The sequence below is a fragment of the Pantoea sp. paga genome (assembly GCF_007558755.1).
In the GTDB taxonomy this organism is placed as follows: domain Bacteria; phylum Pseudomonadota; class Gammaproteobacteria; order Enterobacterales; family Enterobacteriaceae; genus Pantoea; species Pantoea agglomerans.
This window is the reverse complement of sequence record NZ_VLTF01000005.1, coordinates 229,824-287,494: the sequence shown is the minus strand read 5'-3', so window position 1 is coordinate 287,494 and position 57,671 is coordinate 229,824. Positions and strand designations below refer to the sequence as shown.

Here is a 57,671-nt window from a genome sequence, read left to right as displayed (position 1 = left end):
GAGATCGACAAACGCTTTTTCCTGGATGAACGGCGAAGCCATAAAGGCATTCGGCTAACGGATAACTTTTATCAGCTGACGGAAAACGAACAGTTCGCCAGTCTGAAAGCGGAAACGGATGCCAGATGGCGGCTGGTAGAAGAAGCCTGGGCGATGAACGTTTCACGTAACCTGATTGCGGTTGATTATGACGATAATGACAAGATGCTTTTCAGTCGTCAGAGCGGTCGCCGCGTCACCATTACCAGCTGCCGCAGCAGCCTGAACGGCTACCAGAAAGGCCGGTGCTTTTATTGCTTCCGTGCCATTGGCGTGACGGGTGGCGAAGAGAACCTGGCGGATGTCGATCACTTTCTGCCGCTGATGCTCAGCGAGCAAATCGGCAACCTCAACGGCGTCTGGAATCTGGTGCTGGCCTGCCAGACCTGTAATCGCGGCGCCCAGGGTAAATTTGCACGCATTCCCTCAATAACACTTTTGCAGCGACTGCATGATCGAAACGAATACTTTATTAACAGTCATCTGCCACTGCGGGAGACGTTAATCCGCCAGACCGGCGGAACGCCGATGCTGCGGCACAGCTTCCTGCAAAACAGCTGGGATACGGCAAAATTTGCTCTGCTCCACGAATGGCAGCCAGCGGCACAAGGGGACAGCCTGTTTTGAACAACGAAGATTATTACCGGCAGAACGCTCAGCGGTTTTTTACCGATACGGCAAGCGTGGATATGTCTGCGCTTTACCCGCCTTTTATTGACTGCCTGCCGCCGGGCGCTCGCATTCTTGATGCAGGCTGTGGTTCAGGTCGTGACGTTAAAGCCTTCAGCGAAAGGGGTTTTATCGTCGAAGCGTTTGATGCCTCGGCGGAGCTGGTTGCGCTGGCCCGCCAGTTATCCGGAAAGCCTGTAATGCAGATGCGCTTTCAGGATGTAGATGCGGTTGAAAGATATGACGGTATCTGGTGCTGCGCCTCGCTGCTGCATGTTTCCGAAGCTGAACTACCCGGCGTCATGACAAAACTGGCCATGGCGCTGAAGCCTGGCGGCGTAGGGTATCTCTCTTTTAAACATGGCCACGGCGAACGGGAAAAGGACGGACGCAGATTTACAGATATGGATGTGGCTGGCTTACAGAAACTGGTAGATGGGGTTAATACACTCGGCGGTGACATTCTGGCTACAAATAAAATGGGGATAAAAAGAGAGGCTGACTCTGAGGGCATAATGAGGAACAGGTTCGCTATTGAAACAGAAAAAACCTGGCAGACCGGTGATGTACGTGCGGGACGCGGCGACGAAGTCTGGCTGAATGCGATTATCAGGAAAAAATAACGCAAAAAGAGCCAACCTCTTGGTTGGCCCCTTCTTGCATCTTGCATGCTCAGCATCGGGCATCAGCGGTGCCCGTTAGCGCCTGTTGTTGTCAGGATAAGCGCCTCAATGCGAGTGGTCGTGCAGTTTATTTCCGACCTTATCCTTAACTTCGCTGGCTTTCTCACTCACCTTCTCAGTCAGGCTCTCTTTGTGGTCACGGTTATGTGCACCTGGTGACTGCGTGCCTGCGGCGGCGGTCGCAGGTTTTACCCCTGCGGTTGTACCCGGCAGTTCGCGCTCCAGGCCACCTCGTGCATGGTCGATATCCACTTCCTGACGACGCACCGTGTCGTTAATGGTCTCGGTACGATCGCTGCCGTCGGTACGCACCACTACTTCTTCTTTCACGTGGGTCGTTTTGTTGATCACCGGCTGCTCATGGGTCTCAGCAACCTCGACGGTTTTCTCGGACCAGTCCACTTCCCCAGCCAGCGCGGGTTCATTCACCGAACGGCGGAAGATGTCAGCGTGCTGCTCATGCAGCGAAATATTTTCAGATACGGCATCGGTCACGGTATAGCGGCGAACACGAGTCGAGCCTTCACTAACCAGACGTTTACCCACTTCCACCTGCTCTTCGGCCAGACGCAGAATGTCAGCTTCGCTCTCATCACCGGTCAGTGAGGTGCGTCGTGGTTCAACCTGGCGGTCATTGGTCTCACCGGCAAACTGCTTGCCTGCCGTCGTCGGGTTGATGCCCGGCGCGGTGGTGCCATTCTCAACCGAACTTTGCATACGTGACGGAACGTCCACCGAGTCATGAGAATGGAGAATGGTCATGGCGCGAGCCAGCTTCTCTTCCTCGGTGCGGATGGTCAGCACTACGCCGCCCTTGTCCATCGCTCTGGTGTAAACATCGGCCTGCTCTTTATCAACGGAGTGACCAAACAGACGCTGCCAGATGCTCGGATGGCGGATAGAGTGTCCTTCCTCCTGCAAACGTTCTCCACTGATAAGACTGATGTCCCGATCAGAAAAGCCTGCTTTCACGAGATTTCTTTTCGCGGCCTCTGCCTGATTTGCAGAATCGAACAGTGTTACGATTTTTTCATGTGCCATGATAGGTTCCTCTCTGTTAGCTAATTTGATCGTCATCTCTTTCAACGTTCACCTGCTGCTCACGTCGGGTCACCACCTCCTGAAAAGGAACATTTTCCTGCACTTTTCGGATGTGGATCTCCTCTTTAAGCACCAGCTTTCTGACGATTTGGATTTCTTCCTCTACTACCGGGACAATCAGTACACCGTTCTCTTCCCTGATTTCGGGCATCGTTTCAACGGGTTGCGCTTTCGCTACATGCTCAACCTCAACCTTCTCCCGGTTAAGCAGTGTACTGATGACCTCGTCATGCTCAGTTGTGGAACGGGTAACACGGACATGTCCATCCACAATCTTTTGCTTCGTCAGGGCTATTTGCTCTTCAGCGAGTTTAAGCGTGACCTCTGCATTATTATTGTGCTCTGGCTGCCCAGCCATAATATCGCTCCCGTTAAATTAAATATCTGCCACAACTGCCTGACACAGTGATTAAGCATGAACACTCTGGCTGATTTCGCAAGCCGGAATAATAAAAAACTCCGCTAACTCAATTTAATTACGGCACAGAAAATCGCATCAAAAACCAGCGGAACGGCTTAAATAGCCGCTACGCTAAAAATAAAAATTAACCAAAATACATGCAGTTATATAAATTTAATTCCTCAGGTAAATATTACCAAGCCAGACGCAAGCGCTTAGAAAACACGCTATAAGCAAAGCGGTAACTTTAATTTAAACCAGGACAATTCCTGATAAACATGGTGAGGATATTAAATAATGTTTCAGCGGGATGTGCTTATTACTGACTCCGGAAGACTACCTCATAGAATAATAACACCCACAAGCATCTGAATATTTTATTGCTCCTGTTACAGAAGATTCCCAAAGTGCTATTTAAGACGCTTTTTATAAAAGGAAGTCAGGAACTTTCTGCCCGTCAGCCTTTCTTAGGAAAACTGAATAAGCACATACCGAGGTTGAAATGAAGCAAGCACAACGCAGTGCGTGGGGATGGGGACTGGCGGCACTTCTGGTCGCAGGCAGTGCATCAGCGGCAAGCTGGCAGGATCAGCTGAGCAGTGCAGCATCGCAGCTCAGCCAGCAGAACAACGGCAGCACCACCGGCACCACGCAGCAGAATGGCGGCATGTCGCTTTCTACCATTACCAGCATGCTGGGTGGCGGCGATAAAGCGGTCAGTGCCAACAGCATGACCAACGCCGCGGGTGTGATGCAGTACTGCGTCGAACACAACGTGGTGAAAAACAATGTGCAGTCGGTCAAAGACCAGGTGCTGAGCAAGCTCGGTCTGAACACCACCACCGCGCAGGAACAGAAAACCGATTACACCCAGGGCGTGGCTGGTCTGCTGAATACCGGTAACGGCCAGCAGTTGAATCTGCAAAGCCTGAGCAACTCGCCGATGGGTGAGAAGCTGAAAACCAAAGCCTGTGACGTGGTGCTGAAGCAGGGCAAAAACTTTATCTCCTGATCTCCTTCCCTTCTCTCTCCCCTCTCTGCTCTGAGGGGAGCGTTAAACGCCCCCATGCTGTGATGCCTGACATTCCCTTAACCTGGGGTTGAGCGCTATAGTGTTGTTTTGATTTCTACAGGACAGCACGCATGAAAGGCATCAACATCGCACTTTACTTCGACCCCGATCAGATTCAGGCCTGCGTTCACGAACAGGACGACAGCTATGTCACCAAAAAATTCGAGTATGACGATGGCGTGATTGAAGAGATCTACCAGTGGCTGGAGCAGTACGAACCTAAACGTACCCACATCTGCGTGATTGAAAACGAAACTGCCGAGCTGCTGGCCGATGAGCTGGTCGACAGCGGCTTTCGCGTCCATCAGGTCACCATGCATCAGCTGCTGAGCTGGTTCGCCACCGAGCCGCCTTCCACGCCAGATGGCACGCCGATGCGCGCTATGCTGCGTTTCCTGGAAGATGAACATCCGCGTGAATATGAGTCGCGCACGCCGCAGACCGAAGCGCTGATGGAGATGTTCGACGAGCTGGACGCGCTGGAGATGGTGGATGACGCCGACGACGAAGACGCGCTGCCAGGCGATCTGCTGCGCGCCATGAAGAAGCACAAAATCACCGCCAGCGCCGCGGCCCAGCGTCTGCTGCCGGACATCAACGAGCGTATCCGCGAACATCTGATGCAGTATCCCGAACTGATGACGCCTGAAATCCTGCAGGACTTCTTCCCGGAACTGCTTGAGGCGCTGGAGCGTCCGAAGCACTAATCACCACGGAAAAGGCAATTTGTCATGCTGGAGTTAATTAAAGCAGTCAGTCTGGGGCTGGTGGTGATCCTGCCGCTCGCCAATCCACTCACCACCGTGGCGCTGTTCCTGGGGCTGGCGGGTGAGATGAACTTCCAGGAGCGCAACCGACAGGCGCGCCAGGCTTCTATCTATGTCTTCGCCATTATGATGGTGGCGTGGTACGCGGGCAGCGCGGTGCTGAATACCTTCGGCATCTCCATTCCTGGCCTGCGCATGGCGGGCGGCCTGATCGTTGCTTTTATCGGTTTTCGGATGCTGTTCCCGGCTAAACCTGCGGGCCATTCTGTCGAAGCAAAGCAGAAACTGGATGAGCTGGATGGGGCCAAAGAGCCGGTAAATATCGCCTTTGTGCCGCTGGCGATGCCAAGCACGGCCGGGCCAGGAACTATTGCGATGATCATCTCCTCTGCCTCGACGGTAAGAAGCGGTGTCGATTTTCCGGCCTGGGTGGTAAGCGTCGCGCCGGTGCTGACCTTCCTGCTGGTGAGCCTGATTCTGTGGATTTCACTGCGCAGTTCGGGTGCCATCATGAAGCTGGTGGGTAAAAGCGGCATTGAGGCGATATCGCGCCTGATGGGATTTTTACTGGTCTGTATGGGCGTGCAGTTTATCATTAACGGCGTGCTGGAAGTGGTGCGCACCTTTCACTAATCCGGAATTTCCCCTCTCCGAACGGGCAGAGGGGAAAGCTCCATTACTTCAGCGTTTTACGCACTTCAGCAACCTGATCTTTGCTCACCGCTGGCGCGGTGTTGCTCCAGCCCTGGCGAATAAAGGTCGCCAGCTGCGCCACTTCTTCATCACTCAGACGCTGACCAAAGCCTGGCATCGCCAGTTTCGACGGGGCCTTAGCGGTGGAAGGCTGCTGTGCGCCGGCCAGGATGGTGTGGATCAATCCGGTTGGATCTTTGGCATTGACGATCGTCGCCTGATCCAGTTCCGGGAAGATCCCCGGGGCGCCTTTGCCGGTCACGAAGTGACAGGCACCGCAGTTATCCAGATAGAGACGCTCGCCTTCGCTCAGGTTCTTCGCGGCAGTGAGTTTCGCTTCCGTTGCCTGCTGCGCCTGCACGTTGTACGCCTGCAATGGCGGGTTGCCGCCCAGGAACTTCAGGTAGGCCGCGATGGCTTTCAGATCGGCGTCGGTCATGTGTGAGCTGCTGTGCTCAATCACCGAGGTCATCTCGCCGCCCACCGCCGCTTTATCGTTACGGCCGGTCTGCAGGTAGTCCACCACTTCCTGCTCGCTCCAGCGCGGCAGGCCACGCAGTGACGGCACATCCCAGTTATTCAGGCTGCCGCCTGCCAGGAATTTATCGTCACCGCTATCCAGCGCTTTCTCGTTCATGCCCAGACCGCGCGGCGTATGGCAGCTGCCGCAGTGACCCAGACTCTCCACGATATAGGCACCGCGGTTGACCTCTGCTGACGCACCACCGATCGGCTGGAACGGCTTATCCGAGGCGAACGCCCAGTTCCAGAAACGCATGCCCCAGCGCTGGCTGAACGGGAAGCTCAGATCGGTTTCCGGCGGCTGTTCTGCGCTTGGCTGCACGCCTTTCATGAAGTAGACGTAAAGCGCGTGGATGTCGGCATCACTGATTTTGGCGTAATCAGGATAAGGCATCGCCGGATAGAGATGCGAACCGTCCGGTAATACCCCTTTGCGCACCGCGTCCGAGAACTGCTGCTCGCTGTAGTTGCCAATACCGTGCTGCTTATCGGGCGTGATGTTGGTGGAGAAGATAGTGCCAAGGTTCGACTCAATCGCCAGCCCGCCGGAATAGTCAGGCTTGCCAGGCAGTGAGTGGCACGCCATGCAGTCGCCCAGCCGCGAGAGATATTCGCCCTGCTTAATCAGTTGCGCTTCATCTTCGGCGTGAACCGGCAGCGCAAATCCGCTGGCTAACAGCACCGCGTTGGCAAAGATAAAAGATTTCAGTTTCAGCTTATTCATGCGCTTATGCCTGTACCAGTGGGCCGGGATTTTTCAGATACTGATCTTTGATCGCCTGTGCCGCCATCAGGGTGATCGCACCGATGGTATCGGTCGGGTTCGCCTGGAAGTTCTGCGGGAAAGCGTTGCCGCCCGGCACAAAGACGTTATGCACGTCCCAGCTCTGCAGATACTTATTCAGCGCCGAGGTTTTCGGGTTATCGCCCATTACGGCACCGCCCACGTTGTGGGTAGAGACATATTTGGTCAGATCGAAATCCGCGCCCATTGGCAGGAAGCTCATGCTCATGCTGTCAGGGTTCAGCTCTTTCGCGATATTGCCGACGATGCCTTTCAGGTGCTGCTGCAGCTTCAGCTCATTCTCTTTCCAGTTGAAGGTCATGCGCAGCAGTGGCAGGCCACGGTGATCGTTGTAGTTCGGATCGAGATCCAGATAGATATCGCGGTAAGACTGACAGGTGGTGGTAATACTGATCTTCATCGAATGACCGTACCACTCCTCCAGACCTTCCTTGTATCCCATGCCCCAGGTCGGCGTGCCTTTTGGCAGCGCGGTGCTGATCGGCGTACCGGTCGCCTGTGAGCTGTGGATCTTCGCGCCGCCGAGGAAGCCGAGTGATGGGCCGTCGAAGTTGCCTGGCGAGATATCGTTAAACATCTGGCCGGTCGCGCCCGCCGTGGCGTACGGATTGAAGTTTTTATCTTTGAAGAACAGCGTTGCGCCGCCGTTGGACAGGAACGCGTAGTTACGCCCTACCACACCCTCTTCGGTAATCGGGTTGTAAGGCTTGCCGATGCCGGAGAGCAGCATCAGACGCACGTTGTAGAGCTGGAAGCTGCTCAGCACCACGATTTTCGCTGGCTGGAAGCACTCGTTGCCCTGTGCATCGATGTAGATCACGCCTTTCGCGGTTTTCTTATCATCGTTCAGCACGACCTTGATCACTTCCGCATTCACTTCATAGGAGAAGTTCGGCATACGCTTCAGTGAATCCATTACGGCGGTCTGCGGCGACGCTTTGGAGTAGTTCAGGCAGGGATATTTACTGCAGTAGCCGCAGTAGTTGCACGGCGCGATCTGGTTGCCGTACGGATTTTTCCACGCACGCGACACGCAGGCCGACGGGTTCGGGAACGGATGGTAACCGAGTTTGGTCGCCACCTCTTTGAACATCACGTTGTTCAGTGTGTCATCCAGCGCAGGCAGCGGATAAGGCTCAGAACGCGGGCCTTCAAACGGATCGCCGCCTTCCAGAATTTTGCCGCGCAGGTTGCCGGTGTTGCCCGACTGGCCGCAAATCAGTTCGAATTTGTAGTAGTAAGGCTCGATCTCTTCCCAGCTGAACGGGAAGTCCATCACCCGCATATCATCCTGCAGAATGCCCGGCTTGTAAGCCTTATCGACATAGGTCTTCAGTTTGATATCGGTTGGTGTCGGACGGATCAGTACTGCGGTCCAGTGCAGGCCGGAACCGCCTACGCCGGTGCCCGGTGCAAACGCACCCCATTTACGGGTTGGCAATGCCGTCTGGCTGCTGTTGTAACGGACGGTGACCGCCACTTCGGCGGGGGTGGCAAACACTTTATTGCGCACCGCATAGGCGTATTCATCCGCCGGTTTCGGGTAGGCGAACTCGTCATAATCGCGATCGCCGCCGCGCTCAAGGGCGCGCACGTCCAGACCTGCCAGTGCCAGCTCGATGCTCATCAGCGAGCCTGCCCAGCCGAGGCCGCAGACCACGACGTCGACTTCTTTTTTAGTAACCTGTGCCATGATAATCCTGTTTCAAATACCTGATGTGGACGCGCCCTACGCGCGTTCGCCCTTCACACTGACCGGACCCAGCGGATAAGGAACGTTGTGCTGTTTCACCCATTCGGTGAAGCTGGCACGCGCGCCGGGGAAGCCGATGGCGATCCAGGCTTTCATGCCTTTATTACCGCCGTACATCGGGTCAGCAAGGTAGCCATGCTTGGTATCGGAAAGCAGCTGGCTGAAGAAATGCGCAGGCTTAAGATCGGCTTCGCCCAGTGCAGCAAAGTCGATCTCGTTTTTGTTTACCTGGGTCAGTACCGCATCTTTCTCTTCCAGAGTCAGTGCATGAAACGCTTTCTGATGGGTGTTCTGCGACCACTGATTAATCAGCCGGATACCGGTCTGATACATCTGCTGTGGACGGAACGGGATCTGGTAACCCATGGTTGCGGGCGCCTGCGTATTGAACGGCCCCTGCATGTAGATTTCGCTGCCAAACGCTTCGCTGTGCAGCTGCTGATCGATAAAGATCGGCACGTTAGTTTCCAGCGCGCCAGGCGCTTTACCTTTGCCGCCTGCCGGAATCAAACGGTCAGTGGCGGCCAGGATAAACTGCCACTCATCGGCACTAAAAAAGATCGGTTTGTAATCGGCTAACTCCGGTGCGGCCATCTCTGCCGCCTGTGCCGCAGTAATGCCTTTGAAGACCAGTTCACTTAATGGCAACGCCAGCAGTGAACCGAGCAAAAATTTACGCCTGGTGGTGGGTTTTTCTAAAAGCATATCCGCACGACTCTCATCTGCTAAATACCCGCTTTATTTGTTATGAAGCTGAAAGGCTGCGTGCAGGCGGAAAACTCCCCGCAGAGATTAACGCACGCGGCACAGACGACGGCAGAACAGACAAGGGCAGGTAGAATTATGGTTCGGTGACTAACGGAACTTATCGGTTAATAACCTGGCAATCTTAGGGATATAGATATGTCTGAATGTAAAAATTGAATTTAAGATGTGTCTTAGTGAAAGTTTATCATGGTGTTGCGAAAGGGTTGCAGAGAGGTAAAAGATTTACAGCGCGGAAATCGGGGGTAAAACCGCATAAACATCGGGTATTTAACAATTTTAACGCAGGAATGAGGGTTATTATTTTCGCTCTGTCATCATCACGCCAAATAACCGATAAAAAAATATCATACTTCCATACAAGAGAATCATTCTCATCGTTAACACTATAGTGACTTTGATAGTCATACAATCAGACTGTGCGCAATTTGTGATCGGCTGAGTAAAACCGGCTTTATTCCGCCCGCTGTAAATGACAATGAAATAATGACTGACCGTCATTATCTTATTTTGTCTCTTTGCCTGAATGACAACGCTAATAATTGTGCAAAGCTCATAAGAAACCCGCATTTGGAGATTATCCGGCGCCCGATAGAGTAGAGCTATCAACGACTCAGGATAACCCTCCATGCGAAAAACACTCTTGTCCCTGTTTACGGCTCTGGCACTGGTTCACCCGGCACACGCCGCCACGCCTGCCGACACGCTGGTGATTGCCGTTCCGCTTGATGGCATCATCAGTTTCGACCCGGCGGAAAGTTTTGAGACCGTCAGCAACAGTAGCCAGCGCAATATCTATCAGACACTGCTGGAGCCGGATCATCAGAATCCGCAGCAGCTCTCACCGCTGGCTGCCACGCGCTGGCAGGCAGGCAAAACACCTCACAGCCTGGTGTTTGATCTTAATCCGCAGGCCCGCTTCGCCAGTGGTCATCCCGTGACCGCACAGGATGTGGTCTTCTCATTAACCCGCGCGGTAAAACTCAATAAAGCGCCCTCTTTTATTCTGGGTGAATTTGGCTGGACGCCAGAAAACATCGATCAGCAGTTCACGGTGATCAACGACCACCAGCTTGAACTGCGCTGGCCAGCGGAGATCGGCAGCGATCTGGCGTTGCGCCTGCTGACCGCGCCGGTCTCCTCCATCGTCGACAGCAAACTGGCACAAGAGCACGCCAGCAACAACGATTACGGCAATAGCTGGCTGAAGGTGCACTCCGCCGGCAGCGCCGCCTATGCCATCAAACAGTTTGTGCCGCTGCAGGCGCTGGTGCTGGAAGCCAATCCCCACAGCAGCCAGAAGCCGCATCTGAAGCGGGTATTGCTGAAAGGTGTGGCCGATCCGGGCAGCCGCCGTCTGCTGATCCAGCAGGGTGATGTGGATGTCGCCTATCAGCTCGGTCCGGATCAGATTACCGCGCTGAAGAACACCGCCAATGTGCGTATTGATGCCTTCCCGTCCAGCCTGGTTTATTACATCGGCTTTAACACCCAAAGCCCGCAGCAACCGGCGCTGGGGAATCCGGCGCTGTGGCAGGCGGCACGCTGGCTGGTTGACTATGACAGCCTGGCGAACCAGCTGCTGAAAGGTCAGTACCGCATTCATCAGAGCTTCCTTCCGGACGGCTTCGATGGTGCGCTGAACACGACACCGTTCCATTACGATCTGAAAAAGGCGCAGGCGATTCTGCAAAAAGGCGGCATCAAACCTGGCACCCATATCGCGCTGACGGTGGTGAACCAGCCGCCTTACATTGATGTGGCGCAGGCGCTGCAGGCCAGCTTTGCCAAAGCGGATGTGCAGCTTGATATCCAGCCGGTGGCGGAATCGGAGCTGTGGAGCAAAATGCGCAGCCGGGACTTCCAGGCCATCTTTACTTACTGGGGCGCGGACTACATCGATCCCAATACCAATGCCAGCACCTTTGCCTATAACGTACCGGGCGGCGGCAAAACCCTGGCGTGGCGCGTCGGCTGGACGATTCCGGAGCTGAGTGCACAGACCCGTGCCGCCGCCGGAGAGAGCGATGCGGTGAAACGTCGCAACCTCTACACCGGGCTGCAAACCCGCATCCAGCAGGATTCGCCGTTTATCATGCTGTTACAGGGCGCAACCCAGGTGGCGGTGCGCAGCAACCTCAGTCACCTGCAGCAGGGCATCGGGGTCAGCCTGCTCAATTTTGAAGAGGTGCAGAAGTAAACCACTGTTGAAGGCCGCTGCTCCCCGGGCAGCGGCCTTTTTTTGGTGAATAGTTCTCCTCCTGTGCCGCTCCGGCTTGCTATCCTTCAGGCATAACCCAATGCCTGAGAGTGGAAAATCATGACTTCCCCGCTGCTGATTGCCCGTACGCCAGACGTCGAACTTCATCTGTTGCCGCAAATGGCCAACCGCCATGGCCTGATCACCGGCGCGACCGGCACCGGTAAAACCGTTACGCTGCAGAAACTGGCGGAATCGTTCTCCGCCAGCGGCGTGCCGGTCTTTATGGCTGACGTTAAAGGCGATTTGACCGGCGTGGCGATGGCTGGCCAGTCCAGCGAAAAGCTGCAGGAGAGGCTGGCGAAAATCGGCGTCACCGACTGGCAGCCGCAGAGCAATCCGGTGGTGCTGTGGGATATCTTCGGCGAGAAAGGCCATCCGGTTCGCGCTACCGTCTCCGATCTCGGGCCGCTGCTGCTGGCGCGACTGCTGAACCTGAATGAGGTGCAGAGTGGCGTATTGCAAATTATTTTCCGCATCGCCGATGACCAGGGTTTGCTGCTGCTGGACTTCAAAGATCTGCGCGCCATGACCCAATACATCGGTGACAACGCCAAAAGCTTCCAGACCCACTACGGCAACATCAACAGCGCCTCGGTCGGCGCCATCCAGCGCGGGTTACTGACGCTGGAGCAACAGGGTGCGGAGCATTTCTTTGGTGAACCGATGCTGGATATTGCCGACTGGATGCGCGTCGACAGCAACGGCAAAGGCGTCATCAACATCCTCTCTGCTGAGAAGCTCTACCAGATGCCAAAACTCTACGCCACCAGCCTGCTGTGGCTGCTGTCGGAGCTTTATGAACATCTGCCGGAAGCGGGCGATCTCGATCAGCCAAAGCTGGTGTTCTTCTTTGATGAGGCGCACCTGCTGTTTACCGACGCGCCGCCGGTGCTGCTGGAGAAAATAGAACAGGTCATGCGGCTGATCCGCTCCAAAGGGGTCGGCGTCTGGTTCGTCACCCAGAACCCGGCGGATATTCCCGATCGGGTGCTGGGGCAGCTCGGCAACCGCGTTCAGCACGCCCTGCGCGCCTTCACCCCCAAAGATCAGAAAGCGGTAAAAACCGCCGCCGATACCCTGCGCGCCAACCCGGCGTTTGACAGCGTCGAGGCGATTCAGGCACTGGGCACCGGCGAAGCGCTGATCTCCTTCCTGGATGCCAAAGGCAGTCCGTCGGTGGTGGAACGCGCCATGGTGATCGCCCCCGGCTCACGTATGGGTCCGGTCACAGGCGATGAGCGCAACGGGCTGATCAACCATTCACCGCTCTATGGCAAATATGACAGCGAAGTTGATCGCGAATCGGCGTTTGAGAAGCTGCAAAAAGGGTTTCAGGCCGCCAGCGATCAGGCCAGCGCGCCCCCGGCGAAAGGCGACGATGTCGCGGTAGATAACGGCATTCTCGGCGGGCTGAAAGAGATCCTGTTTGGCCGAACCGGCCCGCGCGGCGGCAAGCACGATGGCGTGGTGCAGACCATGGCGAAAAGCGCCACGCGCCAGATTACCAATCAGATCATCCGTGGCGTACTCGGCAGCCTGCTGGGTGGTCGTCGCCGATGAAACCGGCTCTCTGCTAAGATCAGGATATGGATAAACAACACGAACTGAAACGGACGAAACGTCTGGCGCTGCTGCTGTTACTGCTGGCTGCAATTACCTTTATCGTTACGCTTTTTCTGCCGCCCGGCTTCTGGGTCAGCGGCGTAAAAGCGATTGCGGAAGCTGCGATGGTCGGCGCGCTGGCGGACTGGTTCGCGGTGGTCGCACTGTTCCGGCGCGTGCCAGTGCCCTTTATCTCGCGTCATACCGCCATCATTCCGCGTAACAAAGATCGTATCGGTGAAAACCTCGGTCGCTTTGTGCAGGAGAAGTTTCTTGATACCGACTCGCTGCTCAATCTGATTCGTCGTCACGATCCTTCCAACCTGCTGGCGCAATGGCTGAATGCGCCCGGCAATGCTGACCGCATCGGACGTCATCTGCTGCAGGTCATGCGCGGCTTCCTGGACCTGACCGATGACACCCGGATCCAGAATTTCATGCGCCGCGCAGTACATCGCGCCATCGACAAGGTCGATCTCAGCCAGACCAGCGCCCTGCTGCTGGAGAGTCTGACGAAAAACAACCGTCATCAGGCGCTGCTGGACGCGGCAATCGAACAGCTGCTGAAGCTGCTGCACAAGCCCAGTACCCGCGAGTTTATTGCCATGCAGCTGGTGCGCTGGCTGAAACGCGAGCATCCGATCAAAGCCAAAATGTTGCCGACCGAATGGCTGGGCGAGCACAGCGCCGAGCTGGTGGCAAACGCGGTCGATTCACTGCTGGATGATGTGGCGCTGGATCAGGGACATGAGCTGCGCCTCGGCTTCAATCGGGCGGTCGACAAACTGATCGTTAAACTGCAGAACGACCCGGAGATGGCAGAGCGTGCCGAGGAGATCAAAGGCTGGCTGAAAGAAGATGCCTCATTCAATCGTTACATCGGCGAGCTGTGGAATGATATGCGCAACTGGCTTAAGGCGGATCTCAGCAGTGATGACTCACGGGTGCAGGAGAAAGTGCGCGGTGCAGCCTTATGGCTGGGCGAAACCCTTACGGCCGACCCGGCGCTGCGTGACTCGATGAATCAGCATCTGGAACAGGCCGCACGCAGCGTTGCGCCAGAGTTTGCTGGCTTCCTGACGCGTCACATCAGCGACACCGTGAAGAGCTGGGATGCACGCGACATGTCGCAGCAGATCGAACTCAATATCGGTAAAGACCTGCAATTTATCCGCATCAACGGCACGCTGGTTGGCGGCACCATCGGGCTGATTCTCTACCTGTTGTCGCAGCTGCCCCAGTTACTGCCGCTGCTGAGCCGATAACCACCTGGTTTAGCCGGATTGGGGTGGATAGAGGCCAAACTCGGTGATAATGGCGCTAACAAAGCTGCGGATTTTCACCGTCTGGCGGCGGCCCGCCGGGATCAGCACATGCATGGGTCGTGCTGGCCCGGCATAATCGGGCAGCACCTGGACCAGCCGACCCTGTCTGATCTCTTCAGAGAGAATGGTGGCCGGCCCCAGGGTAATGCCATAACCCTCCAGCGCCGCATGCAGCAGCGCTTTCCAGTCATTTGATCGCATGCGCCCCTGCGGATGCACCTCTTCAACCTTACCGGCCTGGCTGAATACCCAGCGGCAGGGTTTTGAGGGCGACCAGATGCCATAAACGAGACAGGCGTGGTTCACCAGCTCCGCTGGCGTGGCGGGAACACCGTGCCGCGCCAGATAGGCTGGCGACGCGCAGGCTATCAGCCGGTAGGGCTGCAGTAGATGGGCGATGATCGAACTGTCCGCCAGCGCACCAATCCGGATCACCACTTCATAACCCTCTTCAAACGGATCGACCAGCCGATCGCTGAGTTCAAGATCGACCTGCGTTTCCGGAAACCGCTCAAGATAGCGGGTCACAAACGGCGCCAGGCTAAAAGAACCAAACGTGACCGGGGCGCTGACCTTCAGCGTACCGGACGGCCGCTGCTGCATATCCAGCGCGATCGCATCCGCTTCCTGCACCTCTGCCAGCACGATTTTGCAGCGTTCGTAATAGTTGCGGCCCACATCCGTCAGGCTTTGCCGTCGGGTGGTGCGATGCAGAAGCAGCGTACCGAGATGCTTCTCCAGCATGGCGATATGCTTCGCCACCATCTGCGGTGAGATTTGCAAATGCCCGGCTGCGGCGGCAAAAGAGCCCGATTCCGCGACGGTAACGAACACGTTCATGCTGGTAAGCCGATCCATGATTCCCTCCTGTTGGTTGTTTATATTGCGTCTGTTTGTCGATTTATTCACCTCCTGTTTTTAATTAAGGTCAGTGCGTGAAACTCATCGAGGAGAAACGTATGAAAATAGGCATTATTGGCGCAGGCTTTGTTGGCCGGGCGATTGCAAAACTGGCGATTCAGGCGGGACATCAGGTGATGCTCAGCAACTCGCGCGATCCACGAACGCTGTTCAGCCTGAAGCCGATGATTGGCTGTGAAACCGGCACCCCCACCGAGGCCGCAGAGTTTGGCGACGTGGTGGTGATTGCCGTACCGCTCACGGCAACGGAACAACTTCCGGCCACAGAATTGAGGGGAAAAATCGTGCTTGATGCAGTCAATTACTATCCCGACCGCGATGGCGAAATTGAAGAGCTGCTCAATGGCCGCATCAGCACCAGTGAACGGCTTGCCCGCCTGCTTCCTGGCAGCCGCATCACTAAGGCATTCAATGCCATCCGCATGACCGATCTTGAAACTCAGGGCCTGCCGCCGGGCGATGCTAACCGGCAGGCATTACCGCTGGCGGGGGATGATAGCGAAGGGAAAGCGATCGCCACGGCATTATATGAAGCCTTTGGATTTGATGCGGTGGATGCGGGATCGTTAGCGGAAGGCTGGCGTTTCGAGCGTGGGACGCCCGCCTATTGCATAGCCCTGAACAGAGAGCAACTTATCAGGACACTGAAAGAGACGACCCGGCACTCTGCATAAACAGGGCGTCAGCGCAGAATAAAGCCGCTGAAACCGTTACTCCCGGACGGCTGCCAAACGTAGAGCGAAAAGCGATGGGAGCCTGCCCTGAGCCTGAACACTGGTCACAAAAAAGGCCGCTTGCGCGGCCTTTTCTTTTACTGCATTCATTGCGCTTAGCGCCGCTTAATCAACATAAACATACTGATAGCGAAGAACGCAAAACTCGGCAGAATCGCTCCCAGAATCGGCGGCAGACCGTAAACCAGACTCAGCGGGCCAAAAATCTGGTCCAGCACGTAGAACAGGAAGCCAAAGCTGATACCGGTCACTACCCGCACACCCATCGACACGCTACGCAGCGGTCCGAAGATAAACGACAGCGCCATCAGCATCATCACCGCCACCGACAGCGGCTGGAAGATTTTGCTCCACATATTCAGCTGATAACGTCCCGACTCCTGGCCGCTCTGCTTCAGATATTTACTGTAGCTATGCAGACCGCGAATCGATAACGCGTCCGGATCCAGCGCAACCACACCCAGCTTGTCCGGCGTCAGATTGGTTTTCCACTCGCCACTCAGGCTCTGTGAACCGGTAATCTGCTTCGGATCGGTGAGATTAGACTCATCAACCTGCGACAGTATCCAGCGCTTCTTAGCCGCATCCCAGGTCGCCGTCGCCGCGTAACGCACGCTCTGCAGACGACGCTGATCGTTAAAGCTGTAGATGCTCACGCCATCAATTTCGTTGTCGCCTTTAATGCGCTCGATAAAGATAAAGCTATTGCCATCTTTCGCCCACAGACCGTTCTGCGTCGAGACCAGTGCGCCACCGTAAAGCTGCTGCGCCCGGTAATTACGCGCCATCTGCTCGCCCGACGGCGCAACAAACTCACCAATCGCCATGGTCAGCAACACCAGCGGAATCGCCGTTTTCATCACTGACAGCGCAACCTGCATGCGGGTAAAGCCCGCCGCCTGCATCACCACCAGTTCACTGCGCTGCGCCAGCGCGCCCAGTCCCAGCAGTGCACCCAACAGAGCCGCCATCGGGAAGAAAATCTCAATATCTTTGGGTACGCTCAGCAGGGTGTAGTAACCGGCACTCAGCGCGTTGTAGCTGCCCTGGCCGGTCTTGCGCAGCTGATCGACGAACTTGATGATGCCGGAAAGCGACACCAGCATGAACAGCGTCAGCATGATGGTATTGAAAATGGTTTTACCGATATAGCGGTCAAGTACGCGAAACATCAGACCGACCCTCCGCGGGTAAAGCGGGCGCGAATCCGACGCATCGGCACCGTATCCCACAGGTTAAGGAGCACCGCCAGCACCAGATAGCTGATATTTACAACCCACATCCAGAGCGCCGGATCGAGCCGCCCTTTCGCGCCGCTCGACTTCAGCGAGCTCTGCAACAGGAAGAAAATCAGATAGAGCAGCATGGCGGGCAGCATCGACAGCACGCGCCCCTGACGTGGGTTCACCACGCTGAGCGGCACCACCATCAGCGCCATCACCAGCACCGCAAACACCAGCGTCAGACGCCAGTGCAGCTCGGCCTGAAACTCAGGTGTCTTATTCGCGAACAGGTCAGTCAGACTTGCCTGTTCTGCATCGTTAGGATCGAGCGTTGCCGCTTTATAGCCTACGATGGCCTGATAATTGGTGAAGTCGGTGATACGGAAATCACGCAGCAGTGCGGTGCCCTCAAAACGGGTGCCTTTATCCAGCGTCACCACCTGCGAGCCATCTTTATGCTGCTCCATGTGACCGCTGTCAGCCAGCACCACTGAAGGACGCGCGTTGCCCTTTGGCCGTAACTGCGCCAGGAACACGTTACCAAAGTTGTTGCCCTTCACATCCTCGACAAACAGCACGGCGCTGCCGTCGCTGGAGGTCTGGAACTGCCCGGCGGCCATTGCTGCCGCACCCGGGTTCGCTTTGGCGTTCTGCGTCACCTCATCTTGATAGCGGGATGACCACGGCCCCAGCCAGATGACGTTTACTGCTGCCACTATCGAGGTAAACAGCATCAGCACCATCGCCGCTTTCACCAGGACGGCCTTACTCAGGCCGCAGGCGTGCATCACGGTAATTTCACTTTCCGTGTAGAGCCGCCCCAGCGTCATCAGGATCGCCAGAAACAGACTTAAGGGCAGTATAAGTTGTGCCATTTGAGGCACACCGAGTCCTAACAAGGTCAGAACGAGGTTTGTCGGCACTTCGCCATCCACCGCGGCACCCAGGATCCTGACTAACTTCTGACAAAAGAAGATGAGTAGCAGGATAAACAGGATAGCCAGCTGGCTTTTGAGCGTTTCCCGAACCAGATATCTAATGATGATCACGCTTAGTACGCCTGTGAAAACTTGTCTTTTTGCAGGAAAATCGCTAGTTTCAACGCTTATCAGCCATTTTTCTTCATCAATGGCCGTCGCCGTAGCTAAATTTGTATGAAAAACGCGTCCGGGTGGTGAAAAAACAACATCTTGTCACCCTGATTCATTATGACCTCCAGCAGCAGAATGTCATGCTGCGACGATGAATAAATGGGTCATGAGCGCGCTACATTCTAGCGGCAGCAGCGGCCGTTGTCTTTAAGATTCAGGAGAGTGCATGGAGTTCAGTGTAAAAAGCGGAAGCCCGGAAAAACAGCGCAGTGCCTGCATTGTCGTTGGCGTTTTCGAACCGCGTCGTCTGTCACCGATTGCCGAGCAGCTGGATAAAATCAGCGACGGCTACATCAGCGCCCTGCTGCGCCGCGGCGAGCTGGAAGGAAAAGTGGGCCAGACACTGCTGCTGCATCATGTGCCAAATATCCTGTCCGAGCGTATTCTGCTGATTGGCTGCGGTAAAGAGCGTGAGCTGGATGAACGCCAGTACAAGCAGGTCATTCAGAAAACCATTAACACGCTCAACGACACCGGCTCAATGGAAGCGGTCTGCTTCCTGACCGAACTGCATGTCAAAGGCCGCAACACCTACTGGAAAGTGCGCCAGGCAGTAGAAACCTCTAAAGAGGCGCTCTACAACTTTGACCAGCTGAAAAGTAACAAAGCGGAGCCACGTCGTCCGCTGCGCAAGCTGGTCTTTAACGTGCCGACCCGCCGTGAACTCACCAGCGGCGAACGGGCGATCCAGCATGGATTAGCGGTCGCAGCCGGTATGAAAGCGGCTAAAGATCTCGGCAACATGCCACCTAATATCTGTAACGCCGCCTATCTGGCGTCACAGGCGCGTCAGCTGGCGGATGCCTTCAGCAAAAATGTCACCACCCGCGTCATTGGCGAACAGCAGATGAAAGAGCTGGGCATGAACGCCTATCTCGCGGTTGGGGCCGGTTCGCAAAACGAATCGCTGATGTCGGTAATTGAATACAAAGGCAATCCGGATGCGGAAGCGCGCCCGATTGTGCTGGTGGGTAAAGGGCTGACCTTTGACTCAGGCGGCATCTCCATCAAGCCTGCCGACAGCATGGACGAAATGAAGTATGACATGTGCGGCGCGGCCGCCGTCTATGGCGTGATGCGTATGGTGGCAGAGCTGAATCTGCCACTGAACGTGGTCGGCGTGCTGGCAGGCTGTGAAAACATGCCGGATGGCCGGTCGATGCGTCCGGGCGACGTGCTGACCACCATGTCTGGCCAGACGGTTGAGGTGCTGAACACCGACGCCGAAGGTCGCCTGGTCCTGTGCGATGCGCTGACCTACGTCGAACGTTTCGATCCGGAAGTGGTGATTGACGTGGCGACGCTGACCGGTGCCTGCGTGATTGCGCTGGGTCATCACATCAGCGGCCTGCTGTCGAACCACAATCCGCTGGCGCATGAGCTGATCAGCGCCTCGGAGCAGTCAGGCGATCGCGCCTGGCGTCTGCCGATGGCGGATGAGTTCCAGGAGCAGCTGGAGTCCAACTTTGCCGATATGGCGAACATTGGTGGCCGTCCCGGCGGCGCGATTACCGCCGCCTGCTTCCTGGCACGCTTTGCCCGCAAATATAACTGGGCACACCTGGATATCGCCGGTACCGCCTGGCGCTCCGGCAAGGCCAAAGGCGCCACCGGACGTCCGGTGCCGATGCTGTCGCAATTTCTGTTGAATCGGGCAGGATTGAACGGCGACGATTAAGCGCCCTCTTTTCTGACAGCAAGGGCGGATATCATTCCGCCCTTGATCTTCTGATGAGCAAATCGATGAAAAACGCAACCTTCTACGTGCTGGAAACCGATGCAACGAGCGATGGCCTTAGCGCCGTTGAAGCGCTGGTGTGCAATCTGGCGGAAACACGCTGGCGGGCCGGAAAGCGGGTGTTGATCGCCTGCGAAGATGAACAGCAAGCCATTCGTCTCGACGAAGCGCTGTGGCAACGACCGGCAAACGCCTTCGTGCCGCATAACCTGGCGGGTGAAGGCCCGCGCTACGGTGCGCCGGTTGAGCTGGCCTGGCCACAGCGTCGCGGCAGTTCACCGCGCGACCTGCTGATTAGCCTGCTGCCCCACTTCGCAGATTTTGCTACTGCTTTCCATGAAGTGATAGACTTCGTTCCTTACGAAGACACGCTCAAACAACTGGCGCGCGACCGCTATAAAGCGTATCGCAGCGTTGGATTCCAATTGAATACGGCAGCGCCACCACAGCCGCAAACGACATAGCAGAAATGGAAAAGACATATAACCCGCAAGATATCGAGCAGCCGCTTTACGAGCATTGGGAAAAGCAGGGCTACTTCAAACCGAATGGCGATACCAGCCAGGAAAGCTTTTGCATCATGATCCCGCCGCCGAACGTCACCGGTAGCTTGCACATGGGTCACGCCTTCCAGCAAACCATCATGGACACCATGATCCGTTACCAGCGCATGCAGGGGAAAAATACCCTGTGGCAGGCGGGTACTGACCACGCGGGCATCGCCACGCAGATGGTGGTTGAGCGCAAAATTGCGGCTGAAGAGGGCAAGACGCGCCAGGACTATGGCCGTGATGCGTTCATCGACAAAATCTGGCAGTGGAAAGCAGAGTCCGGCGGCACCATCACCCGCCAGATGCGCCGTCTGGGCAACTCCGTCGACTGGGAGCGCGAGCGCTTCACCATGGACGATGGCCTTTCCAACGCCGTGAAAGAGGTGTTTGTTCGCCTCTATAAAGAGAACCTGATCTACCGTGGCAAACGCCTGGTGAACTGGGATCCAAAACTGCGTACCGCAATCTCCGATCTGGAAGTGGAAAACCGCGAGAGCAAAGGCTCCATGTGGCATATCCGCTATCCACTGGCTGACGGCGCAAAAACCGCCGACGGTAAAGATTATCTGGTGGTCGCCACTACTCGTCCGGAAACCCTGCTGGGTGATACCGGCGTCGCCGTTAACCCGGAAGATCCACGTTACAAAGATCTGATCGGCAAATTTGTGATGCTGCCGCTGGTTGGCCGTCTTATCCCTGTCGTTGGCGACGAACATGCCGACATGGAAAAAGGCACCGGCTGCGTCAAGATCACCCCGGCGCATGACTTCAACGACTATGAAGTCGGCCGTCGTCACAAACTGCCGATGATCAATATCCTGACCTTCGACGGCGATATCCGCGACCGTGCTCAGGTGTATGACACCAATGGCGAAGCCAGCGATGCCTGTTCCGATGAGATCCCGGCGGCTTTCCAGAACATGGAACGCTTCGCGGCGCGTAAAGCGATTGTTGCCGCTGTCGATGAGCTCGGCCTGCTTGAAGAGATCAAACCTCACGATCTGACCGTGCCTTACGGCGACCGTGGCGGCGTGGTTATCGAGCCGATGCTGACTGACCAGTGGTATGTGCGTACCGCACCGCTGGCGAAAGTCGCGGTTGAAGCCGTTGAAAACGGCGACATCCAGTTTGTACCGAAGCAGTACGAAAACATGTACTTCTCCTGGATGCGCGATATTCAGGACTGGTGTATCTCCCGTCAGCTCTGGTGGGGTCACCGCATCCCGGCGTGGTATGACGATAACGGTAACGTCTACGTCGGCCGCACCGAAGACGAAGTGCGGGCTGAGAACAACCTGGCCGCCGACGTCGCGTTGCGTCAGGATGATGACGTGCTGGATACCTGGTTCTCATCAGGTCTGTGGACCTTCTCCACCCTGGGCTGGCCGGAAAACACCGAAGCGCTGCGTACTTTCCATCCGACCAGTGTGCTGGTCAGCGGCTTCGACATCATCTTCTTCTGGATTGCCCGCATGATCATGCTGACCATGCACTTCATCAAAGATGAAAACGGCAAACCACAGGTACCGTTTAAAACCGTCTACATGACCGGTCTGATCCGTGATGAAGAAGGTCAGAAGATGTCAAAATCCAAGGGCAACGTGATTGACCCGCTGGATATGGTCGACGGCATTTCGCTGCAAGCGCTGCTGGAAAAACGCACCGGCAACATGATGCAGCCACAGCTGGCGGAGAAAATCCGCAAACGTACCGAGAAGCAGTTCCCGGACGGCATCGAGCCATCAGGCACCGATGCACTGCGTTTCACCCTGGCGGCACTGGCCTCTACCGGTCGCGACATCAACTGGGACATGAAGCGCCTGGAAGGCTATCGCAACTTCTGTAACAAGCTGTGGAACGCCAGCCGCTTTGTGCTGATGAACACCGAAGATCAGGATTGCGGACAGAATGGCGGCGAAATGACGCTGTCGCTGGCAGATCGCTGGATCCTGACCGAGTTCAACAACACGGTGAAAGCGTACCGTGAAGCGCTGGATAGCTACCGTTTCGATATCGCGGCTAACCTGCTGTATGACTTCACCTGGAACCAGTTCTGCGACTGGTATCTGGAGCTGACCAAGCCGGTCATGAACAGCGGCAGTGAATCTGAACTGCGTGGCACCCGTCATACGCTGGTTCACGTGCTGGAGGCGCTGCTGCGTCTGGCGCATCCGATCATTCCGTTTATCACTGAAACCATCTGGCAGCGCGTGAAGGGGCTGAAAAATATCAGCGACGACACCATCATGCTGCAGCCTTTCCCGCAGTACGATGCGGCGAAAGAAGATGCCGAAGCGAAAGCGGATATCGAGTGGATGAAACAGGCGATCGTCGCAGTGCGTAATATCCGTGCCGAGATGAACATCGCACTGAGCAAGCCGCTGGATGTGTTGCTGCGTGACTGCTCGCCTGCGGCGCTGCGTCGCGTTGAAGCCAACCGCAACTTCCTGTCGCGCCTGGCGCGTCTGGAAAGCCTGACCATTCTGCCTGCGGGCGAGAAAGGTCCGGTGTCGGTGACCAAACTGGTTGAAGGCGCAGAGCTGTTGATCCCGATGGCGGATCTGGTGGATAAAACCGCCGAGCTGGAGCGTCTGGCGAAAGAGCTGGTTAAGCTGGATGTGGAAATCGAGAAGATCGAGACCAAGCTGGCGAATGAAGGCTTTGTTTCGCGTGCTCCGGAAGCGGTAGTGGCGAAAGAGCGCGAACGCGTAGCGGACCTGCAACAATCAAAAGCAAAACTGATTGAACAGCAGGCGGTCATTGCGGCATTGTAAGCGTCTTAGCTGACAGCTTATTCATAAAGCCGGGCTTGCCCGGCTTTTTTATTGACCTCGTACAAATCCGGAAGAGATGATGACGACCAGCGCCACCCCGCTTATTGACCTCCAGGTGCGGCCGATTACTGCCGCCGATAATCCGCATATCGCCCAGGTGATCCGCGATGTTTCCGCGGAATTCGGCCTGACGGCTGACAAGGGCTACACCGTTTCCGATCCGCAGCTCGACCAGCTGTTTGAGCTCTACAGTGCCGAACAGAGCGCCTACTGGATTGTTGAGTATCAGGGCAAGGTGGTCGGCGGCGGCGGTGTTGCGCCGCTCGCCTGCAGCGCGCCTGATATCTGCGAACTGCAAAAGATGTACTTTCTGCCAGAGGTGCGCGGTCAGGGTCTGGCACGCGAACTGGCGATGCGGGCGATAGAACATGCACGCAGCCACGGTTTCCGTCGCTGCTATCTGGAAACCACCGCCAGCCTGACGCGGGCCATTAAACTTTATGAGTCACTTGGCTTCGAGCATATCGACAGCGCGATGGGCTGCACAGGCCATGTCGACTGCGAAGTGCGGATGCTGAAGCTATTGTGACAGAGGGGGATGACAACCCCATTAACGCGCCCGGATCAGAACGCCGGTACGCCGCTGTGAAAGCGTAATTCGTTGTCAGGTTCGCTGATTAACCGCCCTTCTGTTGCCCCAATCGCCTTCACCCGCGGCGTGATGTCTCTGGTGGCAATCTGCGCCGCCAGGGTTAAATAGTCCTGATAATGCCGCGCCTCTGAGCGCAGCAGCGACAGATAGAACTTCGCCAGTTCGTCATCAATATAAGGTGCCAGACTGGCGAAACGCTCGCAGGAGCGCGCCTCGATGTAAGCACCGCATATCAGCTTATCCACCAGCGTTTCCGGTTCATGGGTGGTGACTTCGCGCAGCAGCGATTTGGCATAGCGGCTGGAGGTGATCTTCTGATAGACCAGCCCGCGCGACTGCATAATTTCCCACACCTGATAGAAGTGATGCAGCTCCTCTTTAATCAGCAGCACCATCTTCTCCACCAGTTCATCCGCCCACGGCAGCGCATTGCGCACGATGATACGTTTCGTGAGGTTCTTATGGGCGTTGATAAAGTCGCTGTCACCATCTTCGCGGAAGATAAAATCTTCATAGGGTTTCAGCCATGCCAGAATGGCGTCGCCGCTGGGTTTGTCGGCAACATATTTGCGGATCAACCACACCGCGGTCTGCGCGGCTTTCAGTTCGCACACCAGATGGTCGGTTAACAGCAGGGTCAGATTTTCCGGCTTGCGCGCCTCATCAATCCAGGCCTGTGGCGTGCGGCAGTGCAGAAACTGATAGATTGGTTCAAGTAAGGGTGCGTAGTTCATGATGTTAAAACAGGTGGCAGGGGTGACAGGCGGAGAACTCTCCGCCCCGGCTACTTAGTGGCGAATACCATCATCATCTTCATCTTCGATGGCGTCGTCATCTTCATCTTCGGCATCGGGATCTTCAAAATAGGTGCCCCAGCCGTCGTAATCGACGTTGTACTTACCAATCAGATTCACCAGCTGCTCAACCTGCACATCGATCAGTTCAGGCTTCAGGGCGGATTCGCTGATGATGTCGACGCACATCACGGTGGTGCCATCTTCCAGCTCCAGCTCTTCCGGCTCGGTTACTTCATAACCCAGCTTGAATGCATCAACGGCCGCTTTTTCCAGCGAATCAAAATTATTGCATGAGAGATGGTGCTCGATGGTATAGAGCGCATCAGGATCGCTGCCATCCTCCAGCAGCTCTTCGATAATCTGCCGCGTCTCTTCCTGCTGCTCTTCCAGTAATGCTTCATATGCCATGACGATATCCTCTCTGAGTTCGGCAATAATCAATTATTTTCCCATACTGCCCGTCGCGCCACTACACAAAACGAAAAGTTTATTAGCCCTGCACTTGAAAATGCATATTCATACGGTTAGATTGAATTTTAATTCACTTTAATGATTACCGGAGTGTTGTATGAGTCAGCTGTATCAGCGCCATTTCCTCAGGCTTCTGGATTTTACGCCCGCCGAGATTGATCACCTGCTTACCCTTTCCGCGGAATTGAAACAGGCCAAAAAAAGCGCCCAGGAAGTGCAGTATCTGAAAGGTAAAAATATCGCGCTCATCTTCGAAAAAGACTCGACCCGTACCCGATGCTCTTTCGAAGTTGCCGCTTACGATCAGGGTGCGAACGTCACCTATCTTGGCCCGAGTGGCAGCCAGATCGGCCATAAAGAGTCGATGCGCGATACCGCGCGGGTGCTGGGCCGGATGTACGATGGCATTCAGTATCGCGGTTACGGTCAGGAACTGGTGGAAACGCTGGCGGAACATGCCGGTGTGCCGGTGTGGAACGGCCTGACCACCGAGTTTCATCCGACCCAGCTACTGGCCGATCTGCTGACCATGCAGGAGCATCTGCCGGGCAAAAAGCTCAGCGAGATGACGCTGGTTTATGTAGGTGATGCGCGTAACAACATGGGTAACACCATGCTGGAAGCCGCCGCACAGGTGGGGCTGGATCTGCGTCTGGTGGCACCGAAGAGCTGCTGGCCAGAGGAGCAACTGGTGGCGCAGTGCCGTGAAGCTGCGCAGCAGACCGGCGGGAAAATCACCCTCACCGAACATATTGCCGACGGCGTGAAAGACGCTGACTTTATCTACACCGATGTCTGGGTGTCGATGGGCGAAGCCAAAGCGGTGTGGGCCGAGCGTATCGCGCTGCTGCGTGACTATCAGGTGAATCGGGCGATGCTCGATCTGACCGGCAACCCGCAGGTTAAATTCCTGCACTGCCTGCCCGCCTTCCACGACGATCAGACCACGCTGGGCCAGCAGATGGCAGAACAGTACGATCTGCCCAACGGCATGGAAGTGAGCAACGAGGTGTTTGAGTCACCACACAGCATTGTGTTCGACCAGGCCGAGAACCGGATGCACACGATTAAAGCGGTAATGGTGGCCACGCTGGGCCAGCGCTGACCGACCAGCACCGCGCAGCTGAGGACGCTGAGTCGCGCCCGCTTATAGCGGGCGATTCACCGTCTGATCTGGCCCGGCCTCTGATCGGCTAAGCAGGCGCAAACGTTTTCCTCTTGCTGCCCCACCGCGAACGGGTATAATGCGGCCCAATTTGCCGGAGGAAATATGCTACAGCACAGCGGACAATTTGACGCTCAATCACGCCTGACCGCAGGCGGTGCTACTGTTTCTTTCGGTCATCGACCCGATCTTAAAAAAGCCCCTTAAGCAGGGGCTTTTTTTTGTCCGCAATCCGGCCGCGCAGAGGAGACAGCTATGGCTAACCCGCTATATCGCAAGCACATTATTTCAATCAACGACCTCAGTCGTGAAGAGCTGGAACTGGCGCTACACACCGCCGCGAAGCTTAAAGCCCATCCGCAGCCGGAACTGCTCAAGCACAAGGTTATCGCCAGCTGCTTCTTTGAGGCGTCGACCCGTACCCGCCTGTCGTTTGAAACCGCCATTCATCGCCTTGGCGCGTCAGCGGTGGGCTTTGCTGACGGCAGTAATACGTCGCTGGGCAAAAAAGGCGAAACCCTGGCCGACACTATTTCAGTGATTAGCACCTACGTCGATGCGATCGTGATGCGTCACCCGCAGGAAGGCGCGGCGCGGCTGGCGACCGAGTTCTCCGGCGGCATCCCGATTCTCAACGCCGGTGACGGCGCGAACCAGCATCCGACCCAGACGCTGCTTGATCTCTTCACTATTCAGGAGACGCAGAGCCGTCTTAATCAGCTGAATGTGGCGATGGTCGGCGACCTGAAGTATGGCCGCACCGTCCACTCCCTGACCCAGGCGCTGGCGAAGTTTGACGGCAACCGCTTCTTCTTTATCGCGCCCGATGCGCTGGCGATGCCGGCCTATATCACCGATATGCTGGATGAGAAGAATATCAGCTGGTCACGTCACGACAGCTTTGAAGAGGTGATGCCGCAGCTCGATATCCTCTATATGACGCGGGTGCAGAAAGAGCGGCTCGATCCGTCAGAATATGCCAACGTCAAAGCGCAGTTCATTCTGCGTGCCGCCGATCTCGCTACGGCACGCGACAATATGAAGGTGCTGCACCCACTGCCGCGCATCGATGAAATCACCACCGATGTCGATAAAACCCCGTATGCCTGGTATTTCCAGCAGGCGGGTAACGGCATCTATGCGCGCCAGGCTCTGCTGGCACTGGTTTTAAACAGCGAACTCGCCCTGTAAGGAGATACCCCCATGACGCAGGACAACAAACTGCAGGTCGAAGCGATCAAACGCGGCACGGTCATCGACCATATTCCGGCGCAGATCGGCTTTAAATTGCTCTCCCTGTTCCGGCTGACCGAAACCGATCAGCGGATTACCATTGGCCTGAATCTGCCCTCGGGTGAGATGGGCCGCAAAGATCTGATCAAGATTGAGAACACCTTTCTCACCGACGATCAGGTGAATCAGCTGGCGGTCTATGCGCCCCATGCCACGGTCAACCGCATCGACGACTATGAAGTAGTGGCGAAGATAGCCCCGACGCTGCCGGACCACGTTGAACGGGTACTGACCTGCCCCAACAGCAACTGCATCAGCCGCAGCGAGCCGGTCTTCTCCAGCTTTGCCGTGAAGCAGCGCGCCGACGATGTGCATCTTAAGTGCAAATATTGCGAAAAAGAGTTCGCCCGCCATGTGGTGCTGGGTCACTGGTAATCGCCCTGCCCGACCTTATAATGGGCAACACCGGCGGCATGGCCGCCTGACGACGTAATCAAAGGAGCAATGATGTCTCGTGAAATCAGTACTGAAAAAGCCCCTGCCGCTATCGGCCCCTATGTTCAGGGTGTCGATCTGGGCAGCATGATCATCACCTCTGGCCAGATCCCGGTGGATCCGGCGACCGGCCAGGTGGCGGATGACGTTGCCGCACAGGCACGTCAGTCACTGGAAAATGTGAAGGCGATTGTTGAAGCAGCAGGTCTGAAGGTCGGCGACATCGTGAAGACCACGGTGTTCGTGAAAGACTTAAATGACTTCGCCACGGTCAATGCGGCTTATGAGGCGTTTTTCACCGAGCATGAAGCTCACTTCCCGGCGCGTTCCTGTGTCGAAGTGGCGCGTCTGCCAAAAGATGTGAAGATCGAAATCGAAGCGATTGCCATTCGTCGCTAATCTCCGTTGTTAACATCTATTGTTAACGAGGGCGCCTGCCTCTCTCCGGCTATCCCGGAGAGAGGCGGTGAATCGCTTAACGCTTAGCCGGTCGCCACAGCCACAGCAGCGCTATCGCCAGCGCAAACAGCACGCCAAAACCGACGCCCGTCGCCACCGCAGGTGCACCCGCCTTGATCGCCAGCGTATAGAGCCCCAGCATGATCAGCATGGCGCTGTTCTCACCCAGATTCTGCACCGCAATCGCATTACCTGAACCGACGCTCTCTTTGCCCCGCGCCTGCAACAGCGCATTCAGCGGCACCACAAAGAAACCACCCAGCGCACCAATCAGCATCAGCACCAGATAGGCATTCAGCAGAGAATGCTGCAGCGCGAAGACGACGACCATCACACCAATCAGCACACCGGCTGGCATACAGCGACGCACCGTTTCAAGCGTCACCAGCTTCGCCGCCGCCGCCGCGCCAATCACGATGCCAATCGCTACCATGGCATTCAGCGTGGTCGGCGTGGTGTTGTCACTGATGCCCAGCGCCACCGGCACCCACAGCACCAGCAGAAAACGCAGCGTCACGCCTGCACCCCAGAACAGGCTGGTGCCGAGCAGCGAGAAGCGCGTCTCCGCATCACGCCATAGCAGCGCGGCGGCACTGAAAAAACTGCGTGCCATCATACCCAACTGCCAGCTCTGACCGGGACGCGCCGCCTGCAGTTTCGGGATAAACAGGTTGGCTACCACGGCAATGCCGTAGGTCAGCGCACAGATCCCCAGCGCCGCCAGCAGATGCCAGTCAGCCAGCATCCCGCCCGCCACTGAGCCGAGCAGAATGGCGGCGATGGTCGATCCCTCCATCAGCCCGTTGGCTTTCACCAGCTTCTCGCCGTGGGTGATCTCACCGAGGATGCCATATTTAGCCGGGGAGTAGGCCGCTGCGCCCGCGCCCACCAGGGTATATCCGAGGAAGGGGTTGAAGCCGAAACAGATCACCAGCGCGCCCAGCAGCTTCAGGCTGTTAGCGAGCATCATCACCCGCCCTTTTGCCATGCTGTCCGCGACCTGACCGACAAACGGTGCCAGCAGAATGTAGGCTGCGACAAAGAGCATCTGCAGCACCGGCTGACTCCAGTCGGGATAGAACTGGCTTTTCAGCACGGCCAGCGTGGCAAACAGCAGCGCGTTATCGCCGAAGGCCGAAAAGAACTGGGCGATAATCACGGCGATCATGCCGCGTGACATCAGCGGCGCATTACGATCAAGGCTCATGCCTGCTCCTCTTCCGCCATTTTTTTCAGCGTGACGTAATCGGGTTTACCGCTGCCCAGCTGCGGCAACTGCTTCATCACCCGGATATCACGCGGCAGCGCCAGTTCTGGCGCACCCAGCTCGCGGGCCGCTTTCTGCAGGTTGTCGCGCGCCAGTTCAGCGTCGGTGGTGAACAGCACCAGTGCCTCACCACGCTGACCATCCGGGCGCAGCGAGGCGGCATGCTGTTTGTCCGGCGACGCTTTCAGGGCGATCTGCTCGACGATCTCCAGCGACACCATCTCACCGGCAATCTTCGCGAAGCGTTTGGCGCGCCCCTGAATCTGGCAGAAACCGCCGTCATCAAAGCTGACGATATCACCCGTGTCATACCAGCCCGCTTCCTGATTGCCTTCACCATCGTCGGCGACCGGCACTTCCAGCACGCCTGGATTCTCAACCCGCAGATACCCTTTCATCACGTTCGGCCCGCGCAGCTGCAGCCGTCCGCCCTGCTCAATGCCCGGCACCGACATCAGCCGCGAATCCATGCCCGGCAGAATGCGTCCGACGGTGTGCGCCTTCGCCGCCATCGGCACGTTAATCGCGACCACTGGCGCGCATTCAGTTACGCCGTAGCCTTCAAGAATGCGAATGCCATACTTCTCCATGTAGAGCTGACGGGTGTTCTCCTGCAGCTTCTCTGCACCCGCCACCACATAGCGCAGGCGGGCAAAATCATAGGGTGCGGCAAAGCGCGCATAGTTACCCAGGAAGGTCGAGGTGCCAAACAGCACGGTGCAGTTACGGTCATAAACCAGCTCCGGCACGATGCGATAGTGCAGCGGGCTGGGATAGAGGAACACCTGCGCGCCGGTCATCAGCGGCGTAAACAGCCCGACGGTCAGACCAAAGGCATGGAACAGCGGCAGCGCCGACATAAAGCGGTCGCGCGGGGTGAAGTCGGCGATGGTGCGGATCTGTTCAACGTTTGCCAGCAGGCTTTTATGTGAGTGTACGACGCCTTTGGGATTGCCTTCCGAGCCGGAGGTAAACAGTACCATCGCAGCGTCTTCCGGCTGCTGGGGCAGCTGCGCGCGATGCGGCATCAGCAGATGGGCGACGATCCACAGTTTGTCTTTACTGGTCACGGTATCTTTCAGATCTTCCAGATAGATCCACTGCACATCATCGAGCCCCTGCGGCAGATGCCACAGGTTGCCTTTGTCCAGGAACTGGCGCGACGTGAAGACCGTTTTGATCTGCGCGGCGGTCAGTGCTGCCCGCATGCCGTTCACGCCCGCCGTATAGTTGAGCATCGCCGGAACACGCCCACGCAGTGTGGCCCCGAAAATCGCCGCTGCCGTGACGGTGGTATTGGGCAGCAGCAGTCCTACCACCTCGCGCGGCTGGCTGTAGCGCTCCAGAATACGACCCACGCCCAGCGCCTTCTTCAGCAGTCCGTTGTAGCTGTCAGGTTTGAAATTGACATCTTCGATGCAGCGCTTAAACGCGCCATAACGCGTACGCGCCGCCAGAAACGCCTCAAACAGGGTTTCACGCGGACGCACCGCCATGCGCGCTTCCATCATCACATGGTGCAGATGCTCACCGGCCAGCACGCGCCGATCGCGCGCCCGCTTCGCCTCCGGCATCGGAATGCGGGTGGCGGGCAGAATCGTCAGGGTGATGCGCGGGAACAGGCGACGTTTAAATACGCCCGCCAGACGGCCAAACGGCGTGTACTCTGCGCCTTCAATGCGCATCGGCACCACATTCGCGCCCGAACGCGCCGCGACAAAACCCGCCCCGCTGTAAATCTTCATCAGCGATCCGGTGACGGTAATGCGTCCTTCCGGGAAGATCACCACCGGACGGCCACTGTCGATCAGCCTGACCAGCTGTTTGAGCGCCATGGGTTTGGTGGGATCGAGCGGCACATAGTCGATAAAGGGTTTAACCAGCCGCATAAACCAGCTTTCGCTGATGGTCGAATAGACCGCATAGACCGGCTTAATCGGCAAAAATAGCGCCAGCAATATGCCGTCGAGAAACGACATATGGTTCGGCGTGATCAATACCTTCTGCTTATGCAGTTCGGCGACGTCGCCACGCAGTTCGACCCGCCATAACAGGCGAAATATCAGGCGCAATAGTGTGAAAACCATGCCGGCTCCTTAGCATCGTGAAAATAGCCCCTCACGATGCAGGATTTGACGCGGTTCGACAACAGAATTATCGGTAACCTGACGCCGCCTTCAGGGGGCCTGCCAGCCACCGCCCAGCGCGGCAATCAGCGCCACACTGCTGACCCACTGCGTGCTCTGCAGCGTCAGCAAACTCTGCTGCGCACTCAGGCGGCTGTTTTCGGTGGTCGCCACATCCAGATACGTAATCATGCCCGCCTCATACTGCAAACGCGTCACCCGCGCCGAGGTCTGCGCCGCTTCGGTGGCGCGCTGCTGCGCGGCGATCTCACCCTGCAGCGTGTTCAGCTCGACCAGCTTATCTTCCACCTCCTGCATTGCGGTCAGCACCGTCTGACGATAGGTCGCAACGCTGGCATCCCAGTCCGCTCGTGCCTGATCGACCTGTGCAGCGGTCGCACCAAAATCCAGCAGCGTGCCGCTCAGCTCCGGCCCCAGCGACCAGACGCGATTCGGCAGCGAGAAGAGCGAATGCAGCACGGAAGAACTGACGCCACCGCTGGCGCTCAGGGTCAGGTCGGGATAGTAACCGGCCACCGCCACGCCCACCGCAGCATTGGCGGCGGCCATGTTACGTTCGGCGTAAGCAATGTCAGGACGGCGCTGCAACAGCTCGCCCGGCAGGGCTGCCGGAATCGCGGGCAGCGTGGCCGTCAGCGGTGCGGCGGTCAGGCTGAATTCAGCGGGTGCTTTGCCGACCAGCAGCGCAATGGCGTGCTCCATCTGCGCGCGCTGCCACTGATAATCCTGCGCCGAGGCGCTGGCGCTCTCCAGTTGCAGCTGCGCCTGAGCCAGGGTCGCACGCGACGCGGTGCCCGCCTGATACTGGCTGGTAATCACTTTCAGATAGCGCTGATAAGCATCAACGCTCTGCTGATAGAGCGCGATTTTCTGATCCATGATGCGCAGCTGGAAATAGTCCTGCGCCAGTTCAGACTGGGCGCTCAGGGTAATATTGGCCAGTTCCGCCGCGCTGGCCGAGGCGCTGGCGCGGTTCTCCTCAAGCGTGCGTCGCAGTTTGCCCCACAGATCCAGCTCCCAGCTGGCGCTCAGCTCCGCCTGATGGCTGCTGCTGGTGGTGCGAACGCTGCTGTCAGTCGCGTGGCTGCCGCTGCGCGTCGCGCTGCCGTCATAGCCCAGCGAGGGAAACAGCGCCGCGCGTGACTCACTCGCCAGCGCCTGTGCCTGCCGGTACTGCGCGGCATAATTCGCCACGTTCTGGTTCGAGATGCTCACCTGGTTCAGCAGGCCGCTCAGGGTGGCGTCGTGATAAACCGCCCACCATTCGCCTTTGCTTTGCGCATCAAGCGGCGTCGCCTGCTGCCAGCCTCTGGCCTCTTTATAGTGGACCGGCATCACCATCGCGGGGCGCTGATAGTCGGGACCGACGCTACAGCCGCCCAGCAGCAGCATCACAACAAAGGGGATAAGCGGTTTCATGGATCAGGATTCCGTAGGGCGCAGACGACGCCATTGACGTTGAGTGGCACGGCCCAGACGATCGAGCCAGAGATAAACAACCGGTGTGGTAAACAGCGTCAGCAGCTGGCTGAGCGCCAGTCCGCCCGCGATAGCGATACCCAGCGGGCTGCGCAGATCGGCATCACCGCCGCTGCCCAGCGCCAGCGGCAACGCGCCGAAAAAGGCGGCCAGCGTGGTCATCATGATGGGCCGGAAGCGCATCAGGCACGCCTGGGTGATCGCCTGCTGTGGCGACATGCCCTGCCGCCGCTCCGCGTCGATGGCGAAATCGATCATCATGATGGCGTTTTTTTTCACGATGCCGATCAGCAGGATGATGCCAATCAGCGCGATCACCGTGAGCTGCGTGCCGGTCAGCAGCAGCAGTAACAGCGCGCCGACGCCCGCTGACGGCAGGGTCGAAAGAATGGTCAGCGGATGGATGTAGCTCTCATAGAGCACGCCGAGCACGAGATAGACCGCCGCCAGCGCCGCCAGAATCAGCCACGGCATGGTCGCGGTCAGTTGAGAAAAGGCGGCGGCGGTGCCGGCAAAACCGGCGTGAAGGGTCGATGGCAGGCCCAGCTTCGCCATCGCCTGTTTTATCAGTTCCTGCGCCTGTTCCAGTGACACCCCCTCGTTGAGATTAAACGCCAGGGTGCTGGTAGCGGCCTGGCCCTGATGCGCCACCGACAGCGGCGCGTTGCCGCCGCTGAAGCGGGCAAAGGCGGAGAGCGGCACGCGGTCACCGCTGTCGTTAATCACATAAAGCTGCTGCAGCGTCTCAGGATTGGCGGTGTCGCTATCCTGCAGTGACATCACCACGTGATACTGATTCAGGGTGTGATAGAGCGTGGCGATCTGCCGCTGGCTGAACGCATTGTTCAGCAGCGTATCCAGCATGTTCACGTTGACGCCCAGCCGGGTGGCGCGATCACGATCGATAGTCAGTTCCACCTCCTGGCCGCCGGTCTGCGAATCGGAGTCCACGCTGTTAAGCTCGGGGATCGCCGCCAGCGCCGCCTGCACTTTCGGCGTCCAGGTGCGCAGCAGATCGAGATCGTCCGCCTGCAGGCTGTACTGATACGTGGCGTTGGCGCTGCGTCCGCCAATGTGCAGGTCCTGCGCCGCCATCAGGAACATCTGCGCCCCGGCGATGTGACTGGTTTTGCGCGTCAGCCGGTTGGCCACCTCGGTGGCGGTCGCATCGCGCTGATCAAAATCTTTAAGCCGCACAAAGAAGTTGGCGCTGTTGCGGGAGCCAAACATCCCGCTGCCCATTGACGACATCACACTCTCTACCGCCGGGTCTTCCTGAATGATCTGCGTGAACATCAGCATTTTCGGCTTCATCGCCTGGAACGAGATGTTCTGATCGGCGCGCAGCGCACCCATCAGCAGCCCGGTATCCTGATTGGGGAAGAAGCCCTTCTGCACCACGACGAAGAGAAAAACATTCAGTAGTACGGTCAGCAGCAGGCTGAGCAGCGTCAGTTTCTGATGGCGCATCACCCAGGCCAGCCCGCGCCCGTAGGCGGCCAGCAGGCGATTCAGCTGGTTTTCAATAAACTGCCAGAGCGGATGCGGCCGCAGGCTGACGGGCGGTTTCGGTTTCAGCAGCCGGGCGCAGAGCATCGGCGTCAGGCTCAGCGAGACAAACAGCGAGATCAGCAGCGACACGGTGAGCGTCACGGCGAATTCGCGGAACAGCCGCCCGACAATGCTGCCCATCAGCAGGATCGGGATGAACACCGCGATCAGCGACACGGTCATCGACAGCACGGTGAAGCTCACCTCCTGCGCCCCGCGCAGCGCCGCCCGCAGCGGGCTCAGCCCGCGCTCAATGTGACGGGTGATGTTCTCTAGCACCACAATCGCATCATCCACCACGAAGCCGGTGGCGATAATCAGCGCCATCAGCGACAGGTTATCCAGGCTGTATCCCAGCAGATACATCACCGCGCAGGTGCCGATCAGCGACACCGGCAGTGCCAGCGCCGGAATGATCACCGCCTGCAGATTGCGCAGAAAAACAAACACCACCGCAATCACCAGCAGCACCGCGATCAGCAGCGTCTCTTCGGTGTCATACAGTGAGGCGCGCACGCCGGGTGAACGGTCAACCACCACCTTCAGCTGGGTGTCAGCGGGCAGACTCTTTTCCAGCTGCGGCAACTGCGCTTTTATCGCGTCGATGGTTTCGAGCATGTTGGCGCCCGCCTGACGTTTGATACCGATCATCACCGCCGGTGTGGCATTCAGAAACCCCGCCTGATAACGATCTTCCACCGAGTCATAGACCGTGGCGACGTCGCGCAGCCGCACCGCGTTGCCCTGCTGATAAGTGATGATCAGATCGCGGTAGCTGGCGGCCTTCTCCAGCTGGCCATTGCTGTCCACCAGCCACGACTGGTCACTGCTCTGCAAAATCCCTTTGGGCAGATTGGTGGTGCTGCTGGCGACGGCGGCACGCACCGTCTCCAGCGAGATGCCGTAATGGGTCAGCTTCAGCGGCTGCAGATCAATCCGCACCGCCGGTAAGGCGCTGCCCATCAGCGACACTTCGCCGACACCCTGTACCTGCCCCATCGCCTGTTCGATTTTGCTCTCCGCCAGATCGTAGAGTTCGCCTGGCGTGCGGGTGGCAGAGGTCAGCGCCAGCATCACTATTGGCGCGTCTGACGGGTTGGCTTTGCGATAGGTCGGCAGCGAGGCCATTGCGCTGGGCAGCAGACTGCGCGCCGCGTTGATTGCCGCCTGCACGTCGCGCGCCGCGCCATTGATATCGCGGTCCAGTTCAAACTGCAGGATGATGCTGCTGGAGCCCTGCGAGCTGCTGGAGGTCATCTCACTGATACCGGCAATCTGCCCCAGCGAACGTTCCAGCGGCGTAGCGACCGTCGCCGCCATGGTTTCCGGACTGGCGCCTGCCAGGCTGGCGCTGACCATGATGGTGGGGAAATCGACCTGCGGCAGTGGTGCTACCGGCAGCAGCCGGTAGCCCAGCGCGCCCAGCAGCAGGATCGCCAGCGTCAGCAGCAGCGTCGCCACCGGACGAAAGATAAACAGCCGGGTCAGATTCATTGCCCGCTCCGCGCCCGCTGCTGACGGCGTTTCACCCAGGCGTTGCCGCGCTGCGCCAGCCCATCAAACAGGAGGTAGATCACCGGCGTGGAGAAGAGCGTCAGCACCTGACTGACAATCAGCCCGCCGACAATCACCAGCCCCAGCGGCTGACGCAGCTCTGCCCCGGAGCCGGAGGCCAGCATCAGCGGCAGCGCACCCAGCAGCGCCGCCATCGTCGTCATCAGAATCGGGCGGAAGCGCAGCAGGCAGGCCTGATGAATCGCGTCGCGCGCGCTGAGCTGCTGATGGTGTTCCGCCTCCAGCGCGAAGTCGATCATCATGATGGCGTTCTTTTTCACGATGCCGATCAGCAGGATCACCCCAATCAGCGCAATCAGGCTGAATTCGGTGCCCGCCAGCAGCAGCGTCAGCAGCGCGCCCACCGCCGCCGACGGCAGCGTAGAGAGGATGGTCACCGGATGGATAAAGCTTTCGTAGAGGATGCCGAGCACCACATACATGGTGATCAGCGCCGCCAGAATCAGCCACAGCGTGTTGCCGGTGGCGCTCTGAAACGCCGAGGTTTCCCCCTGATAACGCAGCGTGGTGCTCTCCGGCAGCTGCAGCTGCTGCCGCACGTCCGCTATCGCCCGCTGTCCATCCTCCAGCGAATAGCCCGGATTAAGGTTGAAGGAGATCATCACCGCCGGGAACTGATTCAGCCGCATGTGCATCAGCGAGCCGGTGCGCTGGTGGATAGTGGCGATAGAAGTGAGTTTGACCATGCCGCTGCTGGTCGTGCTGGCGCTGGTGTCAGAGGCTGAGGTGGACGTTGACGAAGACGAAGATGTTGACGAAGACGTTGACGTTGATGAAGCCGTGCTGGTGGATGACGACGCCGAACTGCTGCCGGACGATTGCAGCCAGACATCATCAAACGACGCCGGGCCCTGCTGGTATGCCGGAGCCACTTCCAGCACCACCCGATACTGATTCGACTGGGTGAAGATGGTCGAGACCAGCCGCTGACCAAAGGCGTTATAGAGCGCGGTGTCCACGTCCGAGGCAGTAATGCCGAAGCGCGCCGCTTTATCGCGGTTCAGCTCAACGTAAGAGACGCGCCCCTGATCCTGCAGGTTACTCACCACGCCATTAAATTCGGGCCGCTGCTGCAACGCCGCCACCAGTTTCGGCGACTCGCTGACCAGATTTTCACTGTCGGCATCATCGAGAGTGAACTGATACTGACTCGGCGAGACCTGATCGTTGACGGTGAGATCCTGCGCCGGTTGCAGATAGAGCCGGATGCCCGCCACATCGGCGGTCGCCTGTTGCAGTTGTTTAATCACCTCATCCGCTTTCACATCACGCGAGCCAAACGGCTTCAGGTTGATCTGCAATCGTCCGCTGTTAAGGCTGGTGTTGGTGCCGTCGATGCCGATCGTCGATGAGACGCTCTCCACCGCCGGATTTTTCAGGATCCGCGCCGACAACGCCTGCTGCCGCGTTGCCATGGCGTTAAACGAGACATCCTGTGAGGCGACGGTAATACCCTGAATCAGCCCGGTATCCTGGGTCGGGAAGAAGCCTTTCGGCACCATTATGTAGAGCAGCGCCGTCAGCCCGAAGGTGGCCAGCGCCACCAGCAGCGTCAGTTTCTGATGGTTCAGCACCACGGTCAGCAGCCGGTCATAGCCGCGCACCAGGCGGTCGAACAGTTCGCCGCCCTTGCGGGCAAACGTCGACTGCTGTTCGGGCGGAATGTGGCGCAGCAGATAAGCACACAGCATCGGTGTCAGGGTCAGCGATACCACCATCGACACCAGAATCGCCACCGCCAGCGTAATCGCGAACTCCCGGAACAGTCGCCCGACCACATCGCCCATAAACAGCAGCGGGATCAGCACCGCAATCAGCGAAAAGGTCAGCGAGATGATGGTGAAGCCAATCTGCTGTGAGCCTTTCAGCGCCGCCTCCATCGGTGACTCGCCCTGCTCCAGCCGCCGGGAGATGTTCTCAACCACCACGATGGCGTCATCAATGACAAAACCGGTGGCGATGGTCAGCGCCATCAGCGACAGATTATTCAGGCTGAAGCCCGCCAGATACATCACGCCAAAGGTGCCGACCAGCGACAGCGGCACCGCCACGCTCGGGATCAGCGTGGCGGCCACGTTGCGCAGAAACAGGAAGGTCACCATCACCACCAGCGCAATCGACAGCATCAGCTCAAACTGGACGTCGCTGATCGAGGCGCGAATGGTCTGGGTGCGATCGGAGAGAATGGTCATCTTCACCCCGTCCGGCAGCGCCGCCTGCAGCGCGGGGAGCTGCGCCTTGATGTTGTCCACCACCTGGATGACGTTCGCGCCCGGCTGACGCTGCACGCTGATCACAATCGCGGGCTGGTTGTTGGCCCACGCCGACTGGAAGCTATTCTCCGGGCCCTGTTCGATATGGGCGATATCTTTCAGGCGCAGCACCGCGCCATTCTCATAGCTGAGGATGAGGTTGCCGTACTCAGTTGCGGTGCGCAGCTGGTCGTTGGCGTCGATGGTCACCGAATGATATTTACCGTCAAAGCCGCCTTTGGAGCCATTGACGTTGCTGTTGCCAATCAGCGTATTTACCGCCTCCAGCGTCAGATGATGCGCCGCCAGCGCCTGAGGATTCATCTGCACCCGAATCGCCGGCTGGTGGCCGCCCGCCAGCGTCACCATCCCGACGCCGGAGATCTGCGACAACTTCAGTGCCACCCGGGTGTTGACCAGATCCTGCACCGCGGTCAACGGCAGCGTGCTGGAGCTCGCCGCCAGCGTCACCACCGCGCTGTCCGCCGGATTGACCTTTTTGTAGGTCGGCGGATTGGGCAGGTCGTCGGGCAGCAGGTTATTCGCCGCATTGATCGCCGCCTGCACCTCCTGTTCGGCGACATCCAGCGACAGATCGAGGCTGAACTTCAGGGTAATGATCGACGAGCCGCTGGCGCTGGTGGAGCTCATCTGGCTAAGCCCCGCCATCTGCCCTAACTGGCGCTCCAGCGGTGAGGTGACCGACGACGCCATCACATCCGGGCTGGCACCCGGATAGAGCGTGGTGACCTGAATGATCGGATAGTCGACCTGCGGCAGCGCCGAGGTTGAGAGGAATTTCCAGGCAAAAATGCCGGCGATCAGCACGCCGACCATCAGCAGAATGGTGGCGACCGGACGCAGGATAAACAGGCGCGACGGGTTCATTTCGACACAGCACCCGCAGCGGCGGGTTTCTCATCGGCCAGCGACACTTTGCTGCCGCTGGTCAGACGATCGATCCCTTCCGTCACCAGCCGATCGCCCGGCGAAACGCCGCTGAGGATCGCCTGCTGATCGTCTCCGAAAGCGGGACCGGTGTTGACCGCTTTGCGCGTAACGCTGCGATCCTGATTGATCACAAAGACAAAGCTGCCGTCGCTGCTCAGCTGCAGCGCCTGGGCCGGGATCACCGTCGCGCCTTTCAGCACCCGGGTCTGCAACCGCAGATTCACAAACTGATTGGCAAACAGCGACTCATCCTGGTTGGCGAACACCGCTTTCAGCGCCACGGTGCCGGTGGCGGTGTCGATCTGGTTGCTGATGAACTTCACTTCGCCGCTGCCGAGCTGATGCTGGTTGTCCTGATCATACAGCGTGGCAGGCAGGCTCTGTCCCTGATGCAGCACGCTGACCAACGTCGGGATTTCGCTTTGTGGCACGCTAAAGGTCACGGCGGCGGGCTGCATCTGGGTAATAGTCACCAGGCCGGTGCTGCTGGCACTCTGAACCATGTTGCCGGGATCGACCTGACGCAGGCCGACGCGCCCGCTGATCGGGGCGGTGATCCGGGCATATTCAATGCTGAGTCTGGCACTGGCGATCTGCGCCTGATCGGCGGCGACGGCACCGCGATACTGCCCGACGGTGGCAATCTGGCTGTCCAGATCCTGACGCGCCAGTGCATCCTGCGCCGCCAGTTTGCGGTAGCGCGCCAGCGTCAGCTCCGCACTTTTCAGCAGCGCCTGATTTTCGCTGAGTTCGCCCTGATACTGGTTAAGCGTGGCCTGAAAGCTGCGCGGATCGATCTGCGCCAGCAGCTGCCCGGCGCTGACTTGCTGCCCCTCGGTAAAGAAAACCTGCTCCAGCTGGCCGTCAACGCGGCTGGTCACCGTGACGCTGGCGTTGGGGATGACCGTGCCGAGTGCATTCAGCCACACCGGCACATCCGCCGTGCTGGCGACACCGCTGTGAACCAGCGTCGCCCCTCCGCCCATCATGCCATGCGCTCCCGGTCTGCCCGACGGCATCCCCTCCCCCGGCCCGTGACCCGCCGCCAGCAGACGCCAGATAACCCCAGCGACAATCGCCGCCACCAGCAACAGAAGCAGCCATTTAAGCCCAATGGAACGCGTGGGGCGAGAAAGGTGAGTCATCGTCGAACTCTTCAGATAAGCAGAAAAAGAAATCCCGGAACGTGCGGAATGCGGCAGTGAGCGGCGGCGAGCAAAAAAGCGCCAGGCTTCACGGCGGCCATTATCAGTGAAAGGCGACACGCCTTTCTATTGGCAAACTGTCAGGGTTTCGTTAAGAACGATGTTGATTTAGCGGGGGTTTTTACACCAGGTTCGGCAGGCTCAGGCGAGCAGGCAAAAAAAACCCACGCATCTGCGTGGGTTGGTGTAATAACAGGGTTCTCACTGCCGAAGCGGTGTTGTTTTCACACCCATCAATACCTCTGGGACTGCTATCCTCGCACTGATTGACCGCGCGGAGACAGCAGGAAAACGCAACCGAATTCGGGGAAGTGCAACGAGGTGTGAATATCCTTCACGCCTCGCTTACACTCTGATTTGTCTAAGATTTATCTGAAGGCGTGGCGGCCGGTTTGGTGTAGATGGCATCCGGTGCAATATTCATGTGTTTCAGTACCGGCCCCATGATATTGCCGAACACAGGTGCAGCAACCGAGCCACCGAAGTGATCGCCCGCCGTCGGATGGTTGATCATCACCACCAGTGCCACTTCAGGATGACTGGCGGGAGCGAGACCGGCAGTGTAGTTGACGTAGCCGCCATCATACTTGCCGCTGGTGCCCATTTTTTCCGCCGTACCGGTTTTGGTTGCCAGACGGTAGCCCGGCACCGCGGCTTTTAGCCCGGTTCCGCCCGGCAGGACGTCACTCTCCAGCATGTGCACCACCTCTTTCACCGTTTCCGGGTTGGCGACCTGGCGTCCCATGACCGGTGGTGTAACGCGGGTGATCGACAGCGGACGGTAAATGCCATAGGAGCCGAGCGTGGCGTATTCGCGGGCAATCTGCAACGGCGTCACACGCAGGCCATAGCCAAAGGAGAAGGTGGCCCGCTCGATATCTGCCCAGCGGGTGCGGTGCAACGGAAAGTAGCCGACACTTTCGCCGGTCAGCCCTAAGCCGGTCGGTTTGCCAAGGCCGAACGCATGATAGGTGTTGACCAGCGCTTCGGCGGGCATCGCCAGCGCGAGGTGTGACACGCCGATGTCGCTCGATTTTTGCAGAATGCCGGTCATGGTCAGGCGCGGCCAGTGGCCGACGTCGCGGATCAGGTGGCCGTTAACGCTGTAAGGCGTGGTGTCGATCACCGAATCCGGGCGCACCAGGTGGCGCTCCAGCGCTTCCATCACCACTAACGGTTTGACGGTCGATCCCGGTTCGTAGCTGTCATTGATGGCAGAGTTACGCATCTGCGCGGGCGTTGCCCCTTCATAATTGTTGGGGTTGAACGAGGGATAGGAGGCCATCGCCAGAATCTCGCCGGTGTCGATTTTCACCAGCACGGCCGCCCCCGAGTCCGCCTTATTAATCAGTACGCCGTCGCGCAGTTTGCTGTAGAGCGTGTACTGGTCATATTTGTCGATGCTGAGCTGTACCGTCGGCGGCTGGGTTGGCGGCTGATAGTTGATCATCGCGATGATATTGCCCGCGGCATCCTGCCGATAGACCTCTTTGCCCGGCTCGCCCTGCAATACTTTATCAAAGCCCTTTTCCAGTCCGTTCAGGCCGACGTTATCCGCCCCGACGATACCGATCAGCGGCGCAGAGGCCTCGCTCATCGGGTAGAAACGGCTGTCGTCATAGACTTCGCTGATGCCTTTCAGCTTCAGCTCTTTAATATCTTTGGCAATGCCCAGCTCGACTTTACGCCCCAGATAGAGGAAGCGACGTTTCGGGTTGGCGGTGATCTGCGCCGCCAGCTCTTCGGGACGGGTGTTGAGCGCCGCCGCCAGATAGGCCCATTTGGCACTGGTAAAATCGGGGTTGCTCTCCAGCACGCGCTGCGGATCGGCAATCACGTCGCGCGACGGGACGCTGAGCGCCAGCGCTTCACCGTTACGATCCAGCAGCGTGCCGCGACTGGTCGGCAGCGTCACGGTACGCAGCGATCGCTGATCCGCTTCGTGCTCCAGCATCGGCTGATTCAGGAACTGCAGGTCCGCGACGCGCGCCAGCAGCACCACCAGACAGGTCGTGACACCCAGGCAGATCAGTCGGAAACGAAAAGGGTTAAACGGCGCTTTTATCTGGTCTTTTCCCAGTAGTTTTTTAATCCGGGGCATGGCATTCCGCTGCGCAAAATAAAGAGAAAGGGGCTGGTGCCAGCAGTTATAAAGAAAGCGCTGGCCGTATAACAGGAAAACTGTGTATCAGTTCGTTATCGGCAGCCGATTTCTGGCAAAAAAAAACCTGCGCATCTGCGCAGGTTGGTGTAATCAAGAAAATCTATTGATGTTCACCCATCAATACCTCTGGGACCCTGAATGTAGCAAGAGGGATCGATCGGCTGCCATCTCTCAAACGCAACAGTTACCGGCAAAATGTAACCAGCCATGAGATCCTTACGCTATTGTGCAATCCTGATGTTTTTTGATTTCCACCAGGCAGCTCATGGCGTTTGGCCCCTGCGTCAGCGACGAGGTGCCGATATCGAGCGTCAGCACGTTGGGGTTACCCGCGCGATCGTGCGGCTGCCACGCCTTGCCAAAGCCGGGATCAAACCAGGCGCCGGTGGCGATAATCACTACGCCCTGCGTCACGCCATCGGTGATCCGCACGCCCGCCAGCATCACGCCGCGTGCGTTGCTGACCTCTATCTCGTCGCCCTCCACCAGCCCGCGCGCGGCCGCATCCTGCGGATGCATGTAGAGCGTTTCGTGCCCGGCGGTTTTATTGCCCTGCACCGTTTCTGTAGCATCCAGCTGACTGTGTAACCGGTCGGAAGGCTGAATCGAGATCATGTGCAGCGGATAGTCGCGGCTGACCGGCGAACCGAGCCACTCCTGGGGTTCGCGCCATTCCGGATGGCCGGCGAAATCGTCCAGCTGGTAGTCCGCAATGGTCTGGCTGAAGAGCTCGATTTTGCCGCTGGCGGTTTTAATCGGATTGGCCTGCGGATCGGCACGGAAATCATCCATGAACTGATAGGGTTTGCCCCCTTCGGGGATCTCCACAAAGCCGCGCTGCCAGAACTCCTCAAACGACGGGAAATCGATGCCTTTACGCTGATGCGCCGTCGCACACTGCTGATAAAGATGGGCGATCCACTGCATCTCGTTGCGCCCTTCGGTGAAGGTATCGCGGTAGCCGAGGCGCTCCGCCAGGTCAGCAAAAATATCGAAGTCGTTGCGCGCCTGATGCTGCGGTTTAATCGCCTGATGCATCGCCAGCACAAAGCGGTCACGGGAGGAGCCGCCGATGTCATTGCGCTCCAGCGTAGTGGTGGCGGGCAGCACGATGTCCGCCATCTGCGCGGCGGGCGTCCAGACGATATCCTGCACCACGACCGTATCGGGCCGCTGCCAGCCCTCCACCAGCCGGTTAAGCTGCTGGTGATGGTGGAAAGGATTGCCGCCCGCCCAGTGCACCATGTGAATGTCGGGATAGTGCAGGGTTTCGCCCTGAAAGCGGTAAGGCTGGCCGGGATTGAGCAGCATGTCGCTGATCCGCGCCACCGGAATCGACAGCCCGGAAGGATTGGGGCCGGTGCTCATCATCGGAGCCGGACCTTCCTGGCGCGGGTTGCCGACGCTGTTCATCGAACCGTGACCAAAAGAGAAACCGGCGCCCGGCAAACCTGGCTGGCCGAGCATCGACGACAGCGCAATCATCATCCAGTAAGGCTGCTCGCCGCGATGGGCGCGCTGAACGGAATAGGAGCAGGTAATAAAGCTGCGCTTGCCGGTGAGCTGCTGCGCCAGCTGCACAATGCGATCGGCCGGGATGCCGGTGATACGGCTGGCCCAGCCGGCGGTTTTCGCCACGCCGTCGGTTTCGCCCAGCAGATAGGCGCGCAGCTGCGGCCAGCCGGTGCAGTGGCTGGCGAGAAACGCTTCGTCAACCGCGCCGCGCTGGGTGATCTCATGTCCCAGCGCCAGCATCAGCGCCACGTCGGTGTTGGGGCGAATCGGAATCCACTCGGCGTTAACAAATTCCGGGCAGTCATCGCGCATCGGGCTGATGTTGATCACCGGCGTGCCTTTGGCGGCCAGCTGCATCAGCGCCGGTTTCAGGCTGTGCTGCCCTGCGCCCCCCGAGGCGACCTGGGCGTTTTTCAGCGCCAGCCCACCAAAGGCGACAAAAATTTCGGCATGTTCCACCACCTGCGGCCATTCGGTGACGCGCCCGGTCAGCGGCATGTAGGTGCCAATCACATAGGGCAGGAAGAACTGCGCGGCGCCCCAGCTGTAGTTACCCTGCTGATCAACGCCGCCGCCGCCCTGAAAGTAGAAGCGACGAACCAGGGTGCGGGCATGGTTAACACGTCCGGCCGATGACCAGCCGTAGGAGCCGTTGAAAATGCCCGATGCGCCATAGCGCTCGCGTATGCGGCGATTCTCCTCCGCCACCAGATCCAGCGCGGTTTCCCAGTCGACGGCAACAAAATCTTCCCGGCCACGCAGCGTACGGTCGCTCTTTTCGCGTGACTTCAGCCACGAGCGCCGCACCATCGGCTGACGAATGCGTTTGTCGGAATAGACCAGTTCAGGAATGGTGTGGATCATCGGTGACGGATCGGCATCGGCGAAGAAAGGTTCGCAGCCAATCAGGCGATCGTTTTCAGTGACGGCGGTAAAGGCGCCCCAGTGCGCCAGATGTGGCACTTTGGTTTTCATCGTTGTTTTTCACGGTAGCCAGGTGGGAGATTGAGCATAGCATGGTGCGACGCCTCAGCAGAAGACGTGCAGCAGTGACCGTTTTTACCCCTTTTTGCGACGACGCTGGCATTCTGTCGGGTTGATGTGTCCGCCCTTTTCCGTAACACTGATGCGATGTGTAAACGTTTTCCCCAAAGCAGGTCAACGCATGGCTACCATAAAGGATGTTGCGCGACTGGCTGGCGTTTCTGTCGCCACAGTCTCCCGTGTAATCAATAATTCTCCCAAAGCCAGCGACAGCTCCCGACAGGCCGTAGGTCAGGCGATGGAGCAGCTTCAGTATCACCCGAATGCCAACGCACGTGCGCTGGCGCAGCAATCGACCGAAACGCTCGGCCTGATTGTCGGTGACGTCTCCGATCCCTTTTTTGGCGCAATGGTAAAAGCCGTGGATGAGGTGGCAGGTGACACCGGTAACTTTTTGCTGATTGGTAACGGTTACCATAATGAGCAAAAAGAGCGGCAGGCGATTGAACAACTGATGCGTCACCGCTGCGCGGCGCTGGTGGTTCACGCCAAGAAAATCCCCGATGCAGAACTGGAAGTGCTGATGAAGCAGGTGCCTGGCATGGTGCTGCTGAACCGGCTGATAAAAGGCTTTGAAAAGCGCTGTATCGCGCTTGACGATCGCTACGGCGCCTGGCTGGCAACCCGTCATCTGATCCAGCTTGGCCACCAGAATATCGCCTTTATCTGCTCGACCCACACTATCTCCGATGCAGAAGATCGCCTGCAGGGTTACTACGATGCGCTGAAAGAACATGGCCTGCCGTGCAGCGATCGGCTGGTCACCTGGGGCGAACCAGATGAAGTAGGCGGTGAGCAGGCGATGACGGAACTGCTGGGTCGCGGCAAAAATTTCACCGCCGTCGCCTGCTACAACGACTCAATGGCCGCCGGCGCGCTGGCGGTGCTGAGCGATAACGGCGTTCGGGTGCCGGAAGAGATGTCGCTGATCGGCTTCGATGATGTGCTGGTTTCGCGCTATGTGCGACCGCGCCTCACCACCATCCGCTATCCGATTGTCACCATGGCGCAGCAGGCGGCCCAGCTTGCGCTGGCGCTGGCCAACAATCAGCCGCTGCCGGAAGTGACCCATATGTTCAGCCCGACCCTGGTGCGCCGCCACTCGGTCAGCGGCCCGGCCTGAGGATGCTGTGGCCGGTTTATCCGGCCGCAGCGTTTACTGAAAGGCGCGCAGCAGCGTCTCCAGCGGCCTGACCAGCGCAATCACCGTTTCATCCTGTACCTCTGCGGCGGCATCCAGTGTCGCACGCATCTCCGCCACTTCACTGGCACCAAACGCCTGATTACGAACGTAAGCATTAACCAGCGCGAGGCCCATGGCGCTCAGCACCTCAATCTGCTGGACGCTCTGTGCCAGCGGCTTCAGCGTTGCACTGGCGTTAATGATCGTCAGCACCGCGCTGGTGTTAGCCTGCCAGCGCTGCAGCGGCGCGCGAACCGCAGAGGCGGCAGCCGGATTATTACGATTGGCGATTAACACGGCGACCTGCTGCTCCAGCTGACGTACCGCCTCACTCTCAGCGGGCAGTACATCTGCCAGCCGGTTCAGGGGTTCATGGTAGTCGTAATGGCCCGCCTGAAACTTAAGATGCTGACGCGTGTAGTATTGCGCCGGTTCCAGCACCTCGGCCAGAACCCGCAGTGGGGCGATGTCATGCCCACTGGCCAGCCGCATCATCTGCTGCTCCGTCTGCGCATGTTGCAGCGTTCCGACCGACACGCTGCTCCAGCGATCCATCGCCGCCAGCCGCGAATACATCGAGTCGGTATTGGTGACATCCTGCGCCGACCATAACCGCTCGGCCACCACGAAGGCGCGCGGCCACAGTTTGGTATCAATAATCTGGCTGTTGATGTTTTCCGCCCACAGCGCCGCCTCGCCACCCAGCAGATTTTGCTGCACCTGCTCAGGTGTGGGCAGCGCGGGCGCGATGCCCGCAGGCGTCTGCGCCAGCCGTTGACCGCTGGTGGGATAACGCACGTTGCCTAACTCTGCATAACCTTTAAGAGCGTTCTGTTGCAGCGTGACCACCGGCTGGAACGGCCCCATCCAGCTATCCACGCTAAACCGCACCTGCTGCGTCGAGAGCCAGTTAATCTGACTGACCATCCGGCGGGCTTTGCCATCGAAGTCGATAAAACCGCGCCAGCCTGACTCTCCCTGTATCAGCGTAAAGCTGCCCTTCACCGGGCTGCCTTTCAGCCGCGGCATGGTGAATGACCAGCTCTGCGCCTTGTCGCCTGGCCGCAGACGATCCTGGCCGTTGAGGCCCTGTGGCGTGACCTCATTGCGGTAGTGATAGCTGGCAGGCTGAGGCTGATCGAGGTAGAAACCGGTGGAGAGGATGCCGCGGTAGTTCTCTTTTGCCAGCGCGCTCAGCGCATCCTGGCCCTGCCACGACTGGATCAGAATGCTGCGCGGCAAGTCGGGATGGGCAATCTCATCCCAGCCCACCATCTGACGGTGATGGGCTTCCAGGATCTTCTCTACCCGCTGATTGAAATATGCCTGAAGCGCATGGGCATCTTTCAGATCGTGGTCGCGCATAAACTGCTGGATAGTGGGCGAGTCGTTCCACTGTGTCGGATCCACCTCGTCGCCGCCAATGTGCAGCCAGGGATCGGGGAAGATCGCCGCCATCTCACCCACCAGCGTGTCGATCACCTGATAAACCTGTTCGTTGCTGGGATCGAGCAGCGGTTTAAAGACGCCCCAGCCGCGCTCCATCTGCCAGGGCCCGGGTGCGCTAATCAGCTCTGGCATCGCCACCGCCAGCGCGGACGCATGTCCCGGCATATCCAGCTCGGGCACCACACGCACTCCGCGATCGGTGGCATATTTCACGATCTCCCGCATCTGCTGCTGGCTGTAATAGTTGCCATCGCTGGCTTTCTGCTGCAATTGGGGATAGTGGCTGGAGGCGAAGCGCCAGCCCTGATCGTCGGTAAGATGCCAGTGAAAAACGTTCATTCGCGCGGCGGCGATGCCGTCGATCTGACGTTTAAGCGTCTCCACCGGCATAAAGTGACGCGCCGTGTCGATCAGCACGCCGCGCCACGGAAAGCGCGGATGATCGTGGATGGTGACGTAAGGAATGGTTGTCCCCTGTGCGCCGTTTTGTATCAACTGCAGCAGGGTTTCCATGCCGCGCATCGCGCCGAAACGGCTGGACGCGGTTAACAGGACGCCGTCGCCATCGACCTGCAACTGATAGCTCTCATCGCTATCAGGCAGTGGCTGCGGATCTACCGCCTTCGCAATGACGATGCGGATAGTCGGTGCTGCCACCGGCTGGGTGGCGGGCAACAACGGCCAGCCGGTCTGATTGCTGATGCGCTCCAGCCAGCGCGCTTCGGCATCCGCCAGATGATCGCCGGCGATTTGCAGCGTCAGCTGCGGCGTCAGGATAAGCGTGCCGCCGCTGGCGGGCTGTTCCACCTGTTGCGGCCAGGGCATCAGCGGCAGCGGACTGGCCAGAGCGATCGGGCAGAGGGCTGAGAGCAGGAGCAAAGAACGGGGTAACCACATTGGCGGGCATCCTTGTAACGTCAACGTTTTGACAGGGCAGAACGTTGATTAAAGTTGCTGCTCGCCAATCCGCCAGTGAATCCTGCAGGAAACCTGAACCAGCACCCGATTTTTTACATCAGCCGGAGTTTTCCAGCCGGTTGAGGCTTCCTTGTTTCAGGTCAAATCTGATCGCAATAATTCTCAGCAATCACTACATGTAGCGAATAGAATCCTCCCGACCCCTATATGTAGTTTATGGAGAGAAAAATGGCGACGGTGGTAATCAAGCGTGATGGATGCCGGACAGGCTTTGATGCGCAGCGTATTGAGCAGGCCGTGGCGGCAGCAGCACGGGCAGCCGAAGTAGAAGACGCGGCCTGGTGCGCGCAGGTCGCTGAGCGCGTGGCATTGCGGCTGGCCGAGCGTCCGGAAGTGGATATCCGTGAAATTCAGTGTGCAGTAGAAGAGACGCTGATGGCGGGCCCTTATCCTCAACTGGCCCGCGCCTACATTGAATACCGCCACGATCGCGATGTCGCCCGCGATCGTCAGAGCCAGTTACATCACGCCATTCGCGGACTGGTCGATCAGACCAATGCGGCGCTGCTGAACGAGAATGCCAACAAAGACAGCAAAGTGATCCCGACGCAGCGCGATCTGCTGGCCGGGATCGTGGCAAAACACTACGCACAGCAGCAGATCCTGCCGCGCGATGTGGTGCTGGCGCACGAGCGCGGCGAGATCCATTATCACGATCTCGACTACTCCCCTTTCTTCCCGATGTTCAACTGCATGCTGATCGATCTGAAAGGCATGCTGACCAACGGTTTCAAAATGGGCAATGCTGAAATCGAGCCGCCTAAATCGATCGCCACCGCCACCGCCGTAACGGCGCAGATCATCGCGCAGGTCGCCAGCCATATTTACGGCGGCACCACGATTAATCGTATTGATGAAGTGCTGGCCCCGTTTGTTGAGCAGAGCTATGCCCGGCATCTGGCGATTGCTGAGCAGTGGCAGATCCCGCAGGCCGAGCAGTATGCGCGCCAGCGTACGGAGAAAGAGTGCTACGACGCCTTTCAGTCGCTGGAGTATGAGGTGAATACCCTGCACACTGCCAACGGCCAGACGCCGTTTGTCACCTTTGGTTTTGGTCTGGGGACGCACTGGGCGGCCCGGCTGATTCAGCAGTCGATTCTGCTTAACCGGCTGGCAGGACTGGGTAAAAATCGCAAGACGGCGGTGTTCCCTAAACTGGTGTTCAGCATTCGCGAAGGCGTCAACCGCCGGGCGGGCGACGTTAATTACGATATCAAACAACTGGCGCTGGAGTGCGCCAGCAAGCGGATGTATCCCGACATCCTCAATTACGATCAGGTGGTTAAAGTTACCGGCTCGTTTAAAACCCCAATGGGCTGCCGTAGTTTCCTGGGCGTTTATGAAGAGGACGGCGAGCAGATTCATGAGGGTCGCAACAATATCGGGGTAATCAGCCTGAACCTGCCACGCATCGCACTGGAAGCGGGCGGTGATGAAGCGCGCTTCTGGACGCTGCTCGATGCACGACTGCTGCTGGCTAAGCGGGCGCTGATGACGCGGGTGGCGCGGCTGGAGAAGACCAAAGCGCGCGTTGCGCCCATCCTCTATATGGAAGGCGCCTGTGGCGTTCGGCTGAATGCGGATGATGAAGTCGGTCCTATTTTCCGTAATGGCCGTGCGTCGCTGTCGCTGGGCTATATCGGCCTGCATGAAACCCTGAATGCGCTCAGCGGCGGTCACCAGCATCCTTACGATGACGCGGCCCTGCGCGCCAAAGGGGTAGAGATCATTGCTTACATGCGAGATGCCACCGAGCGCTGGAAAGCAGAAACAGGCTATGGGTTCAGCCTTTACAGCACGCCAAGCGAGAATCTGTGCGACCGCTTCTGCCGTCTTGATGCGGCGCAGTTTGGTCTGGTGCCAGGCGTTACCGACAAGGGCTACTACACCAACAGCTTCCATCTCGACGTTGAGAAGAAGGTCAATCCTTACGACAAAATCGACTTTGAAGCGCCCTATCCGCCGCTGGCGAATGGCGGATTCATCTGTTACGGCGAATACCTGAATGTGCAGCACAACCTCAAGGCGCTGGAGGATGTCTGGGATTACAGCTACGACCGCGTGCCCTATTACGGCACTAATACCCCGATTGATGAGTGCTACGAGTGCGGCTTCAACGGCGAGTTCACCTGTACCAGCCGCGGCTTCACCTGTCCGAATTGCGGCAACCACGATCCGGCGCGCGTCTCCGTTACCCGGCGGGTCTGCGGCTATCTGGGCAGCCCGGATGCGCGGCCCTTTAATGCCGGTAAACAGCAGGAAGTGCAGCGTCGGGTGAAGCATCTGTCTGAAGGGCCACTGGGATGATGCATATCCATCGCTACTATGATGTGGATATCGTTAATGGCCCCGGTACCCGCTGCACGCTGTTTGTCGCTGGTTGCGAACATCAGTGTCGCGGCTGCTACAACCAGAGCACCTGGCGGCTTGATTCCGGCGTGCCCTTTACGCTTGCGATGGAGGAGCAACTGCTGGCGGATTTGCAGGACACCCGCATTCCGCGCCAGGGATTGTCGCTGAGCGGCGGCGATCCGCTGCATCCGCATAACGTGCCGCACATTCGCCGTCTGGTGAAACGGGTGCGACAGACGTGTCCCGGTAAAGATATCTGGCTCTGGACCGGTTACCGGATGCAGGAGCTGAATGCGGCGCAGCGCGCTGTGCTGGTCTATCTCGACGTGCTGATCGATGGCCGTTTTGTCGAAGAGGAGAAGGATGCCACGCTGAAATGGCGCGGCAGCCGTAATCAGATTATCTGGCAGTTACGCTGAGCGGCGCGGGATTTCGCCAGACTCAATGATATTGACGCTCTCGCCCCCCGGCGTAAAAGCCTGCTGGTGCAGACAGCGTGCCACGTCGTGCGCGCTGACCGCCCGCCAGTTGCCCGGCAGCAGCGAAAACAGCGGTCCCGCCAGGCTTTCACCCCGGCGCTTCTGCACGCGATCTCCAAGCAGCAATGAAGGCCGCACCAGCGTCAGGCGCGGCCAGCCCTGATGGCGCAGCGCATTCTCCATTTCGCCTTTGACGCGATTGTACAAAAACGGTGAGTGACGACTGGCCCCGTGCGCGCTGACCACCAGCATCTGCTTCGCCCCCAGACGCAATCCGCTTAACCCGCTGTCCACCACCAGGGTGTAATCAACGTGAATAAAAGCCTGTTTACTGCCCGCCTGCTTACGCGTGGTGCCCAGGCAGCAGAACACCGTGTCCAGCGAACTTTGCAGCGGTCCGAGTACATCGGTAAGATCGGCCTCAACCGGGTTCACCACCTTGTTCATCGCGGGCAGTGGCCGACGGGTTGGCGCGATGATCTCATCGACGCGTGGATCCTCAATCAGTAAGCGCAGCAGATGCGACCCGACTAAGCCGGTGGCACCGGTCAGTAATACGCGATTCATCTCAGATTCATCCTTATTTCACTGCTGACTGGTTAAAAGATAGCTGATCTTAACGGGCTGGCTTGCGTTCTCACTCTCAGCGACCAGGCTTATAACGTTATCCGGAAAGCGCGTCTCGCGCTCCACATGCTGAAGGAGGAAAAAAATGAGCAAGAAAGTGGCGGTTTTAATTACCGATGAATTTGAAGACTCAGAATTTACCTCACCTGCGGAAGTTTACAAACGCGCTGGTTTTGAGGTGGTTACCATTGAGAAACAAGCCGGTAATGTCGTTAAAGGCAAGAAAGGCGAAGCGGAAGTGACCATCGATCGCAGCATTGATGACGTCAGCCCGGCGGAATTTGACGCCCTGCTGCTGCCAGGCGGCCACTCACCCGATGCCCTGCGCGGCGACGATCGTTTTGTCGCGTTTACCAAAGAGTTTGTCGCCAGCGGCAAGCCAATCTTTGCCATCTGCCACGGGCCACAGCTGCTGATTAGCGCTAACGGCGTGCGCGGTCGCAAGATGACTACCGTTAAAGCCGTTGCCATTGACCTGATCAATGCCGGTGCCGACTTCCATGACAAGGAAGTGGTGGTAGACGACGATAAGCTGGTCACCAGCCGCACCCCGGCCGATTTACCGGCCTTTAATCGTGAATCCCTGCGGATCCTCGAAGCGCTGTAAGCCGCGACGCCCTTTTCTGCTGAAAGGGCGTTTCTATTTCTCCCGCTGCCAGGCAATTTTCTTGCCGAATCCCAGCGCATTATCCGTCATCTTCACTTCATCCAGCACAATCTCCCACAGCGGTGCCGACACTTTGCGTGAGACCGGAAAACGTTTCTGATAAGCGGCTCTGGCGACCTTCTCTGTTGACTCTTCCAGCCGTTTGACCCGGCCACGATATTGTACGCCTTTAATCAGCAGCACGCTTCTTGGCTGGCCATTGACGGTGCCCGCAACCTGCGGATTCTGCACCATTAACTCACCGTGACGGGTATCGGGTTCCGTCATGATCCAGAAGGCCATGCGCGTCTCATCAAAGACGTAGTAGCAGTTAGCGCACCACAGTTGATCGTCGGCGGTACAGCAGAGTGAAAGCACATGCTGCTTTCTCAGATAGCGAACCAGATGGGCGTGCTCGGACAAGATAAACTCCTGGCGGTGCACCGGAGAGTGAAGCGCGCTACACTGCCCGGCACCTTTTTTTGGGAAATGATTGCGATGAGTCAGCAGTGGCAACTCTACATCGTCCGTACGGCGAAAGGGAGCCTGTATACCGGTATCACCACGGATGTGGTGCGCCGGGTCGCTCAGCACCAGAGCGGACGCGGCGCCCGCGCGCTGCGCGGCAAAGGTCCGCTGGACCTGGTGTTTCACTGTGACGCGGGCGATCGCGCCAGCGCCTCCAGGCTGGAGTATCAGGTCAAGCAACTGACCCGCCAGCAGAAATTACTGTTGGTGGCGGGCCAGCCCGGCTGTCTGGAGAGCTGGCTGGGTATTACGGCTGGCGATTAAAGGGTTCGGCGTAGTCGATCTGCCCTTCCGCCCCGTCATACGCATTATCCGCCAGACGGTAGACCTGGAACGTTGCCTCTGTGCCCGGCCAGCGGCTGCGCAGGCCGTGGCGTGCCGCCGGTTCAAAACCAAAACGGTTGAACAACGCGGGATCGCCCAGCACCACCACCGCGCTGTAGCCAAATTCATTGAGCGTATCCAGCCCCTCGTAAATCAGCTTGCTGGCAATTCCCTGACCGCGCAGCGTCTCATCGACGGCCAGCGGCGCCAGGCCAACCCAGCCGCGATCTTCACCCTGAACGCTGACCGGACTGAATGCGGCATAACCCAGCACCTGTCCCTCGTCATCCGTCGCGACCACGCCTAAGGTTAGCAAGCCATCTTCACGCAGCGCCTGAGTCAGTTCCGCCTCTGCTGAGGTACTGAAGCAGCGTCTGAGCAGCGCGTCGATGCCTGCGGCATCCACGCCAATTTCACTACGAATCAACATGCAGCACCTGCGCGCGCCTGTGCGGCCTTCGCGTCCTGTTTCATGCCGGCGTCGACAAATGCCGCCATCTGCTCAATTGCCGTGCGTAACGCGGTGGGCATAGCCTCGGGTTCAATAGCATCCATTACGTTCTTCACCTCAAGTCCCAGTTCAGTGTCACCTTCAATCACCAGCCGGCGTTGAAAGAACAGCATGTCGGGATCTGCTTTACGTGCTGCCACCAGCAACAGATCATTGGCATTGCCCCGAAACCAGACATCCGCTTCGGACTGTTGCAATACCGCCAGTCGGCCGTCCTGCAGCGTGGTTATCCATTGCAGATTGAGATCGGCAATTTCAATACCCAGCAGGCGACCATCCAGAAAGTCTAACTCACCTTCAGCCAAAGCATGACGAAATTGCCAGTTTAAGAGTTGTTGCAGAAGCAACTTTTTGACCGGGAATGGGGTGAACGCAGCGGGTAACCCTAAGATTTTAGGACCGTTTTTCACACAATGGGCATGTATCCGCTCTAACACTTTCGTCACTCCCTTCAGAAAATTTTACGTATATTGCCATATCCTTTTCTTCGCGCCTCCTCTGAGATCAATAAAAACCGCTGCCATTCAGGTAAAAAAAGCGCCGCCGGGCGGATGAATTTGAATTTCACTGCCCCAAATCAACACGCAGCCCGGACCAGATGCCTAGACTCGACGCCCATCTGCATGTTGAGAGGAATATCTATGGAACTGCTCTGCCCGGCAGGAAACTTACCCGCAGTGCGCACCGCTGTAGAGAATGGCGCTGATGCGGTGTATGTGGGGCTGAAAGATGACACTAATGCCCGTCATTTTGCGGGCCTGAATTTCACCGATAAAAAACTGGCCGAAGCCGCGCGCTATCTTCATCAGCATCGTCGCAAACTGCATGTCGCGATCAACACCTTTGCCCATCCGGATGGCATGGGGCGCTGGCAGCGGGCGATTGATGTGGCGGCGCAAAACGGAGCCGACGCGCTGATCCTGGCGGATATCGCCACGCTGGAGTATGCCGCGACGCGCTATCCCCAGGTTGAACGTCATCTTTCTGTACAGGCTTCGGCGACCAATCTGGAGGCGATTCGCTTTTACCATCGCCACTTCGATCTGCAGCGCGTGGTGCTGCCTCGCGTGCTGTCGATTCATCAGGTTAAACAGCTGGCGCGTAGCACGCCGGTGCCGCTGGAGGTGTTCGCCTTTGGCAGCCTGTGCATCATGGCGGAAGGCCGCTGCTACCTCTCTTCCTGGCTGACCGGTGAATCGCCTAACAGCGCAGGTGCCTGCTCTCCGGCGAAGTTTGTGCGCTGGCAGCAGACGCCGCAGGGCATGGAGTCACGTCTTAATGAAGTGTTGATCGATCGCTACGCCCCGGACGAAAGCGCGGGTTATCCGACACTTTGCAAAGGACGCTATGTGGTTAACGACAAGCGTTATCACGTGCTGGAGGAGCCCACCAGTCTGAACACGCTGGAGCTGCTGCCGGAACTGCTGCGGGCAGGCATCGCCTCGGTGAAAATCGAAGGCCGTCAGCGCAGCCCTGCCTATGTCGCTGACGTGGCGCGCGTCTGGCGTCAGGCAATTGATCGCTGCAAGGCGCAGCCGGAACAGTTTGAAGTCGCACCACAGTGGATGCAGACGCTGGGCGATCTCTCAGAAGGTTCGCAAACCACGTTGGGTGCTTATCACCGTGAATGGCAATAAGGAGTCATGATGCAATATGCCCTTGGGCCGGTGCTCTGGTACTGGCCGACCGATACGCTGGAAGATTTTTACCAGCAGGCTGCCCGCAGTAGCGCGGATATTATCTACCTTGGCGAAGCGGTGTGCAGTAAACGTCGCGCCACACCCTATGTCCGCTGGATAGCGCTGGCACGTGAAATCGCGGCCAGCGGCAAACAGGTGGTGCTGAGCACGCTGGCGCTGCTGCAATCGCCCTCTGAGCTGAAAGAGCTGCAGCGTTACGTTGAGAACGGTGAGTTCCTGATTGAAGCCAATGATATCGGCACGGTAAACATGGCCGCTGAGCGTCATCTGCCCTTTGTCGCGGGTCCGACGCTCAATGTTTATAACGCCGACACGCTGCAGCTGCTGGTCAAAGAGGGCATGACGCGCTGGTGTATGCCGGTGGAGATGTCACGTGACTGGCTGCTACAGCTGCTGGAGCAGTGCGAGACGCGGGGTATCCGGCAGCAGTTTGAGGTGGAGGTGCTGGGCTACGGTCATCTGCCGCTGGCGCTGTCAGCGCGCTGCTTCACCGCCCGCTCGGAAAACCGCGCGAAAGATGATTGCGAAACCTGCTGTATCAACTATCCGACAGGCCGGCGCGTCAACTCCCAGGAGGGGCAGCAGGTGTTCGTCCTCAATGGCATTCAGACCATGAGCGGCTACTGCTATAACCTGGGTAACGATCTGGCCGGTATGCGCGGCCAGGTCGATTGCATACGGCTCTCGCCGCAGGATGTGACGACGCTGGCAGAGATCGACCGTTTCCGCGCCAATGAAAACGGCCAGGCTCCGCTAATGGTCGCGAAAGGCAGTGATTGTAACGGTTACTGGCGCAAACTGGCGGGCATGACGCTGGCATCCTGAATAAAAGCACATACCGGCTATATTCCTGCTGAGGTTAGCAGTTTTAATATAAGGAATGATGCGTAATACTAAATGGTGCAGACCTTAACTTAACGC

Annotated in this window: 47 protein-coding genes (1 of these 47 only partly in view); 24 read left to right on the top strand and 23 right to left on the bottom strand. The window is 58.0% G+C overall.

Translation table 11 applies throughout. The features are described from left to right. A protein-coding gene (locus FOV68_RS15880) for an HNH endonuclease domain-containing protein (protein WP_143991187.1) crosses the window boundary here: on the top strand, positions 1–666 show its 3' portion. It extends 348 nt beyond the left edge of the window; 666 of the gene's 1,014 nt are visible here — the last part of the coding sequence; its start codon lies off the left edge, out of view; its stop codon occupies positions 664–666. Further along, entirely contained in the window at positions 663–1,331 is a 669-nt protein-coding gene (locus FOV68_RS15875; protein ID WP_143991186.1) for a bifunctional 2-polyprenyl-6-hydroxyphenol methylase/3-demethylubiquinol 3-O-methyltransferase UbiG, read from the top strand. Before FOV68_RS15880 ends, FOV68_RS15875 begins: the two co-directional genes overlap by 4 nt. A 105-nt stretch (positions 1,332–1,436) precedes the next feature. On the opposite strand, the gene FOV68_RS15870 is transcribed toward FOV68_RS15875, so the two are convergent. Together FOV68_RS15870 and FOV68_RS15865 are read right to left on the bottom strand one after the other, a co-directional pair. Next, positions 1,437–2,432 carry a YsnF/AvaK domain-containing protein gene (locus FOV68_RS15870; protein WP_143991185.1) on the bottom strand — a complete coding sequence of 332 codons (996 nt, stop codon included), beginning with the start codon at positions 2,430–2,432 and terminating at the stop codon, positions 1,437–1,439. Between the two features lie 16 nt (positions 2,433–2,448). Next, on the bottom strand, positions 2,449–2,850 hold the full coding sequence (locus tag FOV68_RS15865) for a DUF2382 domain-containing protein (protein WP_010251609.1): 402 nt from the start codon (positions 2,848–2,850) through the stop codon (positions 2,449–2,451). A gap of 544 nt (positions 2,851–3,394) precedes the next feature. Here FOV68_RS15865 and FOV68_RS15860 point away from each other — a divergent pair. From FOV68_RS15860 to FOV68_RS15850, 3 genes are all read left to right on the top strand, one after another. After that, positions 3,395–3,904, top strand: coding sequence for a DUF2501 domain-containing protein (locus FOV68_RS15860; protein ID WP_010251612.1), 510 nt, complete (start codon positions 3,395–3,397; stop codon positions 3,902–3,904). A 131-nt stretch (positions 3,905–4,035) separates the two neighbouring features. Then, entirely contained in the window at positions 4,036–4,671 is a 636-nt protein-coding gene (locus FOV68_RS15855; RefSeq protein ID WP_010251615.1) for a hypothetical protein, read from the top strand. A gap of 24 nt (positions 4,672–4,695) precedes the next feature. Beyond that, positions 4,696–5,364: a MarC family NAAT transporter gene (locus FOV68_RS15850; protein ID WP_031592605.1), complete on the top strand. Its 669-nt coding sequence runs from the start codon at positions 4,696–4,698 to the stop codon at positions 5,362–5,364. A 43-nt stretch (positions 5,365–5,407) separates the two neighbouring features. Here FOV68_RS15850 and FOV68_RS15845 read toward each other — a convergent pair whose 3' ends face one another. The 3 genes from FOV68_RS15845 to FOV68_RS15835 are packed head-to-tail and all read right to left on the bottom strand — an operon-like array spanning position 5,408 to position 9,209. Then, positions 5,408–6,670 carry a cytochrome c gene (locus tag FOV68_RS15845; protein WP_033769526.1) on the bottom strand — a complete coding sequence of 421 codons (1,263 nt, stop codon included), beginning with the start codon at positions 6,668–6,670 and terminating at the stop codon, positions 5,408–5,410. Positions 6,671–6,674: 4 nt separating this feature from the next. Next, positions 6,675–8,444: a GMC family oxidoreductase gene (locus tag FOV68_RS15840; protein WP_143991184.1), complete on the bottom strand. Its 1,770-nt coding sequence runs from the start codon at positions 8,442–8,444 to the stop codon at positions 6,675–6,677. A 36-nt stretch (positions 8,445–8,480) separates the two neighbouring features. Next, entirely contained in the window at positions 8,481–9,209 is a 729-nt protein-coding gene (locus FOV68_RS15835) for a gluconate 2-dehydrogenase subunit 3 family protein (RefSeq protein ID WP_010251628.1), read from the bottom strand. Between the two features lie 688 nt (positions 9,210–9,897). On the opposite strand from FOV68_RS15835, the gene FOV68_RS15830 reads away from it, so the two are divergent. The 3 genes from FOV68_RS15830 to FOV68_RS15820 all read left to right on the top strand — a co-directional run bounded on the left by FOV68_RS15830 (position 9,898) and on the right by FOV68_RS15820 (position 14,399). Next, positions 9,898–11,469, top strand: a complete 1,572-nt coding sequence (locus FOV68_RS15830; protein ID WP_143991183.1) for an ABC transporter substrate-binding protein — start codon at positions 9,898–9,900, stop codon at positions 11,467–11,469. A gap of 120 nt (positions 11,470–11,589) precedes the next feature. Next, positions 11,590–13,092, top strand: a complete 1,503-nt coding sequence (locus FOV68_RS15825; protein WP_031592610.1) for a helicase HerA-like C-terminal domain-containing protein — start codon at positions 11,590–11,592, stop codon at positions 13,090–13,092. Positions 13,093–13,118: 26 nt separating this feature from the next. Continuing rightward, positions 13,119–14,399, top strand: a complete 1,281-nt coding sequence (locus tag FOV68_RS15820) for a DUF445 domain-containing protein (protein ID WP_143991182.1) — start codon at positions 13,119–13,121, stop codon at positions 14,397–14,399. Between the two features lie 9 nt (positions 14,400–14,408). On the opposite strand, the gene FOV68_RS15815 is transcribed toward FOV68_RS15820, so the two are convergent. Then, positions 14,409–15,317: a LysR family transcriptional regulator gene (locus FOV68_RS15815; protein ID WP_143991181.1), complete on the bottom strand. Its 909-nt coding sequence runs from the start codon at positions 15,315–15,317 to the stop codon at positions 14,409–14,411. A 101-nt stretch (positions 15,318–15,418) separates the two neighbouring features. Here FOV68_RS15815 and FOV68_RS15810 point away from each other — a divergent pair, with 101 nt between their 5' ends. Beyond that, a complete protein-coding gene (locus FOV68_RS15810) occupies positions 15,419–16,054 on the top strand; it encodes an NADPH-dependent F420 reductase (protein WP_143991180.1) in 636 nt (211 codons plus the stop codon). Positions 16,055–16,209: 155 nt separating this feature from the next. Here FOV68_RS15810 and lptG read toward each other — a convergent pair whose 3' ends face one another. After that, complete coding sequence (gene lptG / locus FOV68_RS15805; RefSeq protein WP_010251648.1) at positions 16,210–17,286, bottom strand: LPS export ABC transporter permease LptG; 1,077 nt, start codon at positions 17,284–17,286, stop codon at positions 16,210–16,212. After that, a complete protein-coding gene (gene lptF / locus FOV68_RS15800; protein WP_031592614.1) occupies positions 17,286–18,386 on the bottom strand; it encodes an LPS export ABC transporter permease LptF in 1,101 nt (366 codons plus the stop codon). Before lptF ends, lptG begins: the two co-directional genes overlap by 1 nt. A gap of 268 nt (positions 18,387–18,654) precedes the next feature. Here lptF and pepA point away from each other — a divergent pair, with 268 nt between their 5' ends. The 4 genes from pepA (at position 18,655) to FOV68_RS15780 (ending at position 24,140) form a co-directional block, all read left to right on the top strand. Further along, positions 18,655–20,166 (top strand): leucyl aminopeptidase, encoded by a 1,512-nt coding sequence (gene pepA / locus FOV68_RS15795; RefSeq protein WP_010251654.1) that lies wholly within the window; start codon positions 18,655–18,657, stop codon positions 20,164–20,166. 65 nt (positions 20,167–20,231) lie between these two features. After that, entirely contained in the window at positions 20,232–20,690 is a 459-nt protein-coding gene (locus FOV68_RS15790) for a DNA polymerase III subunit chi (RefSeq protein ID WP_010251657.1), read from the top strand. A gap of 5 nt (positions 20,691–20,695) precedes the next feature. Next, a complete protein-coding gene (locus tag FOV68_RS15785) occupies positions 20,696–23,551 on the top strand; it encodes a valine--tRNA ligase (RefSeq protein WP_143991179.1) in 2,856 nt (951 codons plus the stop codon). A gap of 79 nt (positions 23,552–23,630) precedes the next feature. Then, positions 23,631–24,140, top strand: coding sequence for a GNAT family N-acetyltransferase (locus FOV68_RS15780; RefSeq protein ID WP_143991206.1), 510 nt, complete (start codon positions 23,631–23,633; stop codon positions 24,138–24,140). 35 nt (positions 24,141–24,175) lie between these two features. Here FOV68_RS15780 and FOV68_RS15775 read toward each other — a convergent pair whose 3' ends face one another. Together FOV68_RS15775 and rraB are read right to left on the bottom strand one after the other, a co-directional pair. Then, complete coding sequence (locus tag FOV68_RS15775; RefSeq protein WP_143991178.1) at positions 24,176–24,937, bottom strand: tRNA-(ms[2]io[6]A)-hydroxylase; 762 nt, start codon at positions 24,935–24,937, stop codon at positions 24,176–24,178. Positions 24,938–24,991: 54 nt separating this feature from the next. Continuing rightward, positions 24,992–25,408, bottom strand: a complete 417-nt coding sequence (gene rraB, locus FOV68_RS15770; RefSeq protein ID WP_010251675.1) for a ribonuclease E inhibitor RraB — start codon at positions 25,406–25,408, stop codon at positions 24,992–24,994. A 160-nt stretch (positions 25,409–25,568) separates the two neighbouring features. Here rraB and argF point away from each other — a divergent pair, with 160 nt between their 5' ends. The 4 genes from argF (at position 25,569) to ridA (ending at position 28,763) form a co-directional block, all read left to right on the top strand. Further along, positions 25,569–26,576, top strand: coding sequence for an ornithine carbamoyltransferase (gene argF, locus FOV68_RS15765; protein WP_143991177.1), 1,008 nt, complete (start codon positions 25,569–25,571; stop codon positions 26,574–26,576). A 315-nt stretch (positions 26,577–26,891) separates the two neighbouring features. Next, positions 26,892–27,827: an aspartate carbamoyltransferase gene (gene pyrB, locus FOV68_RS15760; RefSeq protein WP_010251681.1), complete on the top strand. Its 936-nt coding sequence runs from the start codon at positions 26,892–26,894 to the stop codon at positions 27,825–27,827. 12 nt (positions 27,828–27,839) lie between these two features. Then, the gene (gene pyrI, locus FOV68_RS15755; RefSeq protein WP_010251684.1) at positions 27,840–28,304 is read left to right on the top strand and encodes an aspartate carbamoyltransferase regulatory subunit; all 465 of its coding nucleotides are present in this window, start codon (positions 27,840–27,842) and stop codon (positions 28,302–28,304) included. A gap of 72 nt (positions 28,305–28,376) precedes the next feature. Further along, positions 28,377–28,763: a 2-iminobutanoate/2-iminopropanoate deaminase gene (gene ridA, locus FOV68_RS15750; RefSeq protein WP_031592621.1), complete on the top strand. Its 387-nt coding sequence runs from the start codon at positions 28,377–28,379 to the stop codon at positions 28,761–28,763. A 76-nt stretch (positions 28,764–28,839) separates the two neighbouring features. Here the strand turns inward: ridA and lplT are convergent, their stop codons facing one another. The 8 genes from lplT to FOV68_RS15710 form a co-directional block, all read right to left on the bottom strand. Next, positions 28,840–30,030, bottom strand: a complete 1,191-nt coding sequence (lplT, locus tag FOV68_RS15745) for a lysophospholipid transporter LplT (protein ID WP_031592067.1) — start codon at positions 30,028–30,030, stop codon at positions 28,840–28,842. Next, positions 30,027–32,177 (bottom strand): bifunctional acyl-ACP--phospholipid O-acyltransferase/long-chain-fatty-acid--ACP ligase, encoded by a 2,151-nt coding sequence (gene aas / locus FOV68_RS15740; RefSeq protein WP_143991176.1) that lies wholly within the window; start codon positions 32,175–32,177, stop codon positions 30,027–30,029. Before aas ends, lplT begins: the two co-directional genes overlap by 4 nt. A gap of 90 nt (positions 32,178–32,267) precedes the next feature. Then, positions 32,268–33,656, bottom strand: a complete 1,389-nt coding sequence (locus tag FOV68_RS15735) for an efflux transporter outer membrane subunit (protein WP_143991175.1) — start codon at positions 33,654–33,656, stop codon at positions 32,268–32,270. A 3-nt stretch (positions 33,657–33,659) separates the two neighbouring features. Continuing rightward, complete coding sequence (locus FOV68_RS15730; RefSeq protein WP_143991174.1) at positions 33,660–36,761, bottom strand: multidrug efflux RND transporter permease subunit; 3,102 nt, start codon at positions 36,759–36,761, stop codon at positions 33,660–33,662. Beyond that, complete coding sequence (locus FOV68_RS15725; protein ID WP_143991173.1) at positions 36,758–39,982, bottom strand: efflux RND transporter permease subunit; 3,225 nt, start codon at positions 39,980–39,982, stop codon at positions 36,758–36,760. The genes FOV68_RS15730 and FOV68_RS15725 overlap by 4 nt, the downstream gene beginning before the upstream one ends. Next, positions 39,979–41,190 carry an efflux RND transporter periplasmic adaptor subunit gene (locus FOV68_RS15720; RefSeq protein ID WP_143991172.1) on the bottom strand — a complete coding sequence of 404 codons (1,212 nt, stop codon included), beginning with the start codon at positions 41,188–41,190 and terminating at the stop codon, positions 39,979–39,981. The genes FOV68_RS15725 and FOV68_RS15720 overlap by 4 nt, the downstream gene beginning before the upstream one ends. Before the next feature lie 421 nt (positions 41,191–41,611). Further along, complete coding sequence (locus FOV68_RS15715; protein WP_010251720.1) at positions 41,612–43,351, bottom strand: penicillin-binding transpeptidase domain-containing protein; 1,740 nt, start codon at positions 43,349–43,351, stop codon at positions 41,612–41,614. A 279-nt stretch (positions 43,352–43,630) separates the two neighbouring features. Continuing rightward, a complete protein-coding gene (locus tag FOV68_RS15710; protein ID WP_033769514.1) occupies positions 43,631–45,904 on the bottom strand; it encodes a molybdopterin guanine dinucleotide-containing S/N-oxide reductase in 2,274 nt (757 codons plus the stop codon). Positions 45,905–46,094: 190 nt separating this feature from the next. Between FOV68_RS15710 and galR the strand changes: the two genes are divergently transcribed. Beyond that, positions 46,095–47,096: an HTH-type transcriptional regulator GalR gene (gene galR, locus FOV68_RS15705; RefSeq protein ID WP_010251726.1), complete on the top strand. Its 1,002-nt coding sequence runs from the start codon at positions 46,095–46,097 to the stop codon at positions 47,094–47,096. Positions 47,097–47,129: 33 nt separating this feature from the next. Here the strand turns inward: galR and FOV68_RS15700 are convergent, their stop codons facing one another. Next, entirely contained in the window at positions 47,130–49,502 is a 2,373-nt protein-coding gene (locus FOV68_RS15700; protein ID WP_143991171.1) for a beta-N-acetylhexosaminidase, read from the bottom strand. A 249-nt stretch (positions 49,503–49,751) separates the two neighbouring features. Between FOV68_RS15700 and nrdD the strand changes: the two genes are divergently transcribed. Continuing rightward, positions 49,752–51,890: an anaerobic ribonucleoside-triphosphate reductase gene (gene nrdD, locus FOV68_RS15695; protein ID WP_143991170.1), complete on the top strand. Its 2,139-nt coding sequence runs from the start codon at positions 49,752–49,754 to the stop codon at positions 51,888–51,890. Next, entirely contained in the window at positions 51,887–52,354 is a 468-nt protein-coding gene (gene nrdG / locus FOV68_RS15690) for an anaerobic ribonucleoside-triphosphate reductase-activating protein (protein ID WP_143991169.1), read from the top strand. Before nrdD ends, nrdG begins: the two co-directional genes overlap by 4 nt. On the opposite strand, the gene FOV68_RS15685 is transcribed toward nrdG, so the two are convergent. Further along, positions 52,346–52,981 (bottom strand): NAD(P)H-binding protein, encoded by a 636-nt coding sequence (locus FOV68_RS15685; RefSeq protein ID WP_010671801.1) that lies wholly within the window; start codon positions 52,979–52,981, stop codon positions 52,346–52,348. The genes nrdG and FOV68_RS15685 overlap by 9 nt on opposite strands. Before the next feature lie 145 nt (positions 52,982–53,126). On the opposite strand from FOV68_RS15685, the gene FOV68_RS15680 reads away from it, so the two are divergent. After that, entirely contained in the window at positions 53,127–53,648 is a 522-nt protein-coding gene (locus FOV68_RS15680; protein ID WP_010251739.1) for a type 1 glutamine amidotransferase domain-containing protein, read from the top strand. 33 nt (positions 53,649–53,681) lie between these two features. Here the strand turns inward: FOV68_RS15680 and FOV68_RS15675 are convergent, their stop codons facing one another. Continuing rightward, entirely contained in the window at positions 53,682–54,110 is a 429-nt protein-coding gene (locus FOV68_RS15675; protein WP_069026568.1) for a YhbP family protein, read from the bottom strand. A 75-nt stretch (positions 54,111–54,185) separates the two neighbouring features. Between FOV68_RS15675 and FOV68_RS15670 the strand changes: the two genes are divergently transcribed. Beyond that, positions 54,186–54,479, top strand: coding sequence for a GIY-YIG nuclease family protein (locus FOV68_RS15670; RefSeq protein WP_031292823.1), 294 nt, complete (start codon positions 54,186–54,188; stop codon positions 54,477–54,479). Here the strand turns inward: FOV68_RS15670 and FOV68_RS15665 are convergent. Both FOV68_RS15665 and FOV68_RS15660 read right to left on the bottom strand, forming a co-directional pair. After that, positions 54,463–54,969, bottom strand: coding sequence for a GNAT family N-acetyltransferase (locus FOV68_RS15665; protein WP_010251747.1), 507 nt, complete (start codon positions 54,967–54,969; stop codon positions 54,463–54,465). The two genes, FOV68_RS15670 and FOV68_RS15665, sit on opposite strands and share 17 nt — an antisense overlap. Next, positions 54,963–55,487, bottom strand: a complete 525-nt coding sequence (locus FOV68_RS15660; RefSeq protein WP_010251750.1) for an SCP2 domain-containing protein — start codon at positions 55,485–55,487, stop codon at positions 54,963–54,965. Before FOV68_RS15660 ends, FOV68_RS15665 begins: the two co-directional genes overlap by 7 nt. Before the next feature lie 204 nt (positions 55,488–55,691). Between FOV68_RS15660 and FOV68_RS15655 the strand changes: the two genes are divergently transcribed. Together FOV68_RS15655 and FOV68_RS15650 are read left to right on the top strand one after the other, a co-directional pair. Then, complete coding sequence (locus FOV68_RS15655) at positions 55,692–56,687, top strand: peptidase U32 family protein (RefSeq protein WP_069025744.1); 996 nt, start codon at positions 55,692–55,694, stop codon at positions 56,685–56,687. Positions 56,688–56,696: 9 nt separating this feature from the next. Next, positions 56,697–57,575 (top strand): U32 family peptidase, encoded by an 879-nt coding sequence (locus tag FOV68_RS15650; RefSeq protein WP_109652646.1) that lies wholly within the window; start codon positions 56,697–56,699, stop codon positions 57,573–57,575. The last annotated feature ends 96 nt before the right edge of the window (positions 57,576–57,671 follow it).

Excerpts from the sequence above, each read along its gene's own strand:
- FOV68_RS15870 (WP_143991185.1), bottom strand. The coding sequence starts at position 2,432 with ATGGCACATGAAAAAATCGTAACACTGTTCGATTCTGCAAATCAGGCA.
- FOV68_RS15865 (WP_010251609.1), bottom strand. The coding sequence starts at position 2,850 with ATGGCTGGGCAGCCAGAGCACAATAATAATGCAGAGGTCACGCTTAAA.
- FOV68_RS15860 (WP_010251612.1), top strand. The coding sequence starts at position 3,395 with ATGAAGCAAGCACAACGCAGTGCGTGGGGATGGGGACTGGCGGCACTT.
- FOV68_RS15855 (WP_010251615.1), top strand. The coding sequence starts at position 4,036 with ATGAAAGGCATCAACATCGCACTTTACTTCGACCCCGATCAGATTCAG.
- FOV68_RS15850 (WP_031592605.1), top strand. The coding sequence starts at position 4,696 with ATGCTGGAGTTAATTAAAGCAGTCAGTCTGGGGCTGGTGGTGATCCTG.
- FOV68_RS15845 (WP_033769526.1), bottom strand. The coding sequence starts at position 6,670 with ATGAATAAGCTGAAACTGAAATCTTTTATCTTTGCCAACGCGGTGCTG.
- FOV68_RS15840 (WP_143991184.1), bottom strand. The coding sequence starts at position 8,444 with ATGGCACAGGTTACTAAAAAAGAAGTCGACGTCGTGGTCTGCGGCCTC.
- FOV68_RS15835 (WP_010251628.1), bottom strand. The coding sequence starts at position 9,209 with ATGCTTTTAGAAAAACCCACCACCAGGCGTAAATTTTTGCTCGGTTCA.
- FOV68_RS15830 (WP_143991183.1), top strand. The coding sequence starts at position 9,898 with ATGCGAAAAACACTCTTGTCCCTGTTTACGGCTCTGGCACTGGTTCAC.
- FOV68_RS15825 (WP_031592610.1), top strand. The coding sequence starts at position 11,590 with ATGACTTCCCCGCTGCTGATTGCCCGTACGCCAGACGTCGAACTTCAT.
- FOV68_RS15820 (WP_143991182.1), top strand. The coding sequence starts at position 13,119 with ATGGATAAACAACACGAACTGAAACGGACGAAACGTCTGGCGCTGCTG.
- FOV68_RS15815 (WP_143991181.1), bottom strand. The coding sequence starts at position 15,317 with ATGGATCGGCTTACCAGCATGAACGTGTTCGTTACCGTCGCGGAATCG.
- FOV68_RS15810 (WP_143991180.1), top strand. The coding sequence starts at position 15,419 with ATGAAAATAGGCATTATTGGCGCAGGCTTTGTTGGCCGGGCGATTGCA.
- lptG (WP_010251648.1), bottom strand. The coding sequence starts at position 17,286 with ATGTTTCGCGTACTTGACCGCTATATCGGTAAAACCATTTTCAATACC.
- pepA (WP_010251654.1), top strand. The coding sequence starts at position 18,655 with ATGGAGTTCAGTGTAAAAAGCGGAAGCCCGGAAAAACAGCGCAGTGCC.
- FOV68_RS15790 (WP_010251657.1), top strand. The coding sequence starts at position 20,232 with ATGAAAAACGCAACCTTCTACGTGCTGGAAACCGATGCAACGAGCGAT.
- FOV68_RS15785 (WP_143991179.1), top strand. The coding sequence starts at position 20,696 with ATGGAAAAGACATATAACCCGCAAGATATCGAGCAGCCGCTTTACGAG.
- FOV68_RS15780 (WP_143991206.1), top strand. The coding sequence starts at position 23,631 with ATGACGACCAGCGCCACCCCGCTTATTGACCTCCAGGTGCGGCCGATT.
- FOV68_RS15775 (WP_143991178.1), bottom strand. The coding sequence starts at position 24,937 with ATGAACTACGCACCCTTACTTGAACCAATCTATCAGTTTCTGCACTGC.
- rraB (WP_010251675.1), bottom strand. The coding sequence starts at position 25,408 with ATGGCATATGAAGCATTACTGGAAGAGCAGCAGGAAGAGACGCGGCAG.
- argF (WP_143991177.1), top strand. The coding sequence starts at position 25,569 with ATGAGTCAGCTGTATCAGCGCCATTTCCTCAGGCTTCTGGATTTTACG.
- pyrB (WP_010251681.1), top strand. The coding sequence starts at position 26,892 with ATGGCTAACCCGCTATATCGCAAGCACATTATTTCAATCAACGACCTC.
- pyrI (WP_010251684.1), top strand. The coding sequence starts at position 27,840 with ATGACGCAGGACAACAAACTGCAGGTCGAAGCGATCAAACGCGGCACG.
- ridA (WP_031592621.1), top strand. The coding sequence starts at position 28,377 with ATGTCTCGTGAAATCAGTACTGAAAAAGCCCCTGCCGCTATCGGCCCC.
- lplT (WP_031592067.1), bottom strand. The coding sequence starts at position 30,030 with ATGAGCCTTGATCGTAATGCGCCGCTGATGTCACGCGGCATGATCGCC.
- aas (WP_143991176.1), bottom strand. The coding sequence starts at position 32,177 with ATGGTTTTCACACTATTGCGCCTGATATTTCGCCTGTTATGGCGGGTC.
- FOV68_RS15735 (WP_143991175.1), bottom strand. The coding sequence starts at position 33,656 with ATGAAACCGCTTATCCCCTTTGTTGTGATGCTGCTGCTGGGCGGCTGT.
- FOV68_RS15730 (WP_143991174.1), bottom strand. The coding sequence starts at position 36,761 with ATGAATCTGACCCGGCTGTTTATCTTTCGTCCGGTGGCGACGCTGCTG.
- FOV68_RS15725 (WP_143991173.1), bottom strand. The coding sequence starts at position 39,982 with ATGAACCCGTCGCGCCTGTTTATCCTGCGTCCGGTCGCCACCATTCTG.
- FOV68_RS15720 (WP_143991172.1), bottom strand. The coding sequence starts at position 41,190 with ATGACTCACCTTTCTCGCCCCACGCGTTCCATTGGGCTTAAATGGCTG.
- FOV68_RS15715 (WP_010251720.1), bottom strand. The coding sequence starts at position 43,351 with ATGCCCCGGATTAAAAAACTACTGGGAAAAGACCAGATAAAAGCGCCG.
- FOV68_RS15710 (WP_033769514.1), bottom strand. The coding sequence starts at position 45,904 with ATGAAAACCAAAGTGCCACATCTGGCGCACTGGGGCGCCTTTACCGCC.
- galR (WP_010251726.1), top strand. The coding sequence starts at position 46,095 with ATGGCTACCATAAAGGATGTTGCGCGACTGGCTGGCGTTTCTGTCGCC.
- FOV68_RS15700 (WP_143991171.1), bottom strand. The coding sequence starts at position 49,502 with ATGTGGTTACCCCGTTCTTTGCTCCTGCTCTCAGCCCTCTGCCCGATC.
- nrdD (WP_143991170.1), top strand. The coding sequence starts at position 49,752 with ATGGCGACGGTGGTAATCAAGCGTGATGGATGCCGGACAGGCTTTGAT.
- nrdG (WP_143991169.1), top strand. The coding sequence starts at position 51,887 with ATGATGCATATCCATCGCTACTATGATGTGGATATCGTTAATGGCCCC.
- FOV68_RS15685 (WP_010671801.1), bottom strand. The coding sequence starts at position 52,981 with ATGAATCGCGTATTACTGACCGGTGCCACCGGCTTAGTCGGGTCGCAT.
- FOV68_RS15680 (WP_010251739.1), top strand. The coding sequence starts at position 53,127 with ATGAGCAAGAAAGTGGCGGTTTTAATTACCGATGAATTTGAAGACTCA.
- FOV68_RS15670 (WP_031292823.1), top strand. The coding sequence starts at position 54,186 with ATGAGTCAGCAGTGGCAACTCTACATCGTCCGTACGGCGAAAGGGAGC.
- FOV68_RS15665 (WP_010251747.1), bottom strand. The coding sequence starts at position 54,969 with ATGTTGATTCGTAGTGAAATTGGCGTGGATGCCGCAGGCATCGACGCG.
- FOV68_RS15655 (WP_069025744.1), top strand. The coding sequence starts at position 55,692 with ATGGAACTGCTCTGCCCGGCAGGAAACTTACCCGCAGTGCGCACCGCT.
- FOV68_RS15650 (WP_109652646.1), top strand. The coding sequence starts at position 56,697 with ATGCAATATGCCCTTGGGCCGGTGCTCTGGTACTGGCCGACCGATACG.